The sequence below is a fragment of the Colwellia sp. 6_MG-2023 genome, assembly GCF_030547765.1.
In the GTDB taxonomy this organism is placed as follows: domain Bacteria; phylum Pseudomonadota; class Gammaproteobacteria; order Enterobacterales; family Alteromonadaceae; genus Colwellia.
On the sequence record NZ_JAUOPP010000027.1, the window covers coordinates 1 to 57,671 of the forward strand.

The following is a 57,671-nucleotide window of genomic DNA, read 5'->3' on the forward strand; positions in this document are numbered from 1 at the left end:
TAGAGTAGGACACCCATACTTTATACTTTCTTGAATAAATAAGAATTCCTGACTATGTTTATAGTAGGATAGAGTAGGACACCCATATTTTAGAGAAGGGATAGAGTAGGACACCCATACTTTATACTTTCTTGAATAAATAAGAATTCCTGACTATGTTTATAAAGTAAACACGTAAGGAGTTTGATTATGACACAATCTCGCCGTCAGCAAGTTTCATTACAAGACACCCGTTACTATCACCTAATCTCTCGTTGTGTGCGCCGCGCTTACCTGTGTGGTGAGGATGCTTATAGCAAAAAAAGCTTTGAACATCGTCGCCAATGGATGGTCGATAGAATTCGTTTCTTAACCAATATATTTGCCATTGATGTGGCCGCTTATGCTGTGATGTCGAACCATTACCATCTTGTGGTCTATGTGGATGAAGAAGCCGCTTTAGGTTGGAGTAACAAAGACGTCTGTCAACGTTGGTTAGCCCTTTATAATAATCATCCGCTAGTTGAGCGTTGGCAACAAGGTACTAACAGTGGCGAAGCTGAAACTGAAGCAGCATTAGCGATTATCGCTAAGTGGCGGCAGCGTCTAAGTGATTTATCTTGGTTAATGCGTAACTTAAATGAATACATCGCCCGTAAAGCAAATCAAGAAGATAACTGTAAAGGTCGATTTTGGGAAGGTCGCTTTAAATCTCAAGCTCTACTAGATGAGAAAGCGGTGCTAGCTTGTATGGCTTATGTTGATTTAAACCCCGTTAGAGCTAAGATGGTCAATAGTGTGCAACAGTCACAATTCACGTCAGTCTATGAACGTATCCATGATAAAGCGAGTGAAGTAGATAAGAAGCAACAATTACCCTTCTCTCATAAACCACTGCTTGGCTTTATTGGTAATGAACATAAGCACGCAGTGAAAGGCATTACTTTTTCGCTGTTAGATTACCTAACGTTGGTGCAAGAAACAGGTAAAGTAATTAGAGCAGATAAAGCCGGTCATCTTGATGCTCAAGTATTGCCAATACTGAATCAATTAGGGTTATCTAATTCACAATGGCTTGAGTTAGCACAACGGTTTGGTAAGCAATACCATCAAGCGGTTGGCACGATTGATGAACTCAGCGCTTTTGCCATGCATACGAATAAAAAATGGATAAGTGGACACCGACAGCAAGCAACTATATTTCGGTAATATCATCTTGCTTAACCCACTCGTAGAATCTTGATTACTATCTCTCTAACATAATTCTTTTGTGCTGCCTGAAATTCAGTAAAATGACTCAGCAAAGTATGATTTAAAAAAATAAATCTATAATGATTGTTTAGTTATGTTTTGTATGATTAAAATAACAGAAAGAATACAAAAATTAACTTAGGTAATCAAAGCTTGGATGTCCCATAATTCCCATCCCATAATTCCCACTTCAGCTAGAATCAAAGCTTGGGTGTCCCATAATTCCTCCCATAATTCCTCCTTTTTAAGACACTTCAGCTAGGCTTTTAGCCCGTTAATTCTTGCTTGTGCAGTTGTTCATTTAATACCACAACTTCTGCGCGTTTAAAAAAGTTAAAGTCGGTAGCGGTCGCTAGAGTATAAGCCCCCATCATACGGCTAACAATTAAATCGCCATTATTTAGTTTAGGTAGCATAATCGATTCGCTTACTACATCAATACTGTCACATGTTGGCCCTGCAAGTACAGATTCAAAACGCGTGAAATCTTGTTTTACACTGTCGATTGGGTATGCCGCTTCATCAAACATTAAACCGCTAAATGATCCGTAAATACCATCATCTAAGTAGTACCATGTTTTGCCTTCACGTACCGCTTGCCCCATTATAGATGCCACACTGGTTACACAACTTGCAACAATAAAGCGGCCTGGCTCAGCAAGTATTTGCATGGTTTCTGGCAATTGAGCAAGAGCGGCGTTAATTGGCGCGCAAAATACATCAATTGGTAATACATCAGCGCTGTAAGGTACAGGAAAACCACCGCCTATATCTAATGTGCTCAATGCAGGTAACCCCAATTCATTTACCTGTAGAACTATTTTCGCACAGGCGTTTATTGCATCGACGTATTTAGTTGGGTTTGGCGATTGCGATCCAACATGAAACGATAATCCTTTAATTCTAATACCTAACTGTTGTGCATAGGTAATGATTTCGATCGCCATTTCAGGGCTACAGCCAAACTTTTTAGATAAATCAGCAAATGCATCTTTATTTCGAAAACTTAAACGTACTAAAATTTCGGCTTGATCTTTGTAAGCAACAAATTTTTCTAGTTCGTTAATATTATCGACCACAAACACAGTACAACCATAAGCTAATGCATGGCGAATGTCGCTATCGCGTTTAATAGGGTGCGTGTGAATAGTGCGCTCACTTGGTACGCCCTCACCTGCAACTAAATCAATTTCGCCACTGGTGGCAAGATCAAAGCTTGCGCCTTCGGTTAATAACGTGCGCACCACCGCTGCTAATGGTAAAGGTTTTAATGCAAAGTGTAAGGTTACGCTCGGTAGTGCATTTTTAAGTGCATGGTATTGGCGACGAATAGCTTCGCAATCAAGCACCATTAAAGGCGCACCATATTGTGCTGCTAGTTGCTCAATTTCTTGATTGGTCGGTTGCGTATAAGTAAAGCATTCGCTTTCGTTAGCCGCAGCCGTAACTGCAGGTACTTTGATTTGAAAGCCTTCTAATTTTGTTGATAAAGCCAAGGTATTCTCCGAGTAAAAGAACGCATTAATTACGTTCTAAAAAACCGCTCGAATAAGGTTTATCTACGAGTCGGTTTAGTGATATCAATAGTGCTTGTGCACAGTCAAGTTCACTCTTGGATAGTTGCTCATTGCCTTGCTACAAACTAAGTTTGTAATGTACTCGGATTGGCTATCATCAAGAAGCGGCGAGATAATAATGTGAGTTTTAAATTTGTGCAACATTTATTTTAAAAAAATAAATTAGCGTAAGAATCAATCAATAATATTCATCAATGGCTTACTCTTTATTTGTTTAACTCCTTGTATATCATAACTAAAAGCTTAGGCTTTTAGTTATGATATAGGATTAGCTATAAAGCATTTAAATCATTGACGTTTTATTTTTATACTAATCTGATAATCCAAATAAATTTGAGCAACGTTCACAAACACTATGTTTTTTTGCACATCTACTTTGACATAATTAACCTGGTTAGTTCCAACACTCGTAACTAACAGATACAGATAAAACTTATCATCTATAGTAAATTAATCGATGAATAAATAGGTTGGCCGAACCATAAGTTGTTAAAATAAAAAACTATTGGCTTTTTCGCCTTAGTCGTTTATGTTAACGAGCCGTTATACGATCCATAAAGATTAATTTAATGAGAATCTTTCTTCTTTTTATAGCTTGGTCATCATTTCTTAGTAGCTTTGTTGATGGAGCCCTTGGCCTTTATGCTTTATGGGTTATTAGTAACTCAGATATCACTATCTTTTACCTTTCATTAGATGCTTTTTTAAAGCAATACGTAGAATTTATATATTGGGTAAAACAAGTAGCATTTCTCGTTATGCCAAAAGGGATTGCAATATGGTTGTTTGGTATTCCGGCTTTGATTTATTTCCCTGTCAGAATATTAATGAGTATAGCTATTGGTAGGTGGGCATTGAAAAAAGTCGAGTTAATAAACGTTAAACATCAAGGCATATATCACGTAGTTGAAAAAAACAAATAACTATTGGTTTTTGCTCCTTAATCACTTATTTTAAACAACTATAATTTACCTCTTAATGTGGTATTAGATCAATGGAGTAATATCAAACTATGTACCTTGGAAAGTGTTTATGCGGTGAAGTTGAAATAAGAATTAAAGGTGAAATTAGTGATATCATCCACTGCCATTGCTCTTTGTGTAGAAAAAATAGCGGTACTGCTTTTGCTACTAACGGCTTTATAAACGCTGCTGAATTTGAGATTGCTTCAGGTAAAAATAATTTAAGTACATTCTCTTTTAAACCTGGCCGAAATAGGCATTTTTGCACTAACTGTGGTTCTCCTGTTTACAGTTCTAATGAACAAGATCCTACCCGTTATCGAATAAGGCTAGGAATTCTTGATTCAGATATTACTGAAAGGCCTATATCTCATAATTTTGTCTCGTCAAAAGCAAACTGGGAAGAATTAGATGCTAAGCTACCAAGATATGATTCATTTGAGCCTAGTCGCAAATAAATTTTTAACTAGCCAATTTTAGAAGGAGTACCAATGGAAGTATCACTTCATCCTGTAACAAAAGAAAACTATGAACGGGTTTGCGATCTTGAAGTCAGTAAAGAGCAAGAAGAGTTTGTTTCAGAAAACACATGGTCTCTAGTCGAATCTTTTTATGAGGAGTATGTGACCCGTGCGATATGCTCTGATGGCGAAGTTGTTGGTTTTTTTATGTGGGTACAAGAAACATCAAACACAATATCAATTTGGCGCTTTATGATTGATAAACAATTTCAGAATCAAGGGCTAGGCCGTAGAGCATTACACTTAGCACTTAATGAAATAAAAAAGGTTAAAGATCTTAAAGAAATTGAAATTAGCTACAGCCCACAAAACCCTGTAGCCAAAAATTTTTATTCTAGCTTTGGCTTTAAAGAAGTAGGCATGGATGAAGATAATGACGATATGCTTGCAATTATTAGCATTTAGAACCTAGTAAGAGTTTCAAGCCTGACTCGTCACAATTTGCCAAATGCTATTTCGTTTCACATTTTAGCAAACTATTACACTCCCCCTAAAACGCTTTTATAATATCGCATCATTCTTTTAACAAGACGTTATATGTATAGGAGACTCAAGTACATGAATAATTTTATTCCATTAGGCATCATTTTTTTACTTGTTATTATTCAAATCAAGTTATTCAAAGATATGTGTAAATATTTATCTTCAACTTATCCAGAAGAGTGGGAAAAACTATCCGAAAACGCTATGGGAGAAGCGAAAGGATCAGTGACAAACGCTAATTTATCAGCGTCACTTAAGAGCGGTTTTTTCGCTACTATTTCTGATGATAAAGTTGTCAGGTTTTTGAAAGTTAGAAAATTGGTTATGTATCTCATGGGCAGCATAGCTATTTTGCAATTAATAATGGCATATATACTGTAGTCTATAGTTCAAAAAATTAAGCAAGGACAAAAAAACAGTTGGCTTTTGTTGCTGCGTCGCTTATTTTAATCACTATATAAGTTGCCACTTAACGAAGGGCTATTTGTTTAGGTTATCAATCAACTATTGTAATTTAATATAAGGAAGTAAAATGAGAACAATTGGCAATTTAATTTGGTTTATATTCGGTGGCGTAATTATGGGTTTGGCTTGGTGCTTTTTTGGGCTTATAGCCTTTCTTAGTATTGTAGGTATTCCTTGGGGACGCGCTTGTTTTGTTATGGCTGGCTTTTCTTTTTTTCCTTTTGGTAAAGAAGCCATCGCTCGTAATGAATTAACACAATCCGAAGACATTGGTACTGGTGGCTTTGGAATGTTAGGTAATATTATTTGGTTTATTTTTGCTGGCTTTTGGTTAGCTTTAGGCCATGTCTTTTCCGCTATAGCTTGTTTTATTACCATTATAGGTATCCCATTTTCTTTACAACATTTGAAACTTGCGGGTATCTCACTTTCACCAATAGGTAAAACTGTTGTAACGAAAGAGGTTGCAGCTGCGGCTCGTAATGCTAATGCAGAAGTTGAAGTTGCAAATTTAAGATCAAACAAATAGTCAAATTTACTACAGAAAATATTGTTGGTTATTGCACTTTATTTACCATGCTAACCAACAATTTTTGCCGTTAAACCTGCCGTTAATTGGCCCCTTATTTCCCCAGTATTAGATTAGTTAAAGAGTAATAAGTTATGGATAGTATTAAGTGGTATAAAAGCCCCGACATGATAGTTGCCTTATCGGCACTGCTAATTGGTTTAGTCACCGCTTTCACTTCGATATATTCAGCATATATCGATCGTGAATATGCGAAATCATCCGTATGGCCTAGATTAGAAATATTCAGAAGCGTTAACCCTAATTCATCCTTTAGTTACGGCGTAAGTAATAATGGTACTGGCCCTGCTTTAATTAAATATGCAAAAATTAAATATGGTACTAAATATATAAAGACTTGGAGCGAAATAGAGGCTTTTCAGAATATTATACAGTCGCATATTAGCAATCGGACCTTATCACCTCAAAAAGGTGTTACTCCAGTTTCATATAAAGGTGAGAAGGTAAAAGACCTTCTAAAAGCAGATACTCAAATAAAAATAGAACTTTGTTATTGTTCTATTTACGAAGAATGCTGGCTCATTGATAAAAGTAATAATCCCTCACCTGTAAAAGCTTGTTATATCGATGATGACGAAATATTTCTACAATAAACAATCTGCTCATTAAGTATTAGCACCCGAGGCAATGATGAGTAAATTTTTGAATTTAGTGGCCTTGTTACCAATTCTCAGCTTTATCGTAACAATGATTTTCATTCTTATCACTAAGGAAGAGATTTATACAAACTATCATTGGTTTGTGGTTGCCTTGTTATCACTTCAATCTTCTGCTGAACGCGTAAAAAATGCAAGTTCGGTAAGTATAACTATTTTTGTTTCTGGTATTTTGGCTAATATCTTGTTGATTATCGCAACGGCGTTTGATTTAAAAATACCCCCAATTACTTTGGTATTATTTATGGGATATTTAAGTACTGGCTTTCTAATTTTATTTGGAGATATAGCAGTTAAGTGGTATAAAAAATTGGACAGCCCACAAGGGAAAAGTGTTGTGAAATAGTTATTTGACACTGGTATTATTCAGTATAAGAGTGTTAATAGTATCGACTCTACGTATATAAGTTATCAAGTTAAGGAAAGAATGAATGAAAAGTAAACCATCCTCTAAATATTACTTAAGTGCTTCATTTATTATGTTGTTAGGTTTAATTTACAATGTTATTGAACAAGACTTTTGGGGTTCAGGGGTATTTCTAATTTCATCTATAATATTTTTAACTTTAGGTATAATTGAAAAACGTACATTAAAAAAATAAAACTCAATAGACTGAAATACAATTAACTCTATTTTTACACTGATTACAGTCTGGTTCATACAAGGGTATGTAACATGCACTTGACTAAAAGCACTTTATCTTCTGTGGTTGCAGGGTTGATCTTAGGCTACCTAGGCGCTTATCTTACGGGTTACACTTCAGCATTTTCGATGCCAGCTAACTTTATCAAGTTTATGTGGGTCTGGGATATCTTAGTTGTACAATTTTTAGGTTTTGGCGTATTGGCTATTCTTTTATCCTATTCTGTCGCGTATTTTTCAAAACTTAATTTCTTTTTTTCAGTTATTGCGAGCTTTGTGATTGCCCAACTCAATTTATTTCTTATGATGGATGGTAATATAAATCTGTATTTTCCACATATATTAACAATGCTCACTTGCTTAATTATTGGTTGGTTAATTGCTATCAAAAGACATGCAGAACAAGTAGTACAAACAGAAGATAATCATCTATTGAAGAAAATTAAGCACTAAAGCTTGTAGGTATTGTTATCTCCATTCGATTAAGAAAATGGAGCTAGGCTGACAAAACTCATCCAATAGTAAATTTAAATCGGTACAAAATAGTTGGCTTTTACTCCTTAGTCGCTTACTCTAACTCATTGTATTATTAACTTTTAACAATACATTAGCTGATTCTACAAGCTTTATTTAAACTCAAAAGGAAATTAAAAACGAAATGGGGTATATTCACTTAACTTACTTACATTTATTAACGGTTGTCCCTGCATTCATAATAGGAACTTATTTACTTCTTAAACGCAAAGGAACACCTAAACATAAAGCTCTAGGTAAAATATATATGGTACTTATGTTAATTACGGCCATTATATCACTCTTTATGCCAGCTCAACTCGGTTCAACTTTTTTAAACCATTTCGGTTATATTCACTTACTTAGTCTATTGACATTGTATGCAGTTCCAGCTGCATATTTTTATATAAAAAAAGGAAATATTCGTGGTCATAAGCGAAGCATGATCATACTGTATTGTGGTGGCATATTAGTGGCAGGTACTTTTGCTTTAATGCCTGGTAGGCTATTAAATACTTGGCTTTTTACCTAATGAGTGTATTAACCATTAGATAAGCCATTTAAAAGAAAGGTTATTGGCTCTTAATGAGCTATTAGGCTTTAAAGGAAACATTGTGTGCACCGATAAGAATAAATTTTTAATCATTGGTTCGATATGCAGCGCTCTTGCCGCTCTAGTTCATTTAGGCTGCATTATATTTGGTGGTCATTGGTATCGCTTTTTTGGTGCTGGGGAGCAAATGGCAAGAATGGCTGAAAATGGTCATTGGTATCCAACTGTAGTCACGTTAGTCATTGTTCTTATACTGTCAGTTTGGTCTCTGTATGCCCTATCAGGTGCGCGAGTAATTTTCAAAATGCCATTTCTTCGTTTAGGCTTAGTTTTAATCTCTGCAATATACTTAATCCGTAGTCTGGCATTCGTCAGTATAATGCCCATGTTTCCAGAAAACAGTTTAACATTTTGGCTAGTTAGCTCAGGTATTACTTTCACTATTGGCCTATTGTATGCCATTGGTACTTTTCAAGTATGGTCACACTTTAATAGCGAAAGTGCCCAGCTATAACTTTAAACGGAGCATTCATGAAACCAATCGTTTTAGTTACAGGCGGTAGCAGAGGTATCGGTGCTGCAACATCTAAACATTTAGCCATACAAGGTTATGCTGTTTGCGTAAATTATATTTCAAATGAAATTGAAGCAAATAAAGTTGTCGCTGAAATAAATGACAATGGCGGTGTTGCTATTGCCGTACAAGCAGATGTATCTCAAGAAAGGGATGTTATTCGACTTTTTAATACAATTGATCAATCATTGGGTAAAATTACACACTTGGTTAATAACGCTGGGATTTTATTTCCACAAATGCCGATATCAGCAATGACAGCAGAAAGAATTAATAAAGTATTAACGACTAATGTCACAAGTTACTTTTTATGCTGCAGAGAAGCGATAAATAGAATGATAGAAGGTGGTGCAATAGTTAATGTATCCTCTGCGGCTGCGAGGTTAGGCTCTCCTGCGGAATATGTTGATTATGCAGCGTCAAAAGGCGCGATTGATACTTTAACCACGGGATTATCTCTTGAAGTTGCAAATAAAAATATTCGTGTAAACTGTGTGAGGCCAGGGTTTATTTATACAGAAATGCACGCCGATGGTGGTGAAGTGAATAGAGTAGACCGCGTTAAATCATCAATACCATTACAGCGGGGTGGTAAGCCTGAAGAAGTAGCGGCTGCTATCGCTTTTTTATTATCAAATGAAGCTTCATTTATTACCGGCTCATTTATTGATATAGCTGGTGGCAAGTAGCTTTATAGCTGAGCATTACCCAGTTCAAAGAATAGTCTATTACTTAATTATTCAACATTGAGCAAGTAAAGGCTCATTCAGCCAAAGCAAAAAGTATTTTTATACTCCTACAGACATGATTTAGATACAGGTAATATATTAAGTACACCTATTTCACGGATAATTCATAATAAATGAGTTATTCTTCATCATCATTATGTTTTAAGGAAATTATATGATTTATTCAACCACTGAGTTTATCCCAGGAAAAGAAATAGAAGAAATTGTTGGAGTCGTTACCGGTAATGTAGTCCAAGCAAAGCATATTGGCCGTGACATTATGGCTGGCTTAAAAAATATTATTGGTGGTGAAATACGCGGTTACACAGAGATGTTAACTGACGCACGAGATACAGCAATTCAACGTCTTATTGTAAGTGCTCAGGAAAAAGAAGCTGATGCCATTGTTGGCATTCGCTTTACCACAAGTGCAATAATGGATGGTTCATCTGAAATTATGGTTTTTGGAACAGCCGTTAAATTAAAAAAATAATATTATGACTTTTTCATGCCTTAGTATTGCTCTTTAATGTAGGTGAAAATCTCGCTTGGTATAAATATATTTATATTGATGATCTTGTTACAAGTGATGCTCATCGTTCAACTGGCGCTGGAACCTTCTTAATTAACTGGTTTAAAGAATATGCGCAAGAAATAGGTTGTCAGCATCTGCACTTAGATTCAGGTGTTCAACGATTTCCCGCACATAGGTTTTATCGACGTGAAAGATTTACTATTGCTAGCCATCATTTTTCAATCATGGATATTGGCCTCGAGTAAAGACAAAGAAACGCGACAAATTTTGTACTATCAGATTATGTAAACTTGACTGAAACCAGTAACCCAATTAACGGTGATTACGATAATATTTATGGAGATAATAAATGATGAACATTACTGAAATAACTACTTTTTTCGGGTGGTGCACTTTAATTAATATGAGTGTTTACACATTTTCAGCATTATTCATTATGGTGTTTAAAAGCTTTACTACGAATCTTCATAGTAAACTGATGGGCATGAATCCAGCAGAGCTACCTTCGCTATATTTTAAATATTTAGGTAATTATAAAATAGCAATTCTACTACTGAATTTTTCGCCATATATCGCATTAAAAATAATGGCTTAATACCAACTCCCACATAAAAATTATTAGTTGATTATGGCATTTGATCGCGGTTTAGAAGAAAGACTTTTGGAACACTTACAAGATCGTCAAGATCTAGTGGTAAAAAGAATGTTTGGCGGTTTATGTTTCTTACTTTCTAAACACATGTGCTGTGGAATAATTGGTGATAAGCTTATGGCTCGTATAGGGCCAGAAAATTACAAAAAGTGCTTATCTCAACCTTATGCAAAGGAAATGGATTTTACTGGCAAACCGATAAAAAGCATGGTTTTTGTTCTTCCAGATGGCTTTGAAGCTGATGATGATTTAGCATCTTGGGTGAATATCTGCATTACATACGTTGACTCTTTACCACCTAAGCAACCTAAAGCACCTAAAGAAAATACATGTATCAATAAAGTACACGAATACAAATCTAACGAGAAAGTCGACATAATGAGATATTTAATTTTAGTGTGTATGCTAATACTTAGCGGATGTAGTTCAACATCAACAGTCAACTCAAATACCGATGTAGCCAGTGTGATGAACTTAATAGCATTAACTGAAGAAAACGCCCCTAGAGGTGTGAAAGGTACTTTTCAATTCCTAATCAAAGCTGCGGGCAGTCAAAATAATGTTATCTTTTTAAATACAGAAACCAATTACCGGGATAGAAGGAATATTTCTGTCGCTATACACCCAAAATTAATTGATGCATTAACGATAAAGTATGGCGTTTATCCTGAGATATTCTTTATTAATAAAACGATTGAAGTCACTGGCGAGGCTAAGCGTGTAAAAATTCATTTAGCTGTGGATGGTAGAAAAACAACAAAGTATTATTTTCAAACTCATGTAAGAGTTACTTCTTTAAATCAGATTAAAGTATTAGCTTGATACTACTAGAAAAAGCTTAGTTTGAAATGAAACTAGGATCATTTACGAGTCCTAGTTTCACTAAATCATCTTCATATCACAAGCTAGAAATTAACAGTGTTAATTTGATATGAATATTGTACTACTGATCTTTGAGGTCAGTTTAGTTTCCTACTGTAAACTTAGTATCAGCGTCTCTTAATAAATAAAGAGCAGCACAAGCAGCAAGCATAGGCCATGCAGCAAAGAATAATAAGTGCTTGAATGCATCAAGGTATTGTTCGTAAGCAGAAAATGTTGAACCTGCATGCATAAGAAAAATAAGACCGTAAGTAATACGTTTTTTAATACCAAATAGAAAAGCGATAACTAAGATAAGCTGCAAACCACCTAAAATATAGGCTATTGTTTCACTTAAACCAGCAATATTATAAAAACCTTCGAAAATACGAATGCTATGACCTGGGTTAACAAATTTATCAATCGTCCAGATAAACATTACAATAAATACGCCTAAACGTAATAAAAATAAAGACCACTGTAACTTCTCTTCTAGATCAGTATTTGCTAACTGCGAAGATCCTCTTTTTTCAGTTGATTGCGTGGTATTCGACATATAAATTCCTTAAATAAATAAAAGTTTTGTTCGCTGACTAATAGACCGAATAACACTTAATAACTTTCAAAAAAGTTATATTTAATTTGTCTTTTTTTATTTTTTAAAGGGCAAAAAAAGTAATGTCAGTAAACTGGTGTTTTTTTCATCTACTGGAAATTCTTTAAGCCCAATATCTAACTGCTGATCTGTTTTAATTGCACTGTCTTTATAGCTACCAAATAACCTATCCCACCAAATCACACTGAAACCATAATTACTGTTTGTTTCTGATACCACTTGGCTATGATGAATGCGATGTAAGATTTGTGTCATCAATAATAAACGTAAAGGTTTCTCGATAACTTGAGGCAAACGGATATTGGCATGGTTAAACAAAGCTAAACCATTTAAAGCGATCTCAAAAATTAATACCGCTATGGCTGGAATCCCTAACGCTGTTACCACAATTAATTTAATAAGGATGCTTAATACAATTTCAATAGGATGAAAGCGTAACCCTGTACTTGTATCTACATGCGCATCAGCATGGTGAACTCGATGTAAACGCCATAGCATAGGCACTACATGGAACATTCTATGTTGCCAATAAATCACTACGTCTAATATCAATAAACTTAATACGATTGTTAACCAATCTGATAAATTTAAATTGGTATAGAAAACTTGATTAAACAAGCCAATACCGTTATCCATGTTATAAAGCGCAATAACGGTTAAACCAACAGGTATTGTTAAACGCGCAAGTACAGAAGAAGCAAACACTAATCCAAAGTTAGCCGCCCAGCGCTTAGTATTACTAAGAGGAGATTGTCGTGCCGGTTTTTGCCATTCAAGCAACATCATAATAATGAGTACACTAAAAAAACAACCAAGACGCCACCAAACTTCGTTAGTCATTTTTAGCCTCAGTACCTTCAACAGTATTTATGTGTGAACTACTTTCTAATGATAGTTCGCTTTCTTGTAATGACGCTTCTTGCTCTTTAAGTGTGTTATAGCCGCCATGTATGCGGGTAAAAATAGTGATCATACAAGCAAAAGAAAATAACAGCGCTAACCATGAGAATGATTGCGGCCATAGACAAAAAGCAACAAATAATGCAATAGTTTCAGTACCTTCCGTTAAACCATTGAGGTAATAAAAGCTTTTATATTTAAATTGTGGTTTATCAATTTTAAATTTTTCAGCAGCAATAGCAAAAGCGAGAAAGCTTGATCCTGTCCCAATAAATGTCGCGAGTAAGACAGCCCCTGCGGTACCATTTAATTCAGGATCGGCAAAAATAAAACCTAATGGAATGGCTGCATAAAATAAAAAGTCTAAGGTGATATCTAAAAAACCACCAGCACTCGAACTTTGATTAGCATAACGAGCAAGCGCGCCGTCTAAGCCATCTAAAATACGATTAACGACAATAGCTGCAAGTGCCCAATACCATAACTGAAAGGCTAACAAGGGTACGGCTAACATGCCGACTAAAAAACCATAAAAAGTCAGTTGATCGGCGGTGATATTACGTTTGTGCAATAAGCTAACAACAGGCGTTAACAAAGGCTTTATAACGGGCGTGATATATTTATCTAACATCAAACTTACTCTGTTTTATTTAAGCTAACTCTTTAGCTTAGCTTACTTAGGGTAATAATTTTTCCATCGGCTGCTTCTGCATCACTATGGTCATGGGTCACCATAATTGCAGGCAGTTGATGATATCGAATTTGCTCAAACACCAATTCACGAGTATCTTCGCGCAGTTGTGAATCTAGTTTGCTAAAAGGCTCATCAAGCAAAATTGCTTTAGGTTCACTTAGTAATACGCGAAGCAATGCAACTCGCGCTTGTTGGCCACCTGAGAGGTTATCAGGGTGTCGATCAGCTAAACCTTTCAAACCAACTTGCGCTAATGAAGCTTCTATTTTATCAAGACGTTGTTTTTTATTACCCGGCGGCATAGCAAAAGCGATATTACCTGCCACTGATAAATGAGAAAACAACAAAGCATCTTGATATAGCACACCAACATGTCGTTGATGTGCAGGTGTAAAAGTAATATTAGTATCGTTTAACCACACTTCTCCATTGGCATGAAAGCCAGATGGAAGAGCGCCCGTTAGCCAGTTAAGTAAACTTGATTTACCACTGCCCGACGGCCCCATAAGTGTGAGAATTTCACCACCATTAACTTGTTCGTTTAAACTCAGTAATAACTCGTTTTGACGAAACAATTGTAAATTCTTTATATGTAAAGATGATTGCATTTAATAACCTTAACGATGTGCAACTTTGTAAATAAACTTAGGTAAAACCCACGCCAATATAAAACCAATAAGCGGTAATAACATTTGCATAAGTGCGTACACAGCGCTGGTACGTCGACTTGCGCCATTAGCTAAGGTGATAGCTTCAGTGGTAATGGTAGTTATACGTCCCCCGCCAGCTAATAATGTTGGTAAGTACTGACCAAAACTTATTGCTAAACCTAATGCTGCCGCAATTAAGATCGGTGCAATTAATTGTGGCAGTTTTACTTTTAAGAACACTTTACAAGGTTTAGTGCCTAAACTGGCAGCAACAATAGCAAAACGTGAATCTAATTGTCTGTAACTACTCGCCAAAGACAAAAACACATAGGGTAAAACAAACAACAAATGCGCTATCACCACATTAATATAGCTAATAAAACTGACTTGCACTGCTATTAATTGTTGTATCCAAACAAGTCCGAATAAAAACGCAATACTAGGCACAAGCAAAGGAATATAAATAATTAAACTGGTAAAGCGTGACAGTAACTTTCCTTTTATTTGCTCTGATTCTAAGCAAAGTAGCGTTAATGAAATCGCAATTAATGTCGTTATTATACCGATAACCAGAGTATTAACTAAAGGCTCGCCCATTTGCATTACAGCACTTTGCCAGTGTAATAAAGTGAATGAATCAGGTAGTGGCGACGGGAAACGCCAAAAACCTGCAATTGACCAAAGCACTAAACCAAGTAAAGCTAGGCCAATAAAACTAATAACTAATATTGTTATCGCACCTGTCACTTTTTGCCAGTAAGAGCCAGCGTATTCACGTTTACCGTTGGTGAGTGATTCACAAAATAAGCATTTAACCAATTTCTCGCCTAAAAGCCATAATGCTAACAAACCACCTGTTAATGCTAGTTGTATTAAAGCGCCTGCTGAGGCCTTAATACGTAAATTTAAATCAACATCGTTAAACCAATGCATAATAGCAACAGCAAGTGTTGGTGGCGTATTAGGTCCTAATATAAGCGGCATTTCGACACTTGAACTAGCGTAAGCTAATACAGCTAAAAGTGGTAAACGTAATAAAGGATATAAACTAGGCAGTACAACTTTATAAAAAGCTGTCATTGGGCAATATCCCAAATTAAGCGCTACTTTATGTTGTTGGCGCAACTTCTTACCTAATTCAGGTTGAGCTAAAGCGCCTAAAGCCATTAATAATAAAAATGGTAGCTCTTTAAGGGTTAAGCCTAAAATGATACTAATACCGTATGGATCGTGCGGAAACATTCCATTAGGCGCTAATTCCCAACCACTTAGCCAAGGAGAAAATAAACGAGAAATCATACCTGATGGTGCAATTAAAAAACCAACCGCAATGGCAGCCGCGGCATGAGGAATAACAAGAATAGGACTTAAAACTTGTTGAATACGATCTAACCACACACTATTAAAAAACGCCCCTAATATCATCAAGGTAACAACAAAAGCGAGTAACGTACTCAATAAACCTGTTGCAATACTCAAACCGATCATCCGGCCAAAACCTGATGTTTGCCAAAGAGCATTGAAGCCCTGTAAGCCCAAATCATATTGACTCAATGCTGGTGCCCAACCAAAAGCGGGAAGTAAAACACCAATTAAGCCGCCAAATACAGGCACAATTAATAAAAGCAGTAAAAACTTAGGACTAAATTTAACCATACGCGTAAACCAATCGGTTGAATGATTTAACTGACTGCCGCTTTGGCTATTTTTTTGCTTACTTTTTTGAATAGTACTTTTACTGCTGTTTATTTCAGTCACGGAGTAACTCCATAACGTTTTTTCCAGCCTTGCGTTATAGCTTCAACCCAACTTGGGTGAGGCTCACTTAAGGTACGTGTAATACTATTAAAAGCTAAAGCACTTGGATGTGGTGTTTGTGTTTTAAATAAGTTTTGTTGTGATGCTGTTAACGTAGAAGCAATAAGCACTGTTTTATCGCCCCACACTTCTGCTTGTTGCTTATAAGCTTGTGCTTCTGGGCTTAGTAAAAAGTTGGCGACAAGTTGTGCTGCTGCGGTATGGCTAGCATTATAAGGAATGCCAACAAAATGTGTATTACTCAAACTGCCATCGGCCATAGCATAACTGCGAATACTTTGCGGTAAATCGTAACGTTTAACCGCTGCCGGAATTTCAGGGCCTGAAAAAGTAAATGCTAAACTTAATTCGGTATCATCCACTAAACGCCGCATTTCAACACCTGTTTGCATAAAGTGTTTACCTTTGCGCCACAAATTAGGATGTAATTCATCTAAAAAAGCCCATAAAGGCTGTAAAACTTCGTCGATATTTTCTGATGTTGCAGCGGCATAAAGCGGATCTTGATAACTATCTCCACTTTGTTTATCTACGTTTTTATCTTTTAAAACAGTAAGACTATCTTGATGCAAAACCACCAAAGCATATTTTAAAAAGCTCAAGCCTAAAAAAGCAGGCGGCTTTGGATAGCCAAATCGGCCAGGATGCTGTTTTGTCCACGTTAATAATTCACCTAAGTTTTGCGGCGGTGTGGAAGTAGCCAGTTGATCATAATAAAAGGTCAACGATGCTTGTCCCCATGGAGATTCCATCCCCAGAGTTGGCACACCAAAATCTAGGGTAACGGCAGGATTATTTTCAGGATCGGTTAGCTTAAAGTTAGGTAATTGATCTGCCCAGCCTTTTAATAATAAAGAATGTTCAGCCATAGTCGAAAAGTTAGCACCGTTGATCCAAACTAAATCAACATTGCCTTGCGTGTTATTATTTGCTGACTTTTCAGCAAGTACACGACTTACCGCTTCACTGGTATCGCTAAGTTTTACGTGTTGTAAATCAATTTGGTACTGTGTTTTAACTTGCTTAGCAACCCATTGAATATAAGCATTTATTTGAGCGTCTCCGCCCCATGCATGGAAATATACAGGCTGATTTTCACCTTTTTTCTCAATATTTTGCCAATGTAAAGTTGAAGCTATGCTAGCGACAGTTTCACTAGGTGTAACTTCATTAAGAATAGCTTCATCAGGTACAGTTGCATTGACACTCGTTACACTCACTAAAACGCATAAAATACTTCCCCACAAAGCAACAATAAATAATTGCTTTGGAGTAGTAATAAAATAGCTAAATGGAGATGACAAGCTTTTAACGCGCGGCATTCAAGTCCCAGTTATAGTCTAAAAAGTCAATATCAACTTGATTAGTCTTTAGTAAGTTTTGCTGTGTTTCTGTCAAATTCAACACATCACTATATAAAAGTATAAAGCTTGTTAATGAATTAGTGCCTCTAAAATCTTTTTCAAAATCACCACCATACCACTTGAAAATTGATGAAATTTGTAATTCTTTGGTCGTTAATTTGTTACGACTTTCATCACTTAAAAAGCGTATTGTTTGTTGTTGTAATTGCTGCTCTAGCTTACCTTCAGTATACGCTTCACCGCGTAAAGCTGGACAACCAATACTGGCACAGTTAACGGCAAAATGAATACGTGGATCAGGATAGTTACCGCTACCACGAATTAATTCATGCTCAACTTCATCTAAACTACGTTTTTTACCTAATAACGAAACAAATTCTTTACTCCACGGAGAGCTAAATATGCTTCCTAGATCTTTAATTGATTTTAAATCTGGGTATTCAGTTAAGATAAATGACACTGTCCATGCATTGTATGCATTAATCAAAAAAGCTAATTGTTTTGCATTTGACCATTGCTCGAAAGTAGCTTGATCAATCTTGCTTAGCGAAGTTAAATAACTATTTAACTTCGCTTCTTCTTTTTTAAATCCAGCATAGTCAACTGCTGTACTATGATCATTATTAATACTTTTAACATGTTGGCTTAATAATGCTTGCCAAGGTTGATGTAAACCTTGCGCAAAACTAACAGTGCTAAATAAGACACTGACTACGATTAAAACACCACTTAATGGTTGTTTCAGCTGCTTAAGCATAGTTTGTCCAACTGTTTGTAATACAGATAACATTAGCCTCTTCTCCATGTGTGATATTTTTCAAGCCAGTTTAAAACAGTTTCAGGCGCATGCGCTCTTTTCCACTCACCAGCTGCATACTTATTACCTTCAGCCCAAGTTGGGTAACTATGGATAGTGCCTAAAATTTTGTTAAGACCTAAACCATGTTTCATTGCTAAAACAAACTCAGCAATTAAATCACCGGCATGTTCAGAAACCACCGTTACACCTAAAATTTTGTCTTTACCCTTAGGCGTAATTACTTTGATAAAACCTTTCGTTGCACTGTCTGTTATTGCACGATCTAGTTCTTCAAATTCAAAGCGAGTAATTTCGTAATCTATACCTTTATCAATTGCATCTTGTTCGTTTAAACCAACACGTGCTACTTCAGGGTCAATAAATGTTGTCCATGGGATAACACGGTAATCTACTTTAAATTTCTTAAGATGACCAAATAAACCGTTAACTGCGGCGTACCAACCTTGATGCGCTGCAACATGGGTAAACTGGTAAGGGCCAACAATGTCACCTGCGGCAAAAATATTAGGGTATAAGGTTTCTAAGTATTCGTTGGTAACAACGGTACGGTTAGTTTCAATGCCTAATTCTTCAAGTCCGTAACCTTTAAGGCGTGCGCTTCGGCCAACAGCACATAATAATTCATCGTACTCAATTTCTAATTCTTTATCCTTTCCTTCGATTAGGCGCTTAACAATAATAAACTTCTTACCGTCACGCGCTTCACAACGTAATGCTTGATGCGAAGTTAAAATGTTAACGCCACTTTCAGTTAACGCTTCGTGAGCAAAGGTAGACACTTCAAGATCTTCTTTGATCATGATGCGCTCTGCCATTTCAATTTGTGTAACGTTTGAACCTAAACGAGCAAAACTTTGTGCTAACTCACTACCAATGGGACCGCCACCAAGCACAACAAGCTTTTTAGGTGCTTCGTCCATTTCAGCAAACTTGCTCCATAATGTATCACTGGTTACATAACCTGTTTCTTCGATACCTGGTAAAGGCGGAACAAATGGACGTGCGCCTGTCGCAATAACAATAGTACGAGCTGTTAGTGTTTGTGTGCCACCATCATTCAATTTAATTTCAACAGTCCACGGGTCAATTAACTTACCGTAACCTTTAACGACTTCTACACCTAGGTTAGTGTAACGTTCAACACTATCATGTGGTGCTACATCAGCAATAACCTTATGTACGCGTGCCATTACTTTTTTAAATGAAAACTGTGGCGTCGCATTTTCTAAACCGTAATGCTCACCGTGACGAATTTGTTCTGCTATTTTTGCACTTTTAATAATAGCTTTACTCGGCACACAACCGTAATTTAAACAGTCTCCTCCCATTTCACCCGCTTCAATAAGTGTTACTTTAGCTTTTACCGCTGCAGCAATATAGCTAGTCACTAAACCACCCGCACCAGCACCAATAACAATCATGTTACGGTCGAATTTTTTTGGTTTTGAATAATTTTTGTATACACGACGTTTTTTAAACACGTTGATGATTCCTTTTGCAATAAATGGGAATATTCCTAATAAAGCGAATGATAAAATTAAGTTAAAAGATAAAATGCCAGATAAGCTATCTATTTTGGCAAGCTCAGTACCAGCGTTAACAAATACAAATGTTCCTGCGATCATACCTACTTGGCTTACCCAGTAAAAAGTCCAAGATTTAATTGCAGTTACGCCCATTAATAAGTTAATTAGAAAGAACGGAAATACGGGTACTAAACGTAATGTGAATAAATAAAAACCACCTTCTTTTTCTACACCGGCATCAATAGCAGCTAAGCGCTCTGGAAACTTCTGCTTGATAGAATCGCGCAGTAAATAACGTGAGACTAAAAACGCCAAAGTAGCACCAATAGTCGAAGCAAAAGAAGCAACTAACAAGCCTTCTACTAAACCAAATAAGGCACCTGCAGCCAGTGTTAAAATAGCAGCACCAGGTAATGAAAGTGCGGTTACAATAACGTATAAAACAAAAAATCCGCCAATCACTAACCAAGGTGATTGCTCTCGCCACTCGTTAAATTGTGACATTGACCCTTTTAGCCCATCTAACGTTAATAGTTGGTTTAGATCAAAATGAAAGAATAGTGCTACCAAAGTAACCGCTATAATTAATAAGAGTAATTTCTTTAACATAAAGTATGGCCTTAAAATGTGTATTGTAGAGTGACTTTGGCGTGAATAGGTAATTCAGGAAACACCAAGGTTGAACCAAAATAACCGCCCTCAAATACAGGCCTCCAATTTTTTTGGTTGGTAATATTGTTTACATCAATACGTAATTTCGCTTGTTTGTTAATAGTATAGCTAGAATTAACATTTAACGTATATTGATCACGAATTTGTACTGTCGCTAAGTAATCAAGTGGATAACTTGATGTATAAAGGGCTGCAAAGCCGGCTTGCCATTTATCAGTAATATAACGACCACCATTTAGCGTTAATGATTGTTCTGGAATACCTTGTAATCGACGGTTTGAACGTTCAAATGACGCGAAATTTGGTGCTCCTATGCCTGTACCTTCAATGATATCTGGGCGGGAATTATCAAAAGCGTCAGCTACTTGCGTTGAGCTTTGGCTACTGGTGGAGTTGTCATAACGAGCGTCAATATAGCTATAACCAAGGTTAAACCAGTAAGGTGCTGCATCATAAAATACCTGTAACTCAACACCTTTGGTTTCGATGCCCGTATTACTACCATCTCGATTACGTAGACTTCGACGTTGATTAAATATTGCCGTATCAACATACCAAGAGCTATCACTAGGAATATATTTTAAGCCGACTTCATGAAGCGTGTTATCAGTTGCAAAATTTTGTGCGCTAATTAAATTATCTGCGCCTAAGGCAATACCACCCGCCATACTATTTGATGTAGCTTGATTATAACTAGTTGCAGCATACACAGTAATATCAGGGTATAGCTTATAGTTAAGGCTCGCTTGAGCAGAGTGTAGCGTTTCATTAATTGTATCTTTTGCCGCTTCCTGTCCTGTAGGCGCGATAGGATCCCGAGCGTTAACATCGTAAAAATCAATACGATACCCAAGGTTAGTACGTAAACGCTCGCTCCACTGGCTATCTTGCTGAATGGCAAAACCTGTTTGCCAAGTTGTTGAGTCTGTTGTATCTGATAACGAGAAGTCACCAACATTGTCGCCATTAATGTCGTATTGACCACCCGGTGAAACAAATAAGCCTGGACGAAGTTCAACTAATTTAGCTTGCTGTTCTAGTGTTAGTGGAATACGACGGTTTTCAATAGAGCCCGTTAAATCAATAGGTAAATCGGCCTCTGTAGTAAATTGACTATAACCCAACACGTTGTTATAACGCACATCAACGGCAAAGATTGTTTGTTGTTCATTATTCCAGTCATGGCTCAATTCTAGTCTATTTTGTGCAGTATGAGCGCCGTCAATTATTTCAACAAAACTATTTTGAGCAATTTCATCGCGAGTTAAGTACTGGTAATACGAACTGTTTTTTAATCGTGTTTGACCGCTTAATTCTCGAGTATAAGTACTATGTAACAAAAACGTAGTCGCATCATTCTCATTATCAGGATCGGTTAATACGTTACTTCTACTTATTTGAACTTGCCCAGTAGGTGAAACAATAGCACCGGCACCTGGTATAGTGCTGCCATTACTTTGTACACCTTGACCAGTAATATATAAACCGTCATCAATTAACGCCTGTGTAGGACGGTTAATTCCAGCATTATCGGTGAACTCAACTTGATAATATTCTACATTAATATCCCAAGTACTTTGGCTGTCTGGTAAAAAACGAAAGGCGGTATAAATACTGTCACTTTTAAAGCTACTGTAGTCATAAAAACTACCGTTATCAATATGCTCAGCGCTTACACGTATCCCACTTTCGCCTGCAACAATCGGTGCGCCAACATCAATTTGGGCACTGTATTGATCCCAGCGACCAGCCGTTAAATTAATTTTAGCCGCACGATCATCAATAGAAGCTTTTTTTGATTGTAAATTAACAAAGCCGCCATTACGCTGACTACTGCCGAACAACACTGTTGGCGCGCCTTTAACAACATCTATTTGATCAACTGAATTAAATGATAAAGGAATACCAAAGCCGTTATTACCAGCTTGTCGACGCATACCGTCTTGAAATAATTCACCTAATTGACCACGTAATGTAGGTAAACTTGGTGCGCCAAAACCACTTGCTGAATAACTATTCGGGCTAACAGCCAAGATATCTTGCAGACTGGTAATATTAAGCTGCTCCATCATTTCTTGAGTGATAGGCGTAATTGAGCGAGCAATATCACCTAAACCTAAGTCATCCCCAAAAGGGCCATTGACCATGGCATTTTTAGGCGAAATATTGTGGTTTTGAATCGCTCGCCCCGATATTTCAATCACTTCTGTGACTTCAGTGCTAAGTTCACTTTTTTCTTCAGCATATACGATTGGGATCTGAAGAATAAAAAGAATGCTAAGAGTTATTACGCTGTACTTCATGTTGCTATTTTTAATTATCGTTATATGATGACAAAATAGACCTAGCTTATTAACAATAAATTTCAATTTTTATTATTGTTGGCTAACTTTATGCACAATCTGTAATTTACTAATGGTATTAGTAAAGCATAAACCTCTTATATGTAATAGCTCTAGCAAAGCGCTTAGGCCCAATAACAATATAACGCTAGTTCACTCTTTTATTATTGGTTTTGTTATTTCTTAGGTAATTAAACATTACACAGAGCTCAGTTTTATGTGGGTAATGAGCGTAGACCTTTTTTATACCAGTTTCATTAATTAAGTGAACAAATTTATACGTAGAAAAAATTGCCAAATACAAGGCATTTATTTCAATAACTAGTTGTTCTAATTATTAAATAAATAACGATGTAGTTGGTGATTTTAGCAAATAGAAATGAGCACATAGTTAGTGAGGTGGTATTATTATATTTTTTCAGCCGATAATTGATTTGCTATTCTCGCTTGAAGAAGGCGATACTCTCTGATAATTTCCTAATACCAACGTATACTAATTTCAGCGAATACTTGTTACAGACAAAAAATACAAAGACTCGTTACCGTTTATTCGAGTTAACTTTATTTTATATTTACCAAACAATGACACATCACTAAACTCATGTGTTAATGACAAAGGATATCCAATGATAGATTTCGATAATAAAGGTTTTTTCAAACTTAAGCAGAATGCTGAATACGCAGAAAAAGTAAATGATTTACTGTTAGATGATGAACGAATTGTTGATTCATTTAAATCGATGCGTGATGGCGTTATTTTTACCAGCAAAAGAATTATCGCCGTTAACGTACAAGGTATTACTGGCAGTAAAAAAGACTTTACCTCATTACCTTACAAAAACATTGTTGCCTATTCAATTGAGACATCAGGCACCTTCGATCTTGATTCTGAATTAGAAATTTACTTTTCAGCAATTGGTAAAGTTAAATTTGAATTTACAGGCAAATCTTCAATGGTTGAAATATCACGAATAATTTCAAGCTACTTACTGTAAGTTTGAATAATAATGCTGCGCTAGCATTATAAAAAAGACCATTCAAAGGGAATACTTACGGCTAGGTAATATAAATTGATTTAGCCCTCTAAGTAATCCTTTCTTGTCTTTGAGATAAATTAGCATTGCATGCACATCCTGTGCAACTAACAATAATTATGATTAATAACAAACCTATTAAGGTTTAAATACCCCAATCACTTGCTCATGCTGACGTACTACCTCTTCAACTTGTGGCTCGCTTTGTGTCATTTGATCGCCACAACTAACACAAGTCACTTTTTCAACACCGTCTTCTTTTGTCAACGCTAACGTATCTTGCGCCTTACATTTAGGACAAACAGCCCCTGCAATAAATCTTTTTCTCTGCTGCTTTTTCATGTGTAATCGCCCTACTTAATAAGTTATTTAAATGACTAAAGTAATAAATAATCTGGATAATTGTTATTTTACCTTGAATAGTGGCAACAGGAAAAGCGACAATGCACAGGTATTTTATATTCAGCGCTTTTAGCTATTTTTCACTCATGATTTATATAAGGACAAAACATTGATCACCGCCAGCGATTTAAGCTTAGACAGAGGTGCAAAAAACCTAATAACAGCCTCTAGTTTCACTATACATCCTAACCATAAAGTGGGCTTAGTTGGTAGTAACGGCTGTGGTAAATCGTCTCTTTTCGCCGCTTTACTCGGAGAGTTATCGCCTGATGCAGGAGATTTATCTTTACCGAGCAGTTGGTCGATAGCAACAGTGAAGCAAGAAACACCGTCTCTTGAGCAATCTGCCCTTGACTATGTAATGGATGGCGACAAAGAATATCGCCAACTAGAACAGCAATTAGAGCAAGCGCGCCTCAATGACGATGGTAACCTAGAAGCAATATTAATCAATAAAATAGATACTATTCATGGTTATAGCTTACCTGCTCGTGCTGGAGAGTTATTACATGGTTTAGGCTTTTTACAAAATCAACTGACCAATCCTGTCAAAGATTTCTCGGGTGGTTGGCGAATGCGTTTAAACTTAGCTCAAGCTTTAATAAGCCGTGCTGATTTATTACTGCTCGATGAACCAACCAACCATTTGGATTTAGACGCCGTTATTTGGCTACAACGCTGGTTGAAACGTTTTACTGGCACCCTAGTACTTATTTCGCATGATCGTGATTTTCTTGATACGGTGATTAATCAAATTTTACATATTGAACACCAACGCGCCAAGCTTTATAGCGGTAATTACACCTCTTTTGAAAGACAACGTGCTGAACATTTAGCCCAACAAGATGTACAGTTTCAGAAACAGCAAAAAGAAGCAGCCAACTTAACGGCCTTTGTTGATAGATTTAGAGCCAAAGCCAGTAAAGCTAAACAGGCGCAAAGTCGTTTAAAACGTTTAGAAAAGCTACCAAATTTAGCGCCTGCACATGTTGACAGCCAATTTACTTTTAATTTTGAACAACCAGACAACTTACCTTATCCATTACTGTCTCTCACTGAGAGTCAGTGTGGCTATAGCACTGAAGCCATCATCCTTAACGATGTAGGTTTAACGTTAGTACCTGGTAGTCGCATCGGTTTATTAGGTAGAAATGGCGCGGGTAAATCCACATTAATTAAATCACTCGCCGGTGAGATAGCCTTACTTAATGGCGAACGTTATTGTGCTCAAGAGTTAAAAATAGGTTATTTCTCTCAACATCAATTAGAACAATTACACGCTAGTTCAAGCCCTGTTGATCATATTCTTCGTGCAAAGCCTGCACTAGGTGAACCACAAGCGAGAAGCTTTTTGGGTAAGTTTGGCTTTAGTGGCGATCAAGCCCTTGAAGCTGTTATTAATATGTCTGGTGGTGAAAAAGCACGTTTAGTATTAGCACTTATTGTTTTAGAGAAGCCACAACTACTATTACTCGATGAGCCTACTAACCATTTAGATTTAGAAATGCGACAAGCTTTAGTGATGGCATTGCAAGATTTTGGCGGCGCTATAATCTTAATAGCGCATGATCGCTTTTTACTCGAATCTTGTGTTGATGAATTCTATTTGGTGGCTAATGGTAGTGTCATTGACTTCAATGGAGATATTGATGATTATCAACAATGGCTCAACGACGACAAAAAACAGACCTTTACTAATAATAAAATAGAAAACACGTCTAATGACAGTGATAATGAAGATAAAGGCTTAGACAAAAAACAGTTGCGTCAACAACAAGCGGAATTACGTAAGAAGTCTGCTCCATTACGCAAAGAGTCGGATAAGTTAGAAAAACAAATAGCTCAATGGCAAAAAGAGTTAGCACAAGTAGAGGCTTTACTTAGTGACAGTGATATATATCAAGCTGAACGCAAGAAAGAGTTAACAACACAACTCAAGCTACAGGCTAATTTAAAAGATAATATAGAAGAAAGTGAAATGCTTTGGCTAGAAATAGCCGAGCAAATTGAAGAAATCATGTCTTCAAATTAAAAATTTGAGCTACACTTATTTAAGCCGAGTTCAGTTTTTATGTTATGTAATAACACTTATTATTAATGAAAAAATATTAAAGAGAAAAGTTATGCGAAATTATATAAGCACATTTATTTTTTTACTGGCAAGTGGTTTTTCTACGCTAAGCCAAGGTAATGATCTTGAACAGGGTATTTACGAATTAAACCGTGGCGAATTTCATGCTGCTATTGAGCAATTTCGACCTTTAGTCGCTGAAGGTTATGCACCTGCACAATATCAAATGGCACTTGTTTATCAAAACGGTTATGGCGTTCCTAAAGATGGTATGAAGGCTTTGGCATTATTTGAGTTAGCTGCAGAGCAAAATGATTCTGATGCTCAATTCGAACTAGCCTTAATTTATACCGAAGGTAAACTAGTTAAACAAGACTTAAAAAAAGCATACCAATTAACCTATAAAGCAGCCAAAAAAGGTTTAGCAAGTGCGCAGTTTAATCTAGCCGTTATGTATGCAAATGGTACAGGTGTCGATCAAGATGACTTCAAAGCCTCTCGTTGGTATAAAAATGCCGCAGATCAAAATCACGCGTTGGCACAATTTAACCTTGCCTTACTTTATAGTGAAGGCAAAGGCGTAGAAAAAAGTACCGAAATGTCGCTTGTATGGAATACCATCGCGTCTTGGAATGGTTACCCTAATGCGAATACTAGCCGTATACTTGATGAACGAGAACTATCTAGAGTAAAAATAGACGCAGCAGTAGAAAAAGCGAATAAAATTTATCGTAAGATTATCGAGCAACAAACCATTAAAGCAGAAATGGCTAAAAAGAACGATTTATATTGATCTACATCACCTTATAAATATTAGAGGTTTACTATACTAAGCCTAATGATAAATATAAGGAGTTAATTATGAATTTTATTACTATGCTTAAGAATGATCCTGTTGTGATGTTTTCTATTGGCGGCTTAGCTATTGTATTGGGGATTTGTGCATTTTACGTTTATTACTTTATTAAACATATTAGTGACGATTCTTAATCGTTAACTTCAGGATGCTAATCTGTTTCTTTAATCGATAGAGTAATCGAGGCTTATGTCGTACAATAGCTTTTCTTAATGTACGACCTTCCTCAAAAGTAACCAATGATTATTCCATTAGATCAAATTCAAGAAGATACTCTAGATGCTATTATTGAAGAATTTATTTTACGTGAAGGCACAGACTACGGTGCTGTCGATACCAGTAAAGCAAATAAAATAGCTCAGGTAAAATTACAGTTAAAACAAGGTAGTGCCGTATTAGTTTACTCTGAACTACATGAAAGTGTTAATATTTTACCAAGTGATCAATTTAAACAAGAAGAAAGTTAATCTGCGACGATCATTATAGCGATTGAGATCCTAAACCAAGTTCAGACCAAGTTCAGGATAGCGACAATAAATCACTAGCGTAAATAATTACTACTGTTAATTATGCAGAGCCTGAGCGCCAGTACTAATCGCTATAAATTTTTCGATGGGCTTTAATGACTTCTTCCCAAGGAATGTTTTGATTTCCTAAGCTAAGAAAGTCAGGGTTGAGTAAGCTATCCCTTTTATTATAAGTAAGAGGATTAAACTCACTGTCGATAATAGTGCCCCCCGCCTGCTCTAAAATACATTGGCTAGCTCCTGTATCCCACTCACCAGTAACACCTATACGTAAGTAGCAGTCAGCTCCACCTTCAGCAATTAAACAGTTTTTCAATGAACAACTACCCAATGCAACATGCTCAAAGTCAAAGTTTTTATTCAAGTACTGACCCATTAACTCTATCCGCTGACGTTTACTAATGGCTACTTTAATACGACGAGGTTCTTGATACTCTGCAACATGAATTTGATGACTACTATTATTAGTTTTAAGGTTACATTCCTTAAAAGCGCCTAAATTATTTTGTCCGTAATAAGTTAGGCAATGATCAGGCGCATGAATAACACCAATACTTGGCCAACCATTCTCAATTAATGCGATATTTACAGCAAAATCACCGCTACCAATAATAAACTCCCCCGTCCCATCAATAGGGTCAAGTAACCAATATCGTTGCCAGTTTTTCCGCTGCGATAACGGAACGGCCCCAACTTCTTCAGAAATAATTGGAATATCAGGCGTTAACGTTTTAAGTTGATCCATTAAGATATCATTAGAAGCTATATCAGCACTCGTAACAGGGCTATTATCTGACTTCATATTCGCAGTAAAGCTCTGATCTCGATAATACTTCATTACCTCAACGCCAGCTTTTTTAGCGCTTTCTAAGGCAATATTTAATAGCTTTTCGTCACTCATGCTCATATCTCTAATCCTGATTGGATAACTTGCTTGGGGAAAGGTAATCAATTAATAACATTAAGGCCGCGATACTGCGAGCTTCTTGAAAATCAGGTTGGCGTAATAACGCCTTATAGTCTTTAATTGGCCAAGGAACAACATCTAAGGGTTCAGGTTCATCACCTTCAAGCATTGAAGGATATAAATCACTAGCAACGAAGATATCCATTTTTGCGTTAAAGAAAGCGGGAGCCATCATCACTTGAGAGAGGAAGTTTAATTGCTTGCTACCATAAAAAATTTCTTCTTGTAATTCACGGTTAGCAGCCTCTTCAGGTGATTCTCCTGGATCAATTAACCCTTTAGGAAAACCTAACTCATAACTATGAGTACCTGCGCAATATTCTCTTACTAATAATATAGTATCAGCGTCGAGCATAGGTACTATCATTACCGCACCATTTCCAGAGCCAACCATTCGTTCATACTGGCGCTCTTCGCCATTACTAAAAGTTAGTTCAAGCTGTTCAATAGCAAATAAACGACTTTTTGCCACTTGATTTCGACTATTGATCTTTGGTAATTTATTTTTCCCTATCATAAGCTTGCGTATTTCGTTCTACATAACGCTATAATGACACGATAAACATCAATTATGGAACCTCTAAATGCTCAATTGGGAAAAAATTAACTTAGTTCTGCTCGATATGGACGGTACTTTATTAGACTTACATTTCGATAATTTTTTTTGGCATAACCATATCCCATCTAAATACGCCCAAGCACACAATGTCTCCTTAGCTGAAGCTCAACGATATTTACATATTGAAACCAGTAAAGTGGCCGGAGAAATTGAGTGGTATTGTTTGGATTATTGGACTGATAAACTTGATTTACCTATTGTTGAGTTAAAAAAAGAAATTCAGCATAAAATTGCGCTACGCCCAGATACATTACCTTTTTTATCTGCGCTTAAAGCAGCAAATAAACAAGTGGTATTGTTAACAAATGCTCACCCCGATAGTTTGTCGCTCAAGGTTGAAAGAACAGCCTTAGATCAACATATTGATGTATTAATCTCAACTCACCGCTATGGTGCAACTAAAGAGTCACAAGTTTTATGGCAAAAGTTACAAGCCGACTTAAAATTTGAGAATGATTCAACATTATTTGTTGATGATAATTTAACAATTTTAAATAGCGCTAAGGAATTTGGTATACAACATTTACTTGCCGTAGCAAATCCAGATTCAACATTACCGAACATTAATGCCGCTCATCTACAAGGCTACTCTTACATAACAGACTATAAAAACATTATCGATGATATTATTTAATTGCCAGTGAAAGCTGTTATAAAACTTGGCTAAATGATTGCGCATTGCGTTTAAATAAATTTGCATGGCATTCAGCCAATATCGACAATGCAATGCTTTCAGGCAATGTGCCACCAATATTAAGACCCGCCGGACCTGCAAATACAAAAGGTAACATAGTTTCTTTGATATTCGCTTGCATGATCACTTGCTGCTTTCTATGTTGTGGGCCAAGTAAAGCCATATATTGTAAACTTGAATGTGCCAAAGCATGTAATGCATGTGCATCGATACTTATATTATGGCTCATTAAAATCGCAGCATTAACGTTTTTATCAGCGACAAAAGTTGCTAACACGCCAGCCTCACCTTTAATAAGATAATCAACATTTGCAAAATATTCTTTTCGAGCATTTGCGGGGCGAGGATCCCATAAAGAAACTTGCCAACCTAACTGCTTTGCCATATTAACTAAAGGTCTAGCATCAATTCCACCGCCAACAATAAGTAAATGCGGCTCAGGAGTAATAGGCGTCGCTAACCAAGTCGCCCTGTCTTTAATAAGTATATTATTGGTCTTTCTTTCATTTTTTGGTGCAACAAAGTTTGTTTCGGTCAAGCTTGATGCTGAAATAAGCGTAGCTGTTTCAGCTATATCAGTAACACACTTAGCTTCAAAATACGCTTTTCCATCAGTATTATCGTCAACAATACGCTGATAAAAGTAACCCGAAGTACGGTTATTAAGTGCTTCATAAACATCAATTAACGACAAATAGTCATTATCAGCATGAATCTGCTGCAACATGATATAAATAGTACCACCACAACCAATGCCTAAATGGAATGACATATCATCTTCATCAGAGCCATCATAACACAATAGCTTTGTTACACCCGTTTGCATGACTTTACGTGCAGTAACGGCAATATCAGACTCTAAACAGCCACCACTTAACATACCTAATTGATGACCTTGACTACTAAATAACATCATAGCCCCTGCTTTTCGATAACAAGGGCCTTCCGTTTTATAAATAGTCGCTAAAACCCAATCGCAATTATCCTTATTGGGATACCATTGCGTTAACAAGTGTGACAAATGGTTACTAATGTTCATTCCAACCTATAAATTTAAACTAACATTGACGCAAACGATAAATCTCAATGACACTTACCTGAAGCTGTAAATACAACATAACTTAATACTGGCAAAAGAAGATAAAACAGGCTCGCAAGCCCTGTTAGTTTATCGTCAAACTCTCAAATTATAAGAGTAAGTACTTATACCGAATTACACAGAAGTAAACGACCAAGCGGCGTATAATTACGATTAAATGCTATAAGATTTAAGTTACTCAAATAGCATTAAGCTATTAAAGTAGCAATATGGCCACTTTCAAATGACTCTACGCCTATTAACTAAAGCATATTACTTTTAACTGGCTACTTCTTTCTACAATAGACTTTAAATAATATCAGTAATAACAGTTGAAAACATATATTCACTAACAGTATTTAGTAACAAAAACAACACTTGCATAAATGCGCATATGTGATTATATTGTAGTTCAATTTACACAATTACTTGAGATAATGTTTTGAATACTGAAAAATTAATGATTGCGCTAAATGAGTTTACTCATGTTGGAGGCGCTTTAGTCCTTATTATTGCTGTTGTTTCTATTCTTACCGGATTTATGCGTGAATACATTCCGCAAGATAAGCTACAGAAAAAATTAACTAAACATGAAAAATGGGGATCATTACTTGGCGCAAGCTTTGGTATGTTAACCCCTTTCTGCAGTGCAGCTGTGGTACCCGTTACAATGGGCATGGCATCCATGGGCGCTTCACTAGGTACAGTATTAAGCTTTTTAATTTCAGCCCCTTTATGTAACTTCATCGTATTAGCAATGATCTATGCAACCTTTGGCTTAAAAATCACAGTTATTTATTTAGTCATCACATTTACTGCAGCTGTTTTAGGTGGATGGTTGATTTCTAAATCGCCTTGGCGAAATGAGATCAAACGCGGTGAAGAATTAGAAGGCCCTACATCACAGCCTAGTTGTGGTGGAGCAGTTCAAACATCGAGTGCATGTGCTGCAACTAGCCCTACTTCAACTAGTTGTGCTACTCAATCAAAAACACAGCCATCGATTAATTCAATAAATATGAATTGTGATTCATCTGCAACTCTGGTTATGGAGTCAGTTGAACCATCAAAAATCCACAAAGCATTGCGATTCGCATTAGCCTTATTCAAAAAGATCGTGCCTTATGTATTATTAGGTGCACTAATTAGTGGTTTGTCTGCTGCGTATTTACCAGCAGAATTAGTGGAAAAATATGTTGGCGGAGGTGATTTACAATCAATTATAATCGCTGCTGTTATTGGTGTGCCACTTTACTTACGTATTGAGATGGCAATCCCCTTATTAAGTGTTCTTATTCTTAAGGGAATGGCCTTAGGTCCAGCTTTAGCATTGATTATTGGTGGTACAGGTGCCAGTCTGCCTGAAATCGCGCTTGTGTCTGCTGTGCTAAAAAGAAAAGCCGTAATAGCATTTGTTTTTATTGTACTTACTGCTGCTATTCTTGGTGGCGTGATCTTTCAATACCTAGTGTAAACAAGTCAGTAAATAAATTTCGATGTAGCCTTTCTGTTGGAGTTGGTATAATGGCTTTATATTATTTTAACGCAATCAGAAAGGTTATTAACTGATGGATGAGAAGTATATTGATGCACTAAAAGCTTTATCAGACCCCACTCGACTACGTTTGTTTTGGCTTTTAGTACATATAGATCAGAGGATTAATGTTGCTGAAGCTATGGATGTTATTGGTGACACGCAATATAACGTTTCTCGCAATCTAAAAATGCTGCACAAAGCTGGTTTAATCACCCCAACCAAACAAGGTAAGTGGGTTTATTATACTTTAAACGAGCAAACCGCTTTACATTGTAGAGCCTTAGTAGATTCAGTGAGATTTTTACCAGAGGAAAACTTCTCTGATGTCACTAAACGTTGTATGTTGCGTTTAGCCATGCGAGATAATGGTGAGTGTGTTGTTGGTGCCAATAGTGCACAATGGATATCAGCAAATAAGTAGATTGATTAAACCGAGTTCAGGTTGTGCCCTATAAACCTGAAATCAGTTATATCAATACTGAAACGCTTAATTATCTAGCATTATATGGGTTTTCACTCGGGGTAACTTCCATATAACGTACATAGGTATAATGGTCAGCATCAACCAAGCTAATTGTTCGGCTTCATTTAAAGGCAATAATTGTAATAAATAAACAATAACGGCTGAGCCACTCATTTGTACAAAGCCTAATAATGCTGATGCTGAACCTGCTTTTTCACCAAAAGGTGCCAGTGCTTGCCCTGCACAAGCTCCCATTAATACTGAAAAGCCAAGTGAGCTAACCATTATTGGCAGCATAAAGGCAATAGGTGTTTGAAAATCCAATAAAGCTAGCATTAACAAACCTGCAATACTTAATAACACCATACCCAAACCTATGGTTATTCTTGCGCCAAATTTAATTAAAACTCGAGGCGCGAGAAAACAAGCAACAATATTAATCACGGCATTTAAACTAAACCAAAAGACAAAGCTTTGCTGATCTAAACCTAACCTTACAATCAACCACGCCGGCGAACTACTGACATAAGCAATAATAATCGCCATTGATAACATCACCACCAAAGCATTAAACAAAAATACAGGGTGTTTCAACACGGGTATAAAATGCGTCAGATTAAAAAGATGTTTATGTTTTGCGGTCTGCTCTGGTCTGGTTTCTTTAAGCGTAAAATACAAAATAACACCAGCAAAGATAGCGTAGCCTGTCATAAATTCAAAATTACTACGCCAGCCAAAAGACTCTGTCAGGAAATTTCCTAATAATGGTGCCAGTGCCGGAATACAACAAATTGCACTATTTAAATAAGAATACATAACACCACTTTCTATTGCATTGTATTTGTCACGTACACTAGCAAAAGCTGAGACAACTATCGCACATGCACCAACACCTTGTAATAAACGTCCAATAAGAAAAAAGGTTAAGCTATCGGCATAAGCAGAAATAAGTGACGCCAAACCATAAATAAGTATGCCGCCCATAGCAACGGGACGACGACCATAGCGATCTGCTAGGGGACCACTTATTAACTGGCCAAAACCCAGACTTAAAATGAATATTGTTACGCTCCACTGAATTTGTGTCATTGGCACAACAAACTCTTTAGCCATAATAGGTAAAGCAGGTAAAAAGATATCGATAGCTAACGGGCTAAAAATAACCATTAAGATCAATAAAGGTAGTAGTTGTTTATTTGTCATATAAGTCTCAGTAATGATGACTGCGTAGTATAAGATATTGACGTTCGGAGCAGAAGGTAATTATGATAAATTTCATTAAGCAAGTGATAACATTAAAATAACTCGGCTAAGAGCCGAAACAATATCCCGTTTCTTTAACATAACTCACAGAGATTAATGTTTTAGCATCTAATCAACGACAACCTGATAAATAGTTGTATTTATTTGCAGTTACTGTAGCTTATTTTGCTATCTTGATTATACTATTGAGATGTTCTTAAGGTATTAAAAATTCAGTTTAATATACTTAAAAAATCTATTTCAGGAAAATATATGGCTGATTTTTATACTCGTACTACTGTACAATTTCGTCTTATGATGGGCTTTGGCATCGTCCTTTTCATGATGATTATTATTACTATCGTCGGTATTAGCAGTGTTAATACTATTGATGAATCGATGACCTTAATAACCGATAAGAATTCAATGAAACAACGTTACGCCATTAATTTTCGGGGTAGTGTTCATGATAGATCTATTGCAATTCGTGATGTCGTTTTAATTAACAATGACAATGACCTGCAAAATACCTTAGGTAATATAAAACGTTTAGAAACTTTTTATAATGACTCAAAAATTCCCCTTGATAACATGATGATAAATAACTCAATGCCTGAAGAAGCAATCATCCTAGACAAAATTAAGCGTATAGAAAAAAACACCATGCCGTTAGTGCGTGATGTTATTGCAGCGATAGAGGCCGGTAATCAAAAAGAAGCTGAATTCATCTTACTTGAGTCAGTAAGACCTGCTTTTACTCAATGGTTAGATGCTATTAATCAATTTATTGATTATCAAGAAGTAGAGAATCAAGAGGCAACAACACTTGTTAAAGAAACAGCTGAAAATTTTGCTGGGCTTATGTTGGCATTAACAGGAATAGCTTTTATTATTAGCGGAATAATTGTCTACCGTATAACAAAAGCTTTAAAAGTTTCACTCGATGGTGAGCCTAGAGATGTTGCAAAATTACTGTATAAAGTTGCTGAAGGTGACTTAACCCAAGAGATTAGAGCAAAGCATGAGAATAGTGTTTTATATTCGTTGCAAAAAACACAAAATCAATTAAGAACAATAATGTGCAATATTGCTAATGCTGCTACGGATATGAATGTACAAACTGATATAGTTTCGTTAGGCTCTTCTGAAATATTGTCTTTAGTGCAACAGCAACGAGAATATACAACAGCAGCCACTGATAATCTGAACGATATGAGAGAGAAAACATATGCTGTCTCTGAGTTACTTGTACAAACAGAAAAAAATTCTACAGAAACCTTAGATTCATGTACTGCAGGGAGTGAATCAGTTAATGCCACGGCAACAGAAATTAAAATGGTATTAGAAACGGTTAGTGTTGCCCTTGATAAGTTACAAAAATTAGAACAACGAACCAAAGATATCAGCGGTATTATTGCTGTTATTAGCGGTATTTCTGATCAAACAAACTTATTAGCATTAAATGCTGCCATTGAAGCAGCAAGAGCTGGAGAATCAGGCCGAGGATTTGCCGTAGTTGCCGATGAAGTAAGAACATTAGCACAAAGTACTGGCTCAGCCACCGCAGAAATTGAATCAATGTTAACTGAAATAACACAAGAAACTGCAGATTCGGTTGTTGCGATGCAATCAACGCTACCTAAAATTGAAAGAGGCCTTGCCCTAGGCGTTAGTTCCGTTGAGCTTCTAAAAGAAATAGAAAATAAAGCAAATGATTCGTTATTGAATGTGAAAAAAGTGGTCAGTGGCTCCAACGAGCAAATTATTGTTATCGACGATTTATATGAAGGTATGAAAAGTGTTACCGATATGGCTGATACATCAAGTAGTTCATTAGAGAAAAACAACAATGTTGCTCATTCTTTAAACGACTTAGCATGCCAATTAAAAACTCAGATTGCTTACTTTAAAATTTAACAGAAAATAAAGTATCCACTTCATCGATAAGGCATCGTATTTCTACTTTGTCTCCACTTGAATTGCTAATAGATTGATCTATATGAAGGCTAAAAATATACTACTGTATTTTTAGCCTGATAAAACTGAAATTATTATATTTTTTATAATATAATGTAAATCCAACAACTATGTTGTGATGTTTAATAAAATAAAAAATAGGTACATAACGCGTCTATTTATATTAGACCTTTACCAACTGACCCTAACATTCAACTAGCTTATTTTTTATGAAATTATTTATTTTTCTATTCCTTTTCCCCCTCCTTAGTTTTGCTGAAACCTTATCAGTTGCTTTATATGTAAATCATGACGATCATTTAAAATTATCACGATCATACAAGCTTAATTGGCTACTGCTAAAATTAGCGGCTGAAAGTGAAGGCATTACGTTAGATGCAAAAGAAGATTTATGGTTAAGAGGGTTGAATTTTATTAAAGAAAAAAAACTGGATGCATTAATAGGTGTGTATTATTCCGCAGAACGTGAAAATTTTAGTTATTATAGTCAGCCTTTAACAATCGATAACCTTTATTTATATTCTCAAAAGCCACATAGCCTAACGCTTAAAGATATTAATAAACACCAAGACATCGTTGGGGTCACCACGAAATCATTCGCCGAGCAAATAGCTCAAGAAATTGGTTTTACGAATATTTATCATAAGAGTAGTTCTGAGAAAGTATTTGATTTATTAATTAAAGGTAAATTGCAATACGCAATATTTACAGAATCACTTGCTAATAAACACTGCAACCTGAGACAAACCCCAAAGCTTAACAACAGCTGTATTTACCCAATGCAACCCGCTTTAGTGACAAAAACAATTCATACTATTTACAATAAAACCCCGCGAGTAATCAATATTGCTAAACGCCTTGATTCAGCCATAGATAAATTCGTTGATAAAGGTAAAGTTAAAATGTTATTTTTATCATGTGGTTATAGTGAAAAAGAATATAAGTCATGGCTTAAAATTAGGGATAATTGGATCAATAAAGATAATGGATAATTGAACGTTCCTTATGCATAAGTATTGATTGTAATATTGAGGTAGTGCAATTAATTTACTGCCTCAATTAAAACATAATAAGCTTACCAGGCAGACAAAATAACAAAACGTAAACCAATGAGTTTAGTCATTCAACGCAGCTAGATATGTTTGGTTTAGTCAAATATTTCGTTAAATTGCGTAACCATACCTATGTCGCTAGACGCATTCAGACTATACAACGTTCCTTTTAAGCATTGGTTAACATCAATAATTGAAAGCAGGATAACATAGTGTGTTAGTGCTGTGATTAAGTACTAGTTAAACACAGAAGCAGTTTCCTTTAATACCTGAGATTGTACTGTTATATCTTCTGCAGAAGCTAATACTTCGCCTGAAATCTCAGTCGCTAACTCTACAGAGCTATTTAAAATACATTGCATTTCAGCTATTTCATTTGTAACAGCACTTTGCTGAGTTGCAGAAGCGGCAATGGATGATAACTGAATATTAACACTACCTATATCGTTATTTACCAGTTCAAATTGAGAAACAGTTTTTGTAGTTGCTGATTCAACATCGAGAATAGCAGTTGAAACATTATTAATATTTTCAACCATGGTTAAGGTATTATTTGCTAACCCATCAAGCACATCTTTTATATCAACAACATTCGATTGAGTTCGTTGTGCTAGTTGCCTAACCTCATCAGCAACAACACTAAATCCTCGTCCCGAATCTCCAGCCCTTGCTGCTTCAATAGCGGCATTTAAGGCTAATAGATTTGTTTGCTCTGCAATACTGTTAATTTGATCGACTACGGTTTTAATCCTAGCTGCACTTTCTGATAACTCATCCATAGAAACAACAGAGGCTTCCACACTCACCTTTGTTTTATTAATATTACTAGATAAGTTATTCATTGTTTCAACAACTGACGTTGATAAGTTTGTTGCTGCTGAACTAGCGGTAGCAGCCTCTTCTGTGCGTGCCGATACATCAGCAATTGATGCTGTAAGCTCTTCTACTGCCGCAGCGATAGAAATAACCCGTTCCATTACATCTTTATTTGCATCTTGATGATTGGTCGAGCGTTTAAGTATATGACTCGCTGTGTCATAAGTTAGAGATGCATTTTCTTTAACTTTACAAATCAGCTGATCTATTTTGTTAGCCATATCATCAACTGAACACAATAGTATGTCTGTTTCTTTTTTCGAGTCTTTATTATATTCCAAATTCAAGTTGCTGACTTGACCAGCACCAAGCCGATCTAAAGCATGAAAAGTTTGTTTGAAGTCTTTAAATATTATTTTGGTCACTATTTTAAGTGAAAAAGCGATAAGCACCATGGCAACTAACGCCACTAAACCTGTTTCTTTACCTAATGAAGTTGCCATTATTGTCATTTGTTTTTCAGGAACAATAATCAACAAAGCCCAGTTATAACCATTTATATGCTGGTAATAAATGTTGTTCCCATTAATGTTAAAATCACTTGATTTTCCCATATTAATTTCTGTTTGTATTTGGGCAAAATCATTAGGCTCTGGCTGAGAGCTGATCAAGATTTTTTTCGAATCAATAAGGTGCATATCTCCAATACTATTCACCGAGTATGCAGTAATAGCTTTATTAATAGATTCTAATGTTTTAGTTACTTTAAGCCCTGCAAACACAATAACATTCACATCACTCGAATCTATCTTTAAGGGGATATAGGCGGTGACATAATTTGAACCGAATAAACTAGCCATACCATAATAATCATTCCCTGAAATCAATTGGCTATAACCAGGGTGTTTATTTTTCCCCAACTTTGTACCAAAGGCTCTTTCGCCATTAGCTTTCAATAAAGACGTTGAAATACGAATAAAGTCATCATCTTTAGTTTTCTGAAAAATGGTGATCGGCATTTCATATTTTTTTGTTAATTGATCAATCAGCTCAAACTTACCGGCCAATAGCTCTCCATTTAAATATAAACTTGGTAGCTCTTCACCCTTAACTGAAATGACTTCTGAAGATACCGTAAGATCCGGCTTTATTTCTACGGTTAATTGTTCCGCTAGCTGTTGAGTTGCCTTTAGATTTAACTCAAAAGCAGGTACAAGAAGATTTGCGCTACTGAGTAGTTGCGCTTTAATACTTGATTCTGTGCTGTGTTTTACTTCTCTTTCTGCTACATAATAATTAACAACTGCCACAACAACAAAAGCAATAAGAGTAAGTGATAGTACTACGCCATTTAATTGATTTTCAATTTTCCATTTACTAATCATATAACACTTCCAACCTTCGAGATAAGTTAAACACACTGTCTTATAAATATACTAATAAAAGACATAACACAATGTTTAATAAACAAAGATCTAATTATTTTTTATTGTAATCAGCTCAATATAGATTGATTAAAATAAAAAATAGCAGTGAAATATTCATCATTATTACTAAGCACTATTTTCTTGCAACTAAATGAACAGTACTGGTAGAGCGCTCTAAAAAAGCCCCTTCACAGTAAGCAAAATAATATAACCATAAACGTTTAAAGGTTTCATCATAACCATATGGTTTTAAGTCAGACCATGATGCAATAAAGTTTTTACGCCAATCATTTAATGTTTTAGCATAATCAAGCCCAATATCATTTAAGCTTTCCATGACTAATTCACTATGTTGAGATATGTGCTGACTTAATATATTGATAGAGGGTAAGAAACCGCCAGGGAAAATATATTTTTGTATAAAGTCGACATTACTTTTGTATGACTCAAAGCGTTGGTCGGCAATAGTTATCGCTTGAATAAGCAGTTTTCCACCTGGTTTTAGTCGATCATTACACTGCTTGAAAAAGCTAGGTAAAAATTCATATCCAACCGCTTCAATCATCTCAATTGAAACAACTTTATCAAATGAACCAGTTAAATCACGATAGTCTTTTTTTAATAAGGTAATTTGCTCTGCTAATCCTAGCTCTTTAATACGCGCTTCAGCATATGCATATTGTGCATCAGATATCGTTGTCGTAGTTACTTTACAACCATAATGCTGTGCTGCATAAATAGCTAAACCGCCCCAACCTGTGCCTATTTCTAATAAGTGGTCGGTTTTTTCTAGCGAAAGACGATCACAAATAGTTTGTAATTTATAAGACTGTGCTTCTTCTAAAGAACTGTTTTCTGTTGGATAGATAGCTGAAGAATACATCATTTTAGGATCTAAAAATCGTGTATATAACTCATTACCTAAATCGTAATGCGCTAAAATATTACGCTTCGATCCTGATTGTGTATTACGGTTTTGCCAATGAAAAAAAGCATTTTTTAGTTTATTCGACCAAGACTTTTTTGCTTCTAATGAATCGGTTAACTGCTGTGCTTTAGCAAAAATACGGATAACATTGGTTAGGTTAGGACTGCTCCATTTACCATCGATAAAGGATTCTGCAACCCCAATACTACCGCCTTTAACAAAATCTTGATAAACACTCATATCATGAATATGAATTTTACCATGTATATCTGGGTTACTTGCCGTTTCAGGGAAAAGATGATGCTTTGATCCTTCAACTATTTCTAATTGTCCGTAGGTAAGCTTATCAAGAATAGAATAAACAATTGAGCGACAGCGCTGATCTAACCAAGTAGCTTCTTTCAATACGCTAACACCTTCAACTTGTTCCATTTCATACTCCTAATATTTTACAGTTTTATAACTATTTTTTTTGATAACCAATAAACGGTATACGTTTAACAAATAACTTTAGTGCTTGCCAATAAATGCCTGAGACAACCTTGATAGTCATCATTGGTAGCTGACACCACACACGTAATAAGTTACGTTGACTAAGCGATTGTTTTTCCAAGTTTAAATTTACATCAAACAACTTATCTACTTTGCCATTAAGTTTATTTGTACGTTTATTCTCAATGTTTATTACGAGTTTATTACTCTCTTTATTAGGCGCTCTAACCTGCCAATAATAAGACATATCTAAATCCATAAACGGTGATACTTGAAAAACCTTCTCATTCACCTGTTTAGCTTTATCAAGCAAATCTACTAAATAATAATGCCTTTCATTCCAAGGTGTATTACTCACTTCAGCAAGCATTTGTGTACATCTATCATCTTTGTCATAACAAAAATAAAAATTGGCCGGACTAAAATAGAGTCCAAAGCAACGTACTTGCACCAACATAACGATTCGGTTGATATCTGAATGGCCATTTAACTGCATGACTTTATTGGTTATACGTTGCTTTAATCCATATGGTTCACTTCTGAGATAATCTTTTTCAACAAATCGTAGTGGATGGAACCATGAAAAACCAAATAAACCCACCCCTTCTTTAGCATTTTCAACTTCTGAAACGTCCAGTGCTAACATATACAAAGTATAGTTAAAACTATGCTTTTTGGGGCTTAATCGTCGATGAACAATATTGCCTAAATAAATTTTGCTTTCGCTGAATTTTATGGTCATTTTTTCTCTTTAAAAACTGAAACTTTAACCTTAACCACTATTGTTCTAATGAACAGCCAAATCGTTTGGCGACTTCAATAGCACTTCTTACACCATCTTCATGAAAGCCGCTATGCCAATATGCGCCAGCAAAATGGGTCTGATTAATACCGCATATTTTATCTCTTTGCTGTTGAGCTTGAATAGATTCGCTTGAGAAAATAGGATGATGATAAGTAAATTCTCTCAAAATTAAGTTAGGGTCGATATCTTCTTTTTGATTAAGCGTGACACAGAAAGTATTCTCACTTTCAATACCTTGTAAGATGTTCATATTATAAGTAACACTTGCGGCTTTACTGCGATCTTGACTTAATTGGTAATTCCAACTGGCCCAAGCTTTTTCACGTTTGGGTAATAACGTTTTATCTGTATGAAGAATAACGGAGTTTTCACTGTAAGGCATTGCCGATAAAATCGCTGTTTCGTCTTCTGTGGCATCATTTAATAATGCTAAGGCTTCGTCTGAATGACAAGCGACGACCACATCATCAAAACTTTCGCTCGGGTTTTGGTTAAAATGCAAATGTACTTTGTTATCACTGCGAGAAATACCACTTATATCAGCATTTAACTTAATGTTATTTTCAAATGGCTGACATAGCGGTTTTAAATAACTACGAGAGCCTTTTGGGATAACATACCATTGCGGTCTATCCGCAATATTTAATAAACCATGATTATGGAAAAATTGTACAAAGAACCTGAATTCAAAATCTTCCATTTGTGATAAAGAGCTAGACCAAATAGCAGCGCCCATCGGCAAAATATAATGTTCAGCAAAAAAATCACTAAAATTGTTCTCTGTTAAAAATTGACCTAACGTCATACCGTCTTGGTAGCTTTGCGAGTCAAATATTGCTTTACATTGTTTATTAAAACGCAGTATTTCTGTTACTAAGCCCCAGAATTTAGGTCTAAATAAATTGCGTCGTTGCGCAAATAAGGTATTTAAATTGTGCCCATTATATTCCATGCCTGTTTGGCAGTTATGCACTGAGAAGCTCATTTGTGTTGCTTGTTTTCCGATACCTATTTCTGATAATAAAGCTAAAAAATTAGGATAGGTTTTATCATTGAAGACAATAAAACCTGTATCTATGGCAAACGATTGACCATTTTTTTCTATATCAACTGTCGCCGTGTGTCCGCCGATCCTGTCATTTTTTTCAAATACGGTAACATGATTTTTTTTCGACAAAAGATAAGCAGCCGTTAAGCCTGAAATACCTGAACCTATGATTGCAATATGCTTCATGCGTTATGCTTCCTTGAAATAATTCTTTGCCATACAGATGACGGGAGAAAAGATAATAGTTTTAATAACAATGTTAATCGTTTTGGAAAATGCAGATAATTTTTGCGCTTATCAACACCAACAATAATCCTTGCAGCTGCTTCGTCACTCGTAATAAGAAACGGCATTTCAAAATCATTTTTATCCGTTAACGCGGTTTTTACAAAACCAGGGTGTACTAGGGTGACACTAATATTCTGCTCAGCTAGGTCTAACCGCAAACTATCAGCTAAATAATCCATACCTGCTTTTGATGCGCCATAAGCTTCACTTCTTGGAAAAGGTAATATCGTTGCACTCGAGCTAATAAAAACAACCTGCCCGCCATCATTAATTTTGGGTAAGGTAAATTGCAGTAGCCAACCAAGTGATGATAGGTTTGTTGAAATAATGTCCGCAAAAAGTTGACCATCAAAATGCTTGGCATCATCAATATAACGGCAATCACCCGCATTTAAAATCACCCGATCTACTTGGGGAACATCATCAAGTTGCTGTGCAATGCGTTGAGCATCATTAAGATCAAACAAATAAGTTTTATAGGCTTTAGCCGATAAAAGAGATAATTTTTTTTCATCTCGACCACAGGCAATTACTTGATGCCCAAGCGCTACATATTTCTCAAATAAAGCTAAGCCAATGCCCGACGTTGCACCCGTGATTAAAATAGTTTTAATAGACATTAGTTAGCTGCCTTAGTTTTAATCCACTTGGTTAATTTACCGAAAAAAGGTAGCTGTTCGTACAACATAGCACCTAAATCAAGGTAATCTCTATGATAAAAAACTTTATCGTCTTTGCCCTTAATATGCGATGTACCAAAGACAGTAACAACCTGACCTTTGTTCAATTTATGATGTTGATATGACATTTTCCAATAAATAGCCGCTTCATCACCTTCAGCAATAACATTGTCGATAACAAAAACACACGATGATAAATTTTGATAAAGGCTGTCAAAATATTTATAAAGTTCATCAAATCCTTCAACTTGATGCATTGGATCAATGAAGGTGACATGTTGATGGTAGATAGTCGACAACAACTCGAGGTTATCGGTCGAAAGACGTTGGTAAGTGCTAACAAAGTTACTCAACCATAAAGGCTTATTAGCTGTTATATTATTCGACACATTATTTTGCATTTTTATACCATCATGTTTTATTTCAGTAATAAAAAATAAGAAAAAGTACGCCAATCACTACAGCCGTATAACATAGTAAAGGTCTACGCTACACTTTATAAAAAGCTAACGCCTTCAGTCTTGCTTCTTTATGCTCCACCACAGGCTTTACATAGATAGCCAATTTATGATTTTTAATATACTGCTCTGGAAAATGAATATGTTTATCAGGGATACTTTTTAGCTCTGGTAAATACTTACGTATGAAATCGCCGTTAGGATCAAAACGTTCACTTTGTCTTATCGGATTAAAAATTCTAAAATAAGGTTGTGAATCGCACCCTGTGCTTGCAGCCCATTGCCAACCACCATTGTTCGACGCTAAATCACCATCAATTAAGTGCTGCATAAAATATTTTTCACCTAAACGCCAATCAATCAATAAATGTTTAGTTAAAAAACTCGCAACAACCATTCTTAAACGGTTATGCATCCAACCGGTTTGATTAAGCTGACGCATTGCTGCATCAACCAATGGGTAACCAGTTTTTCCTTCACACCACGCCTTAAATAACACATCATTATTGTGCCATCGAACGTTTTGATATTTTTCTTTGAAACAAAGGTGTTTACATAACTTTTGCTCATGAAACATTAGGTGGCGATAAAACTCACGCCAAATAATTTCATTTAACCAAGAAAATTCTTCGCTATCAGATGCTAGTAATAAATCTGGAAACTTATTTAATAATGAAATTAAAACGTACCTAGGGCTAATGACGCCTGCAGCCAAATAAGGTGAAATACCTGAAGTACCTTTAATCGAAGGAATATCTCTGTGTTGCGCGTAACTTGTAACTTTATGTTGAAAAAATGTCGGTAATGCAGTGCGTTCATATTCTTTAGCTAACGGCCAGGCACTCGACAAACTGCCTTCCTGGGTAACTGTTGCAGTACTTTCATCCGACAGTGATGTGCTAGTGACTTTGCCTAGGTATTCAAAACCCGCTTGCTGAACGTATTTCAACCAAGCTTTTTTAAACGGTGTAAACACCTTAAACATGTCACCTGATTGATTTAAGACTTTGCCCTTAGGCACAATCACATCAGCTTCATAAAGCGTCAATGGAATACCTTGCGCTATACACGTAAGATCCCGTTGTCGTTCATTAAATTCAAGCTCACTATTGGCAAAAATGTTAGCTATATTATTACGGGTACAGTAGTTTTTTAAATAAGTAATTTGCGCTGAAAAATCAGGTACTGACACTAATTCAAGTTCAATAGCTAAATCTGCAAGCTCTTCAACAAGTGCCTGAGCATGCCGCTTTATAAAATCGATTTTGATAGGCGACCAGTCGTGAGCTAACCATTGTTTTTCAGATATAAAAAAAATCGCCTTACGTGGCATTTTTGACTGAGATTGAGTCAAAAAGTAATGTAAGGCGGGATTATCATGTGTTCTTAAATCATTACGAAACCAAAGTATCAAAGGAGTTCCTTTATATGCTGGTTACCATTCAAAATAGAGGCTTGGGAGTGGTAACCGGTATAAGATAATTTTAGTAGGCATATCTCAGTCTTAATTCATCTGGATACGGTGATAAATAGGCTTGTTTAGCTAAGTAATCTTTTGGGTGTTGCAACAAGTAGTGATTAATCAGCGTTAACGGTGCAACCAGTGGCACTAAACCATTACGATAAGCATCAATTTGTGCACATAATTCTTGTCTTTCGTTACTTTGTAAGTGCTTCGAAAAATACCCCTGAATATGAGCTAAGGTATTTGCATGTTTTTTGCGTGTTGCTTTAATGCTTAACGCAGCCATAAGCTCTGATATATATTGTTTAGCCATTTCTTCTAATGGTAAATCGGCTCTTGCCAATAACTGACCTAAACCTTTATAAGCAACTAAATCATGACTCATGACTGTATACTTATACTGACTGTGAAAAGTTGTTAGTTTATGCTTAGTTAAGCCTGACGCTTCAAGATTTTGCCAATGCTTATAAGCGTAAACTCGTGCGACAAAATTCTCTCGAATAAGCGGATCATTTAAACGACCATTTTCTTCACAAGGTAATAAAGGGTTAGCTGTCATAATTTCTCTAGCGAAAGCTCCGACCCCATCAGATACGAGCGCATTACCTTCAGGACTATAAACTTTTACACGCTCCATACCACAGCTTGGACTTTTTGCACAAAAAATATAACCACTTAGATCACTAGTCATAGTCGCTATTTTTTTCCCGTAAGCCACAAGAGCCTCGGTTACGTCGCCAGTTCCATCGGGTCTAGAAACACTAATCACATCATCTTTTTTGATTTGGCGTATTGTTGGTCTAGGTATCGGTAAACCAATAGCTACTTCTGGGCAATATGCTTTGTAGGTAACGTGTTGAGAAAATTCTTTTATACAAAAATTCGATGGTTTATTACTCGCATCAAAACGAACTTTTTCACCTATTAAGCAAGCACTTACGCCAATGTGTAGATCTTCTTTTGCAACTGTGTGAATCATGATGCGTTCCTTTTAATAAATAAATGCGCCAATTGGGTTAAGCAACTTATTGATGCCTTGTGTAAAGTGTAGCGCATCATTCGCTACTGTGTAGCATAAACACCCTTCTCTTGAAATCGGATGATGCTGATGAGAACCGTCAAGCATAATAAAGTCGCCTTTAACATACTTACCATTTGCATCTTCAAAGGAGCCTTCTAACAATAATGTTAACTCAAACCCTTTATGTGTATGTTCAGGTACTCCGCCGCCTGGCTGCATTTGTAATAAACTGGTATGAATTTCATTTTCATTCAACTGTATGCGCGAACGAGATAACTTACCAATATTAGCAGCTTTGCCTATAACCATATTATTTAAGGCTTTAGGTAACACATAAGTTTTATTATTAAAAACGACTGATTTTTCATCATTTTCTGGTGGTAAAAAGATAGCATCTGACTCAGTAATCGCTGCAATCATCTGATCCATATTTAAATCGTCATCAGCCAAGTGTTCCTGATAAGCGTCTTCAAAATTAACTTCTGCTACTTGGTCTGTTAATTGTGCTATTTGATGTCGACATTTCGGACACATCTCAGCATGAATAGCTATGCCAGCAGATAATGAAGCGGGTAATTCACCATTAACAAAAGATTGAATTAACTCAAATTTAGGGTGATGTTTAATCATGATGGTCTCCTAATTGTACTTTGAGTTTTGCTAATGCTAAACGCAAACGAGATTTTATCGTACCAAGTGGTAAGTTTAAATGAACAGCTAGTTGCTCTTGTGACATCTCCATAAAGTAAAAGCCTTTCACCACTTGTTGCTGTGCTTCTGGTAATTCATCAATAACCGTTAATAACTGTTTATTTTCAAGATGATCATCAAAAGACTCTTCTTCTGTTGCAATACTTTCGGCTATTGGCCAAATATCATCGCTTAATGTGTCTTCTTTATTCCCTTTAATTTTACGTAAAATATCAAAAGTGACATTACGCATAACGGTGTAAACCCATGTAGTGGCGGCTCCTTTATTTTTATCAAATAAGTGCGCTTTTCGCCAAACATTGCTCATGGTTTCTTGAACTACCTCACTTGCTTGGGTTTCATTAGGGAATTTACTACGCGCAATGCGCTGTATTTTTGGTGCAAAAAATTTAAACAAATGCGTAAATGCAATTTTGTCTCGCGAAGTAGCAACAGCATCAAGCCATTGACAAAGTTGAGGATGATCTATTTTTTCTGGCATCTGAGTAGATTTATCAGATGTCACATTACTTAGCAAGTGTGTTTGCATTGCTTTTATCACCAAGAGCTGCTTTAAAACTTATATACCTATACGGCTCCTAATTAATAAAGATCACTTAATCACAAATTTTTTTACTTACTTTTTTCTGCTTACTCAAAAGTGATTTACATTATTGCTATTCGTTAAAAATAATAGACTGCACAAACCCCTTTGCTTCCTCATAGCTATGACTGTGTACAAAAGAGGTTTTAATAGCTAAGTCGACCGGAATAAGCTCTAACCATCTTGCTACCACCCAATTAGCATTATGCGTGGCTTTTTCTACGTAAAGCTTATTGAGCATAGTATTACTATCAAAGACGTTATCTAGTGATTGTGACAAAGTATCTGTAGTGCTTTGTTCTATTTCTTGTGACCAATGTGATCTCTCAGATACCACCCCAAAGTGCAAATCATCCTCATCTTGGTCGCTCGATAAAATATTCACTAGCGACTTACATTGAACATCTATTTCTAAAATACCATCGTCACCTTGGTCAAAATTAATAATTTCAACCCAACTCCCCCAAAGAGTATCAGGCTCTTTTGGCTCCATAGTTTTTAAGTCAGGGTTTTCTGCCTTAGTATTAATTGCATCAGAGTCCTCTGATTCAATACTATTTAACCAGATAACAAAGCCTTGTTCTTGCGTTGCTATTTTTACCATTTTCAAATAACGTGGTTCAAAAATACGCAAACGAGTAATTCCACCTGGTAATATAAATACAGGTAATGGAAAAATAGGTAACCTTGTCTTTACCTTTTGCATAAGTAGTTCGCTCCTGTTGTTAAGCTATTAGATACGAAGCTATTAGATACGAATCAACACGACTAAATGATCACTTATCAATGCATTTACACTAAATAACCTGAGCTCGGTTTAATAAATTAAAACATCTTAAACCGAGTTCAAGTTAAATAAGTATTACCTTACTGACATGTTTTTTGCGAGAATTCTTTATCAAAAAACAAAGTAATTTCTGCGACATCAATACCAAATTTTGACATAGAGGTTTTATTCATTACTCGATATTTATCAATTTGATACATCCAATCATCCATACTGACTTGATACGTTTCATCATCAAGCTTTAGCAGCAAATCATACTTAAATTGAAAAGCAAAACCCTGATGTTTTCCAATAGCAATACCAGCAACATCTTCAGCTGTGCCGCGATAGCTGCCATCTTTTTGTTTAGTTAGCTGCCAATTACGAAAAGAAACCTCACCATCATTGAAATAAAACTTTTCAGCTAAGGTGCCTTTATTACCTTCCCACGTACCGATAATTTCAACACAAAAACGTCTTGTCACTTGTTGAGAATAATCTTGTACAGTGCCCCAAGCTATTACGTTACCGTTGAAGTATTGTTTAATATCAAAAGGTACCTCTGTTTCTTTATAATCCTGTAATGCCGTTGAACAGCTAGCAAGAAAAAAGGCGATAATCGAAATTAATACCATCTGAATAAGTTTATTCATCGATGTTTTCTCCTAATAATTCAGCCTTCAATTCAGGTTCACTGGTCTTTTCTGACAGCCATATGGCTAAAAATAGTTGACTAAACTCTGCTCGTTCAATAACGCCTACTTTGAGATTGTTAAAATAAAAGATAGATTTATTATCTTGAACCGACAACGCTAACTTATCGCCTGCATAAATATCAGGCCATATTGCTTTTAGTTTAGGTATAAACTGATTGTATTGAGCTTTTGAAAAACCTAAGTGTTGCCATTGTTCTATTGTGCGCTCAAGTAGGTCTGCTGCAGTAATATCTTTTAAATACTCTATTTCAAAAATCAGTTCTGCGGGTGGGTTTTCAGGTATATAGGAGCCTGACTTTGTATAAAGGGTACTATGGTAAATATCCCAAAATAAAAATGTAAACTTAGCATTACCCACTTCTGTAAAGCCAAGTTCTTTAAAGCCCGGTCCTGTAAAGTTCAGTTTGTTAAAGCTTTCAGCTGGTTTTTCTTCCTTAACATTTTGATTATTGTCAGCCTGAACTTCGAACAGTATAGAGATAAAGACCAACAATATTATTAGACCCGGTTTATACATTATTTGTCTCCTGAAAATAGAACATTTTCTTTAAATGAAAAAACAACACCATTAATATTGACCAGATAACAGCTAAGATAAAGTAAGTAGTCAAAACCTCGAATCCAAAAGTCATTGATGTTAACGATTCACCGGCGATATAACTTAGCGGTGGGAAGATAAAACCAACCATTAACTGGAATACTTTAGCTCGCGATAAAAACTGTAAGCTATGAGCAATAGTTGCGGCAAAGGCGATCCATAACATCATTAACCATAATGGAATAACTAACTGATCTTTAAATTGAAAAACATCAAAAAATAATAAGGCTGAATCAATAACAATACCTATTGTTGCAACAGAAATAATTAATTTAGCTTCTGCAGCTCGCTGTTTACAAAAATAAAAATGTAATCCTATCCATAAAATAACTATAGGAATAAAGCGATTTTCTAAAAGAATTAGCCCAAACCATGCAATGTTGAAACCGATAATATTAAGTAGCATATTAATAATAATTGTTAACTTTGTAGGTAATACGGTTGAAACTTGAATGTGGATTACTTATAGCCGACTTATTTACACCAGCAGACAAAGTAAGGCTAAAATTGGCGACTCAAAAAGTGATTAAAATTTTCGACTGTATAAGAGCCTGATACTTAAATTAGAATGCTTTTCAACTAATGGACTGTCCGTTATTTCAGAAGAAAACCAGGTATGCTGAAGGCTAAATTGAGTAAAACCACCTAAAAGAATAGGTGTGGAAATAGATAAACCAAGACCGGCGTTCATACCGCTCTTACCAGTATATTCAACTCTATTAGCATTAATTTCATCTTTACCTACACCATAATAATAATCGATATGATTACGGTCTAAATAACTCAATACCATGTTAGGCTCGACAAATAAAGGGCCAAATCTAAACGTATGTGCAATAGTAGAAGAAAGCTCAACACCATTTGAACGATTCAATACATCAAACATTGATGATAAGCCAACCTTCCAATTATTTTTTTGATACTTTAAGCCTATACCCGCATCCATAGATATTTTTCTATCGGCCATACCGGCAAAAATATAACTGTCATCTTCATCAAATCCCTGAAACCTTGGTGCAACTTGCACTAAGACGTTCAGATCAGCAACCTTCGCCACTTTGTAACTAACAAAAGGGCCGTAAACGTTTAGCTTTTCACCTCGGTAACCAATAATGGGTATTATTATATTTCGTCTGTTATAGCCTTTATATACCTCTTTACTTGTGCTTAAACCAAGGCCATATATAAAGCCGCTTCTATCAACAGGCTTTTGCGCGGCAGATGATAAAGAGACAACAAGTGCTAGGCATACAATAATTTTTTTGATCATGATTTCGTTATTCCTGCTAATAAATTAACCCTATTGTTTCAATATACGTTGTTTAGCGTATTTTAGATTTATTATCTGCCTATTTTTTAAGTGTTTAGTTTGTTTATCCGCTTAACTTCGCTTTATTTTTTAATATTTGTGAACTAATTTAAGTGGATGAGCGTATATCATGACTATAGCGGTTTTTATAATAAATAGCGCTTTATGACAAACAACACGGATAACAATCCTTAAGGACTTTACATGCGTATCTTTTTTATCTGCCTATTCACATTATTAACAGCAAGTTGTAGTAGTCATTATGCTAATCAATCCCAGGTAGGGGAAAAATTCCCTTCAATTACAGGAGAAAATCTTGAAGAACAGCAAGTGAATATTCCAAGTGACTTTAAAGGAGAAAAAACACTCTTACTTATTGGCTATAAACAAAATTCACAATTTGATATTGATAGATGGTTAATTGGCTTAGATATGACCTCAACAAAGGTTAATACTTATGAAATACCAACGATAACAGGCATGTTCCCGAGAATGTTTAGCACCATGATTGATAACGGTATGCGTGCCGGTATTCCAAAAGATTTATGGCAAGGTGTTATTACTGTTTATAGCGATGGAGAAAAGGTACAAGCTTTTACTGGCAACGAAAATCCCAATAGTGCCAGAGTCATTTTACTCGATGAAAATGGTATTATTTTGTACATGTACGATGACGGGTTTTCAGTTAGCGCGCTCAACCAAGTAAGAAGTTTTTTAACCAGTTCATAATTAAACTTACGTAATAACATTTGTCGAATAACACTTGCCAAATAACGCTTATTGAATAAAAAACATTCAATGAAGCTTGTAATATAAATGTAGCTGCAACACTTAACCAGTAGCATCGTTATAGCCTGTAGCCTGTAGCCACCCCAGTACAGGTTAAAAATAATCTAATAAGGTGATCTTATGAATGTTCTTATTACCGGTGGAACAGGGCTGATTGGTAAAGCCTTAATCAAAGTTTTACGCCAAAGCCATACCAATATCACCGTTCTCACTAGAAACTGCAGTAAAGCCGTAAAAACATTAGGCACTGATATTAATGTTATTGATGAGCTAAATCTTTCAACTATTGAGAATATAGATACAGTTATTAATTTAGCTGGCGAGCCTATTGCAAATAAACGATGGTCTGTTGAGCAAAAAAAACAGATATGTCAAAGCCGTTGGGATATTACAGAAAAATTATCTACCCTGATAAAAACAGCAAAAAATCCTCCGAGCCTTTTTATTTCAGGTAGTGCTATTGGCATATATGGCAGGCAAGGCAGTCTTTCTATTGATGAGGAGTTTACAGATTACCATCGAGAATTCACCTATGAAGTTTGCTCAAAGTGGGAAAATTTAGCGCTAGCCGCAAAATCAGAAAACACCCGTATTGCAATTTTACGAACAGGTATTGTGTTAGATAAACACGAAGGGGCAATTGCTAAAATGCTATTACCTTTTAAATTATGCTTAGGTGGGAAAATAAGTCACGGGCAACAAATGATGTCATGGATACATATTGACGATATGGTAGCGGCAATATTACATATTCAAAAGACACCTTCCCTTAAAGGTTTTATCAATATAACAGCTGAGCAGCCAGTGTCTAATAATGTATTCTCTCGTACTTTAGCAAAAACATTAAATAGGCCTTGTATGCTCACAACACCTGCCTTTATTTTAAAATTAATTTTTGGGGAAATGGCAGACTTATTACTCTTTGGACAAAATGTAAAACCGACTAAATTAAAAAACAGCGGCTTCCGCTTTACCTACCCAAGCATTGATAGCGCATTAAAAAATTTACTAACTAAAAAGTTATAACAATTGAGTAATATTAACGCTAATTGCTGTAACTTTTCTTTAACTAACTAATTGATTAATCTTTTGTTCATCGCTAATAAGCAGCCATTCTATTCAATCAATAACAACACGGTCATTTAGATAGCCATTTTGACATAAAAATGAAATATCACTGTAAAGTAACCGTCACATAAACATCATCTTATATTCATCATAACTACTTATGCTGTGTTATTTTTAAATAACACAGCATAAGGTCACAATGAAAATGATCAAACAAAGCTTATCGGTAATGATTGCTGGTATATTGTCTTCGACAACATACGCAGCGACAACTGATACACAGCTGAATAATACTTGGTATAAAGAAGCACAAACTAAACTTACCGAAAAATTACAGCAAGCAAGATCAACAAAAGCAAAAAATGTAATTCTATTTGTTGGTGATGGTATGGGCATTTCAACGCTAACCGCAGCGCGTATTTTAAAAGGGCAATTAGCAGGAAATTCAGGTGAAGAAGGTTATTTAAGTTTTGAAACCTTTCCTTATGCGGCATTAGTTAAAACTTATAATGTAGATGCACAAACACCAGACTCCGCCGGCACTATGACGGCAATGATAAGCGGCTTAAAAACCGATGCCGGTGTTTTGGGAGTCAATGAAGACATTATTCGTGGCAATTGTGCATCAGTAAAAGGCAACGAAGTTGTTACTGCATTAGAGTTAGCTGAAATAAAAGGTTTATCTACAGGCGTTATTTCAACAGCTCGTATAACCCATGCAACGCCAGCAGCAACCTACGCAAAGTCAGCAGATCGTAACTGGGAAGACATCTCAGATATGGACATTGAAAATAATGCTGAACGTGCAAATTGTGAAGACATTGCCTCACAACTGGTTAACTTTGAAAGCAACTTAGAAGCTCGATATACAGGTATTGATGTTGACGGTATTGATGTTGTTTTGGGTGGTGGTCGTCGTCATTTCTTACCAAAAGAGGCAATTTATAATAGTGCTGATGCTGCTAGCGATATAGAAGGCGATCGCACGGATGGTCGAGATTTAACAGCAGAATGGCGTGCCATGTACCCAAATGGTAAATATGTTATTGATCAAACAGGTTTCGATAGTATTGACCCTGAAACTACTGCCCGTGTTTTTGGTTTATTTAATGAATCTCATATGCAATACGAAGCAGATCGCAGTAATGATATTGCTGGCGAGCCAAGTCTTTCTCAAATGACTGAAAAAGCGATCAATATTCTTGATAATAACGATAAAGGTTATTTCTTAATGGTTGAGTCAGGACGAATTGATCATGGTCATCATGCCGGTAGTGCAAGCACGGCATTAACTGATGCTATTGAATTTTCAAATGCTGTTCAAGCCGCAATTGAAGCAACCAATGATGAAGAAACATTAATCATTGTTACCGCAGATCATAGCCATGTATTTACGATTGCTGGCTATCCAAAGCGTGGCAACCCTATTTTAGGTAAAGTGGTTGGCGTTGGTGAAACCAGTCCTTCAGAGGCTTTTGACGGTTTACCATACACCACATTAGGTTATAGCAATGGCCTAGGTTTTAGAGATTTAGGGGCGGAAACAGATGGAGACGCATCTTATACATCAGGGCCTGTTGCCGGTAGACAAGATATCACAGCAATTGATACGACAACGCCAGGCTATCACCAAGAAGTTATCGTGCCATTAGGCAGTGAAACACATGCTGGAGAAGATGTTGCTATTCATACATCAGGCCCGGGGGCACACCTTGTTCAAGGTTCAGTTGAACAAAGCGTTGTTTTTCATTTGATCAATCGTGCACTTGATTTAGTTGGTCAATAGGCCCTTAAGGATTTTATGATGAACAAATATACATTATCAACAATTGCAGCATCTTTAGTACTTATCTTATCCGCTTGTGCTGATGGCGATAACGGCGCTGATGGAATAAATGGCTATAGTGCCTTAATTGCACAAACAAAGTTACCAATCGGGAATGAGAATTGTAAAAGCAGTGGTGTACAAATTGACTCTGGTTTAGATGTTAACAATAATAACATTTTAGATAACACAGAAATAACAGCAACCGAATTTATCTGTGCGACCAATACAACTGAAGTAAACAGCAACGAGCTACTGACTAGTTTAAATAATCCTTGGTTTAAACAAGGTGCTGCCGAAATTGATGAAGCGACAAGTATTTGGAACAAAATAGATGCGCAATTAGCCGGTAACACTAACGTATCTATAACAAGCGCCTCGACAGCTGCTGAAATAACTGCGCTTAAAGGCTCGGCGAAAAATGTGATCTTATTTGTTGGTGACGGCATGGGGATTTCAACTATCACTGCTGCCCGTATCTTAGATGGTCAGAACAAAGGCATGACAGGCGAAGAAAATCAGCTAAGCTTTGATAAATTCCCCTTTTCAGGGCTAGCAAAAACTTACAATGTTGATGCACAAACCCCTGATTCAGCTGGCACGATGACAGCGATGATGTCTGGCATAAAAACTGATGCCGGTGTGCTAGGTGTGAATGAAGATGTTGTGCGTGGTAATTGCACTAGCACTAAAAATATAGAAATGATCACTGCCTTAGAGTTAGCTGAGATTGCTGGAAAATCTACCGGTATTATCTCTACTGCTCGTATTACTCATGCAACACCAGCGGCTACCTATGCAAAATCAGCAGAGCGTAATTGGGAAGATATATCCGATATGGATATAGATAACAATGCGGAGCGCGCCGGCTGCGAAGATATTGCATTACAATTAGTTAACTTTGAAGCCAACTTAGAAGCTCGATATGCTGGTGTAGATGTTGATGGTATTGAAGTAGTTATGGGTGGCGGTCGTCGTCATTTTTTACCTAAAGATGCTAGCTTCAATAGCATTGATGCTGTCAGCGCTATTGAGGGTGACCGTACTGATGGCCGTGATTTAACGGCTGAATGGCGAGCTCACTACACTAATGGTGCTTATATCGTTGACCAAGCCTCATTCGATGCCATCAATCCTGACACAACAACACGCGTATTTGGTTTATTTAACGAATCACATATGCAATATGAAGCTGGTCGTAGCAACGATATTGCAGGTGAACCAAGCTTGTCAGAGATGACAGCAAAAGCAATAGGTATTCTTGATAATAACGAAGAAGGCTTCTTCCTTACCGTTGAATCAGGCCGTATTGACCACGCTCATCACGCAGGTAATGCTTACAACGCATTAAACGACACCATTGAGTTTGCGAAAGCAGTACAAGCAGCAGTAGATGCAACCAGCCAAGAAGATACACTGATTATTGTTACTGCGGACCACAGTCATGTTTTTACCATTGCAGGTTACCCAAAGCGTGGCAATCCTATTTTAGGTAAAGTTGTTGGTATTGGTGAAACAGAAGCAAGCCTAGCATCTGACAATATGCCTTACACAACCGTCGGTTACACTAATGGTCTTGGTTATAGAAACTTAGGTACGGAAACAGATGCTGATGCGAGCTATCTTGCAGCGCCAGTAACGGGTCGAGTTGACTTAACAAGTGTTGATACAACCACTGCTGGCTTCCACCAAGAGTCACTCGTACCACTAGGTAGTGAAACACATGCTGGTGAAGATGTTGGCATTTTTGCCATAGGACCTGGTGCTAATTTAATTACCGGTACTAATGAGCAGAACTTCATATTTCATGTGATGGATTATGCCGCTAACCTTTCCGGCACATCAAAGTAGCCTAGCTGAGTTGAGCAAATTAAGTTAGATATCGATAAAGAGTGGGGCTAATGCCCTATTCTTTATTAGTTATACCAGTTTCATTAATTAGGTGAACAATTTTATACATAGAAAAAATTGACAAATACAAGGCATTTATTTCAATAACTCGTTGTGCTGATTATTAAATAAATAACGATGTAGTTGATGATTTTAGCAAGTAGAAATGATCACATAGCTAGTGAGATTGGTATGAATAAGCTAGCACTACGCTATCCAAGATTATGCTCACTGTCACTTCAACCTATCCTTACATTAACAAACTATTAAGATGAATCAGATGAGAACACTAATACTTATTGCAGTAATGGCCCTTCCGGCTTTCGTGTCAGCTAATGACGACTGCCAATCTACAACAATAATGGCGACATATAGCATTGAAGAAATAACCAAAGATCAGACATCACATAATAGAAATGAGCTAATACTATTACGAACTCAAAATTCTGCTTTCCACATTAGTAACAAGACAGTCGCAACACAATGGACAAAGCTACCCAAGAATAATATGAAAAAAACATCCTA

At 36.2% G+C, this 57,671-nt stretch carries 62 protein-coding genes (1 of these 62 running past the window's edge); 32 read left to right on the plus strand and 30 right to left on the minus strand.

The window, feature by feature from the left end; all coding sequences use genetic code 11:
* Positions 1-189 precede the first annotated feature (189 nt).
* Entirely contained in the window at positions 190-1,188 is a 999-nt protein-coding gene (locus tag Q4503_RS15560; RefSeq protein WP_303602819.1) for a transposase, read from the plus strand.
* Positions 1,189-1,496: 308 nt separating this feature from the next.
* Here the strand turns inward: Q4503_RS15560 and Q4503_RS15565 are convergent, their stop codons facing one another.
* Positions 1,497-2,726 (minus strand): type III PLP-dependent enzyme, encoded by a 1,230-nt coding sequence (locus tag Q4503_RS15565; protein ID WP_303602820.1) that lies wholly within the window; start codon positions 2,724-2,726, stop codon positions 1,497-1,499.
* A gap of 650 nt (positions 2,727-3,376) precedes the next feature.
* On the opposite strand from Q4503_RS15565, the gene Q4503_RS15570 reads away from it, so the two are divergent.
* From Q4503_RS15570 to Q4503_RS15640, 16 genes are all read left to right on the plus strand, one after another.
* Positions 3,377-3,730, plus strand: coding sequence for a hypothetical protein (locus Q4503_RS15570; RefSeq protein ID WP_303602821.1), 354 nt, complete (start codon positions 3,377-3,379; stop codon positions 3,728-3,730).
* A gap of 89 nt (positions 3,731-3,819) precedes the next feature.
* On the plus strand, positions 3,820-4,227 hold the full coding sequence (locus Q4503_RS15575) for a GFA family protein (RefSeq protein WP_215973886.1): 408 nt from the start codon (positions 3,820-3,822) through the stop codon (positions 4,225-4,227).
* A 33-nt stretch (positions 4,228-4,260) separates the two neighbouring features.
* A complete protein-coding gene (locus Q4503_RS15580; RefSeq protein WP_303602822.1) occupies positions 4,261-4,695 on the plus strand; it encodes a GNAT family N-acetyltransferase in 435 nt (144 codons plus the stop codon).
* 153 nt (positions 4,696-4,848) lie between these two features.
* The gene (locus Q4503_RS15585; protein WP_215973888.1) at positions 4,849-5,154 is read left to right on the plus strand and encodes a hypothetical protein; all 306 of its coding nucleotides are present in this window, start codon (positions 4,849-4,851) and stop codon (positions 5,152-5,154) included.
* Between the two features lie 151 nt (positions 5,155-5,305).
* Positions 5,306-5,767, plus strand: a complete 462-nt coding sequence (locus tag Q4503_RS15590) for a YccF domain-containing protein (protein WP_303602823.1) — start codon at positions 5,306-5,308, stop codon at positions 5,765-5,767.
* A 134-nt stretch (positions 5,768-5,901) separates the two neighbouring features.
* A complete protein-coding gene (locus Q4503_RS15595; protein WP_159821798.1) occupies positions 5,902-6,420 on the plus strand; it encodes a hypothetical protein in 519 nt (172 codons plus the stop codon).
* Positions 6,421-6,454: 34 nt separating this feature from the next.
* Positions 6,455-6,829 carry a hypothetical protein gene (locus tag Q4503_RS15600; protein WP_303602824.1) on the plus strand — a complete coding sequence of 125 codons (375 nt, stop codon included), beginning with the start codon at positions 6,455-6,457 and terminating at the stop codon, positions 6,827-6,829.
* A gap of 85 nt (positions 6,830-6,914) precedes the next feature.
* Positions 6,915-7,085: a hypothetical protein gene (locus tag Q4503_RS15605; RefSeq protein WP_215973892.1), complete on the plus strand. Its 171-nt coding sequence runs from the start codon at positions 6,915-6,917 to the stop codon at positions 7,083-7,085.
* A gap of 74 nt (positions 7,086-7,159) precedes the next feature.
* On the plus strand, positions 7,160-7,579 hold the full coding sequence (locus Q4503_RS15610) for a hypothetical protein (protein WP_215973893.1): 420 nt from the start codon (positions 7,160-7,162) through the stop codon (positions 7,577-7,579).
* 205 nt (positions 7,580-7,784) lie between these two features.
* The gene (locus tag Q4503_RS15615; RefSeq protein ID WP_215973894.1) at positions 7,785-8,171 is read left to right on the plus strand and encodes a DUF2306 domain-containing protein; all 387 of its coding nucleotides are present in this window, start codon (positions 7,785-7,787) and stop codon (positions 8,169-8,171) included.
* 82 nt (positions 8,172-8,253) lie between these two features.
* Positions 8,254-8,706 carry a hypothetical protein gene (locus Q4503_RS15620; protein ID WP_303602825.1) on the plus strand — a complete coding sequence of 151 codons (453 nt, stop codon included), beginning with the start codon at positions 8,254-8,256 and terminating at the stop codon, positions 8,704-8,706.
* A gap of 17 nt (positions 8,707-8,723) precedes the next feature.
* Complete coding sequence (locus Q4503_RS15625; RefSeq protein WP_303602826.1) at positions 8,724-9,455, plus strand: SDR family oxidoreductase; 732 nt, start codon at positions 8,724-8,726, stop codon at positions 9,453-9,455.
* 214 nt (positions 9,456-9,669) lie between these two features.
* Positions 9,670-9,987, plus strand: a complete 318-nt coding sequence (locus Q4503_RS15630) for a heavy metal-binding domain-containing protein (RefSeq protein WP_303602827.1) — start codon at positions 9,670-9,672, stop codon at positions 9,985-9,987.
* A 26-nt stretch (positions 9,988-10,013) separates the two neighbouring features.
* Positions 10,014-10,274 (plus strand): GNAT family N-acetyltransferase, encoded by a 261-nt coding sequence (locus tag Q4503_RS15635; RefSeq protein ID WP_215973898.1) that lies wholly within the window; start codon positions 10,014-10,016, stop codon positions 10,272-10,274.
* A gap of 107 nt (positions 10,275-10,381) precedes the next feature.
* Entirely contained in the window at positions 10,382-10,624 is a 243-nt protein-coding gene (locus Q4503_RS18850) for a DUF6868 family protein (RefSeq protein WP_215974019.1), read from the plus strand.
* Positions 10,625-10,657: 33 nt separating this feature from the next.
* Entirely contained in the window at positions 10,658-11,503 is an 846-nt protein-coding gene (locus Q4503_RS15640) for a TfoX/Sxy family protein (protein WP_303602828.1), read from the plus strand.
* Between the two features lie 142 nt (positions 11,504-11,645).
* On the opposite strand, the gene Q4503_RS15645 is transcribed toward Q4503_RS15640, so the two are convergent.
* From Q4503_RS15645 to Q4503_RS15685, 9 genes are all read right to left on the minus strand, one after another.
* Entirely contained in the window at positions 11,646-12,098 is a 453-nt protein-coding gene (locus Q4503_RS15645; protein WP_215973901.1) for a hypothetical protein, read from the minus strand.
* Between the two features lie 96 nt (positions 12,099-12,194).
* Positions 12,195-12,998, minus strand: a complete 804-nt coding sequence (locus Q4503_RS15650) for a sterol desaturase family protein (protein WP_215973902.1) — start codon at positions 12,996-12,998, stop codon at positions 12,195-12,197.
* Complete coding sequence (locus Q4503_RS15655) at positions 12,991-13,689, minus strand: CDP-alcohol phosphatidyltransferase family protein (protein WP_303602829.1); 699 nt, start codon at positions 13,687-13,689, stop codon at positions 12,991-12,993. Before Q4503_RS15655 ends, Q4503_RS15650 begins: the two co-directional genes overlap by 8 nt.
* Before the next feature lie 32 nt (positions 13,690-13,721).
* Positions 13,722-14,360 carry an ATP-binding cassette domain-containing protein gene (locus Q4503_RS15660; protein ID WP_215973904.1) on the minus strand — a complete coding sequence of 213 codons (639 nt, stop codon included), beginning with the start codon at positions 14,358-14,360 and terminating at the stop codon, positions 13,722-13,724.
* Positions 14,361-14,369: 9 nt separating this feature from the next.
* Positions 14,370-16,058, minus strand: a complete 1,689-nt coding sequence (locus Q4503_RS15665) for an ABC transporter permease (protein WP_303602840.1) — start codon at positions 16,056-16,058, stop codon at positions 14,370-14,372.
* A 98-nt stretch (positions 16,059-16,156) separates the two neighbouring features.
* Positions 16,157-17,542, minus strand: coding sequence for an ABC transporter substrate-binding protein (locus tag Q4503_RS15670; protein WP_303602830.1), 1,386 nt, complete (start codon positions 17,540-17,542; stop codon positions 16,157-16,159).
* On the minus strand, positions 17,529-18,341 hold the full coding sequence (locus tag Q4503_RS15675) for a DUF547 domain-containing protein (protein WP_303602841.1): 813 nt from the start codon (positions 18,339-18,341) through the stop codon (positions 17,529-17,531). The genes Q4503_RS15670 and Q4503_RS15675 overlap by 14 nt, the downstream gene beginning before the upstream one ends.
* A 32-nt stretch (positions 18,342-18,373) precedes the next feature.
* Complete coding sequence (locus Q4503_RS15680; protein ID WP_303602831.1) at positions 18,374-20,539, minus strand: FAD-dependent oxidoreductase; 2,166 nt, start codon at positions 20,537-20,539, stop codon at positions 18,374-18,376.
* 11 nt (positions 20,540-20,550) lie between these two features.
* Positions 20,551-22,905, minus strand: a complete 2,355-nt coding sequence (locus Q4503_RS15685) for a TonB-dependent siderophore receptor (protein WP_303602832.1) — start codon at positions 22,903-22,905, stop codon at positions 20,551-20,553.
* Positions 22,906-23,570: 665 nt separating this feature from the next.
* Between Q4503_RS15685 and Q4503_RS15690 the strand changes: the two genes are divergently transcribed.
* Positions 23,571-23,939 (plus strand): PH domain-containing protein, encoded by a 369-nt coding sequence (locus tag Q4503_RS15690; RefSeq protein WP_215973908.1) that lies wholly within the window; start codon positions 23,571-23,573, stop codon positions 23,937-23,939.
* 177 nt (positions 23,940-24,116) lie between these two features.
* Here the strand turns inward: Q4503_RS15690 and Q4503_RS15695 are convergent, their stop codons facing one another.
* Positions 24,117-24,320: a YheV family putative zinc ribbon protein gene (locus Q4503_RS15695; RefSeq protein ID WP_215973909.1), complete on the minus strand. Its 204-nt coding sequence runs from the start codon at positions 24,318-24,320 to the stop codon at positions 24,117-24,119.
* A gap of 169 nt (positions 24,321-24,489) precedes the next feature.
* Here Q4503_RS15695 and Q4503_RS15700 point away from each other — a divergent pair, with 169 nt between their 5' ends.
* From Q4503_RS15700 to Q4503_RS15715, 4 genes are all read left to right on the plus strand, one after another.
* The gene (locus tag Q4503_RS15700) at positions 24,490-26,412 is read left to right on the plus strand and encodes an ATP-binding cassette domain-containing protein (protein WP_215973910.1); all 1,923 of its coding nucleotides are present in this window, start codon (positions 24,490-24,492) and stop codon (positions 26,410-26,412) included.
* Between the two features lie 91 nt (positions 26,413-26,503).
* The gene (locus Q4503_RS15705) at positions 26,504-27,244 is read left to right on the plus strand and encodes a tetratricopeptide repeat protein (RefSeq protein ID WP_215973911.1); all 741 of its coding nucleotides are present in this window, start codon (positions 26,504-26,506) and stop codon (positions 27,242-27,244) included.
* Between the two features lie 68 nt (positions 27,245-27,312).
* Positions 27,313-27,441: a DUF3149 domain-containing protein gene (locus Q4503_RS15710; protein ID WP_215973912.1), complete on the plus strand. Its 129-nt coding sequence runs from the start codon at positions 27,313-27,315 to the stop codon at positions 27,439-27,441.
* 105 nt (positions 27,442-27,546) lie between these two features.
* Complete coding sequence (locus Q4503_RS15715; RefSeq protein ID WP_215973913.1) at positions 27,547-27,774, plus strand: YheU family protein; 228 nt, start codon at positions 27,547-27,549, stop codon at positions 27,772-27,774.
* A gap of 124 nt (positions 27,775-27,898) precedes the next feature.
* Here Q4503_RS15715 and cysQ read toward each other — a convergent pair whose 3' ends face one another.
* Both cysQ and nudE read right to left on the minus strand, forming a co-directional pair.
* Positions 27,899-28,735, minus strand: a complete 837-nt coding sequence (gene cysQ, locus Q4503_RS15720) for a 3'(2'),5'-bisphosphate nucleotidase CysQ (RefSeq protein WP_215974022.1) — start codon at positions 28,733-28,735, stop codon at positions 27,899-27,901.
* 10 nt (positions 28,736-28,745) lie between these two features.
* Entirely contained in the window at positions 28,746-29,318 is a 573-nt protein-coding gene (nudE, locus tag Q4503_RS15725) for an ADP compounds hydrolase NudE (RefSeq protein ID WP_215973914.1), read from the minus strand.
* Positions 29,319-29,385: 67 nt separating this feature from the next.
* Here nudE and yrfG point away from each other — a divergent pair, with 67 nt between their 5' ends.
* The gene (gene yrfG / locus Q4503_RS15730) at positions 29,386-30,054 is read left to right on the plus strand and encodes a GMP/IMP nucleotidase (RefSeq protein WP_215973915.1); all 669 of its coding nucleotides are present in this window, start codon (positions 29,386-29,388) and stop codon (positions 30,052-30,054) included.
* A gap of 16 nt (positions 30,055-30,070) precedes the next feature.
* Here the strand turns inward: yrfG and Q4503_RS15735 are convergent, their stop codons facing one another.
* Positions 30,071-31,153 (minus strand): XdhC family protein, encoded by a 1,083-nt coding sequence (locus tag Q4503_RS15735; protein WP_303602833.1) that lies wholly within the window; start codon positions 31,151-31,153, stop codon positions 30,071-30,073.
* Positions 31,154-31,634: 481 nt separating this feature from the next.
* On the opposite strand from Q4503_RS15735, the gene Q4503_RS15740 reads away from it, so the two are divergent.
* Entirely contained in the window at positions 31,635-32,666 is a 1,032-nt protein-coding gene (locus tag Q4503_RS15740; RefSeq protein ID WP_303602834.1) for a permease, read from the plus strand.
* Positions 32,667-32,760: 94 nt separating this feature from the next.
* Positions 32,761-33,150, plus strand: coding sequence for a helix-turn-helix transcriptional regulator (locus Q4503_RS15745; RefSeq protein WP_303602835.1), 390 nt, complete (start codon positions 32,761-32,763; stop codon positions 33,148-33,150).
* Between the two features lie 66 nt (positions 33,151-33,216).
* On the opposite strand, the gene Q4503_RS15750 is transcribed toward Q4503_RS15745, so the two are convergent.
* Positions 33,217-34,395, minus strand: coding sequence for a multidrug effflux MFS transporter (locus tag Q4503_RS15750; protein ID WP_303602836.1), 1,179 nt, complete (start codon positions 34,393-34,395; stop codon positions 33,217-33,219).
* Positions 34,396-34,707: 312 nt separating this feature from the next.
* Here Q4503_RS15750 and Q4503_RS15755 point away from each other — a divergent pair, with 312 nt between their 5' ends.
* Both Q4503_RS15755 and Q4503_RS15760 read left to right on the plus strand, forming a co-directional pair.
* The gene (locus tag Q4503_RS15755) at positions 34,708-36,351 is read left to right on the plus strand and encodes a methyl-accepting chemotaxis protein (protein WP_303602837.1); all 1,644 of its coding nucleotides are present in this window, start codon (positions 34,708-34,710) and stop codon (positions 36,349-36,351) included.
* A 269-nt stretch (positions 36,352-36,620) separates the two neighbouring features.
* Positions 36,621-37,403: a transporter substrate-binding domain-containing protein gene (locus tag Q4503_RS15760; RefSeq protein WP_215973919.1), complete on the plus strand. Its 783-nt coding sequence runs from the start codon at positions 36,621-36,623 to the stop codon at positions 37,401-37,403.
* 296 nt (positions 37,404-37,699) lie between these two features.
* On the opposite strand, the gene Q4503_RS15765 is transcribed toward Q4503_RS15760, so the two are convergent.
* From Q4503_RS15765 to Q4503_RS15835, 15 genes are all read right to left on the minus strand, one after another.
* Positions 37,700-39,664: a methyl-accepting chemotaxis protein gene (locus Q4503_RS15765; protein WP_303602838.1), complete on the minus strand. Its 1,965-nt coding sequence runs from the start codon at positions 39,662-39,664 to the stop codon at positions 37,700-37,702.
* 175 nt (positions 39,665-39,839) lie between these two features.
* Entirely contained in the window at positions 39,840-41,066 is a 1,227-nt protein-coding gene (locus Q4503_RS15770) for a cyclopropane-fatty-acyl-phospholipid synthase family protein (RefSeq protein ID WP_215973921.1), read from the minus strand.
* Positions 41,067-41,097: 31 nt separating this feature from the next.
* Entirely contained in the window at positions 41,098-41,868 is a 771-nt protein-coding gene (locus tag Q4503_RS15775; RefSeq protein WP_215973922.1) for a DUF1365 domain-containing protein, read from the minus strand.
* A 37-nt stretch (positions 41,869-41,905) separates the two neighbouring features.
* Positions 41,906-43,165 (minus strand): NAD(P)/FAD-dependent oxidoreductase, encoded by a 1,260-nt coding sequence (locus tag Q4503_RS15780; protein WP_215973923.1) that lies wholly within the window; start codon positions 43,163-43,165, stop codon positions 41,906-41,908.
* Positions 43,162-43,887, minus strand: coding sequence for an SDR family NAD(P)-dependent oxidoreductase (locus Q4503_RS15785; protein ID WP_215973924.1), 726 nt, complete (start codon positions 43,885-43,887; stop codon positions 43,162-43,164). Before Q4503_RS15785 ends, Q4503_RS15780 begins: the two co-directional genes overlap by 4 nt.
* Positions 43,887-44,348 carry a nuclear transport factor 2 family protein gene (locus tag Q4503_RS15790; RefSeq protein WP_215973925.1) on the minus strand — a complete coding sequence of 154 codons (462 nt, stop codon included), beginning with the start codon at positions 44,346-44,348 and terminating at the stop codon, positions 43,887-43,889. Before Q4503_RS15790 ends, Q4503_RS15785 begins: the two co-directional genes overlap by 1 nt.
* An 88-nt stretch (positions 44,349-44,436) precedes the next feature.
* Positions 44,437-45,819, minus strand: coding sequence for a deoxyribodipyrimidine photo-lyase (gene phrB / locus Q4503_RS15795; protein ID WP_215973926.1), 1,383 nt, complete (start codon positions 45,817-45,819; stop codon positions 44,437-44,439).
* A 70-nt stretch (positions 45,820-45,889) separates the two neighbouring features.
* Positions 45,890-46,849 (minus strand): DUF523 and DUF1722 domain-containing protein, encoded by a 960-nt coding sequence (locus tag Q4503_RS15800; protein WP_215973927.1) that lies wholly within the window; start codon positions 46,847-46,849, stop codon positions 45,890-45,892.
* Between the two features lie 12 nt (positions 46,850-46,861).
* Positions 46,862-47,521, minus strand: a complete 660-nt coding sequence (locus Q4503_RS15805; RefSeq protein WP_215973928.1) for a ChrR family anti-sigma-E factor — start codon at positions 47,519-47,521, stop codon at positions 46,862-46,864.
* Positions 47,514-48,131, minus strand: coding sequence for a sigma-70 family RNA polymerase sigma factor (locus Q4503_RS15810; protein ID WP_215973929.1), 618 nt, complete (start codon positions 48,129-48,131; stop codon positions 47,514-47,516). The genes Q4503_RS15805 and Q4503_RS15810 overlap by 8 nt, the downstream gene beginning before the upstream one ends.
* A 127-nt stretch (positions 48,132-48,258) precedes the next feature.
* Positions 48,259-48,891, minus strand: coding sequence for an LON peptidase substrate-binding domain-containing protein (locus tag Q4503_RS15815; RefSeq protein ID WP_215973930.1), 633 nt, complete (start codon positions 48,889-48,891; stop codon positions 48,259-48,261).
* A gap of 161 nt (positions 48,892-49,052) precedes the next feature.
* The gene (locus Q4503_RS15820) at positions 49,053-49,604 is read right to left on the minus strand and encodes a DUF3833 domain-containing protein (RefSeq protein WP_215973931.1); all 552 of its coding nucleotides are present in this window, start codon (positions 49,602-49,604) and stop codon (positions 49,053-49,055) included.
* Entirely contained in the window at positions 49,597-50,184 is a 588-nt protein-coding gene (locus Q4503_RS15825) for a chalcone isomerase family protein (RefSeq protein WP_215973932.1), read from the minus strand. Before Q4503_RS15825 ends, Q4503_RS15820 begins: the two co-directional genes overlap by 8 nt.
* Positions 50,177-50,671 (minus strand): DUF2878 domain-containing protein, encoded by a 495-nt coding sequence (locus Q4503_RS15830; RefSeq protein ID WP_215973933.1) that lies wholly within the window; start codon positions 50,669-50,671, stop codon positions 50,177-50,179. Before Q4503_RS15830 ends, Q4503_RS15825 begins: the two co-directional genes overlap by 8 nt.
* Positions 50,672-50,791: 120 nt before the next feature.
* A complete protein-coding gene (locus Q4503_RS15835; protein WP_252727610.1) occupies positions 50,792-51,535 on the minus strand; it encodes a MipA/OmpV family protein in 744 nt (247 codons plus the stop codon).
* 243 nt (positions 51,536-51,778) lie between these two features.
* Here Q4503_RS15835 and Q4503_RS15840 point away from each other — a divergent pair, with 243 nt between their 5' ends.
* From Q4503_RS15840 to Q4503_RS15860, 5 genes are all read left to right on the plus strand, one after another.
* Complete coding sequence (locus Q4503_RS15840; RefSeq protein WP_215973934.1) at positions 51,779-52,303, plus strand: hypothetical protein; 525 nt, start codon at positions 51,779-51,781, stop codon at positions 52,301-52,303.
* Positions 52,304-52,483: 180 nt separating this feature from the next.
* Positions 52,484-53,389 carry a TIGR01777 family oxidoreductase gene (locus Q4503_RS15845; RefSeq protein ID WP_215973935.1) on the plus strand — a complete coding sequence of 302 codons (906 nt, stop codon included), beginning with the start codon at positions 52,484-52,486 and terminating at the stop codon, positions 53,387-53,389.
* Between the two features lie 241 nt (positions 53,390-53,630).
* The gene (locus Q4503_RS15850) at positions 53,631-55,217 is read left to right on the plus strand and encodes an alkaline phosphatase (RefSeq protein ID WP_215973936.1); all 1,587 of its coding nucleotides are present in this window, start codon (positions 53,631-53,633) and stop codon (positions 55,215-55,217) included.
* A gap of 18 nt (positions 55,218-55,235) precedes the next feature.
* On the plus strand, positions 55,236-57,107 hold the full coding sequence (locus tag Q4503_RS15855) for an alkaline phosphatase (protein WP_303602839.1): 1,872 nt from the start codon (positions 55,236-55,238) through the stop codon (positions 57,105-57,107).
* Between the two features lie 319 nt (positions 57,108-57,426).
* Positions 57,427-57,671, plus strand: the start of a protein-coding gene (locus tag Q4503_RS15860; protein WP_215973938.1) for a hypothetical protein. Its footprint extends 469 nt past the window's final position; only the first 245 of its 714 coding nucleotides appear in the window; its start codon is at positions 57,427-57,429; the stop codon falls past the right edge of the window.

Coding starts and splice junctions, on each gene's coding strand:
- Q4503_RS15560 (WP_303602819.1), top strand. CDS start 190: ATGACACAATCTCGCCGTCAGCAAGTTTCATTACAAGACACCCGTTAC.
- Q4503_RS15570 (WP_303602821.1), top strand. CDS start 3,377: ATGAGAATCTTTCTTCTTTTTATAGCTTGGTCATCATTTCTTAGTAGC.
- Q4503_RS15575 (WP_215973886.1), top strand. CDS start 3,820: ATGTACCTTGGAAAGTGTTTATGCGGTGAAGTTGAAATAAGAATTAAA.
- Q4503_RS15580 (WP_303602822.1), top strand. CDS start 4,261: ATGGAAGTATCACTTCATCCTGTAACAAAAGAAAACTATGAACGGGTT.
- Q4503_RS15585 (WP_215973888.1), top strand. CDS start 4,849: ATGAATAATTTTATTCCATTAGGCATCATTTTTTTACTTGTTATTATT.
- Q4503_RS15590 (WP_303602823.1), top strand. CDS start 5,306: ATGAGAACAATTGGCAATTTAATTTGGTTTATATTCGGTGGCGTAATT.
- Q4503_RS15595 (WP_159821798.1), top strand. CDS start 5,902: ATGGATAGTATTAAGTGGTATAAAAGCCCCGACATGATAGTTGCCTTA.
- Q4503_RS15600 (WP_303602824.1), top strand. CDS start 6,455: ATGATGAGTAAATTTTTGAATTTAGTGGCCTTGTTACCAATTCTCAGC.
- Q4503_RS15605 (WP_215973892.1), top strand. CDS start 6,915: ATGAAAAGTAAACCATCCTCTAAATATTACTTAAGTGCTTCATTTATT.
- Q4503_RS15610 (WP_215973893.1), top strand. CDS start 7,160: ATGCACTTGACTAAAAGCACTTTATCTTCTGTGGTTGCAGGGTTGATC.
- Q4503_RS15615 (WP_215973894.1), top strand. CDS start 7,785: ATGGGGTATATTCACTTAACTTACTTACATTTATTAACGGTTGTCCCT.
- Q4503_RS15625 (WP_303602826.1), top strand. CDS start 8,724: ATGAAACCAATCGTTTTAGTTACAGGCGGTAGCAGAGGTATCGGTGCT.
- Q4503_RS15630 (WP_303602827.1), top strand. CDS start 9,670: ATGATTTATTCAACCACTGAGTTTATCCCAGGAAAAGAAATAGAAGAA.
- Q4503_RS18850 (WP_215974019.1), top strand. CDS start 10,382: ATGAACATTACTGAAATAACTACTTTTTTCGGGTGGTGCACTTTAATT.
- Q4503_RS15640 (WP_303602828.1), top strand. CDS start 10,658: ATGGCATTTGATCGCGGTTTAGAAGAAAGACTTTTGGAACACTTACAA.
- Q4503_RS15645 (WP_215973901.1), bottom strand. CDS start 12,098: ATGTCGAATACCACGCAATCAACTGAAAAAAGAGGATCTTCGCAGTTA.
- Q4503_RS15650 (WP_215973902.1), bottom strand. CDS start 12,998: ATGACTAACGAAGTTTGGTGGCGTCTTGGTTGTTTTTTTAGTGTACTC.
- Q4503_RS15655 (WP_303602829.1), bottom strand. CDS start 13,689: ATGTTAGATAAATATATCACGCCCGTTATAAAGCCTTTGTTAACGCCT.
- Q4503_RS15660 (WP_215973904.1), bottom strand. CDS start 14,360: ATGCAATCATCTTTACATATAAAGAATTTACAATTGTTTCGTCAAAAC.
- Q4503_RS15665 (WP_303602840.1), bottom strand. CDS start 16,058: ATGGTTAAATTTAGTCCTAAGTTTTTACTGCTTTTATTAATTGTGCCT.
- Q4503_RS15670 (WP_303602830.1), bottom strand. CDS start 17,542: ATGCCGCGCGTTAAAAGCTTGTCATCTCCATTTAGCTATTTTATTACT.
- Q4503_RS15675 (WP_303602841.1), bottom strand. CDS start 18,341: ATGCTTAAGCAGCTGAAACAACCATTAAGTGGTGTTTTAATCGTAGTC.
- Q4503_RS15680 (WP_303602831.1), bottom strand. CDS start 20,539: ATGTTAAAGAAATTACTCTTATTAATTATAGCGGTTACTTTGGTAGCA.
- Q4503_RS15685 (WP_303602832.1), bottom strand. CDS start 22,905: ATGAAGTACAGCGTAATAACTCTTAGCATTCTTTTTATTCTTCAGATC.
- Q4503_RS15690 (WP_215973908.1), top strand. CDS start 23,571: ATGATAGATTTCGATAATAAAGGTTTTTTCAAACTTAAGCAGAATGCT.
- Q4503_RS15695 (WP_215973909.1), bottom strand. CDS start 24,320: ATGAAAAAGCAGCAGAGAAAAAGATTTATTGCAGGGGCTGTTTGTCCT.
- Q4503_RS15705 (WP_215973911.1), top strand. CDS start 26,504: ATGCGAAATTATATAAGCACATTTATTTTTTTACTGGCAAGTGGTTTT.
- Q4503_RS15710 (WP_215973912.1), top strand. CDS start 27,313: ATGAATTTTATTACTATGCTTAAGAATGATCCTGTTGTGATGTTTTCT.
- Q4503_RS15715 (WP_215973913.1), top strand. CDS start 27,547: ATGATTATTCCATTAGATCAAATTCAAGAAGATACTCTAGATGCTATT.
- cysQ (WP_215974022.1), bottom strand. CDS start 28,735: ATGAGTGACGAAAAGCTATTAAATATTGCCTTAGAAAGCGCTAAAAAA.
- nudE (WP_215973914.1), bottom strand. CDS start 29,318: ATGATAGGGAAAAATAAATTACCAAAGATCAATAGTCGAAATCAAGTG.
- yrfG (WP_215973915.1), top strand. CDS start 29,386: ATGCTCAATTGGGAAAAAATTAACTTAGTTCTGCTCGATATGGACGGT.
- Q4503_RS15735 (WP_303602833.1), bottom strand. CDS start 31,153: ATGAACATTAGTAACCATTTGTCACACTTGTTAACGCAATGGTATCCC.
- Q4503_RS15745 (WP_303602835.1), top strand. CDS start 32,761: ATGGATGAGAAGTATATTGATGCACTAAAAGCTTTATCAGACCCCACT.
- Q4503_RS15750 (WP_303602836.1), bottom strand. CDS start 34,395: ATGACAAATAAACAACTACTACCTTTATTGATCTTAATGGTTATTTTT.
- Q4503_RS15755 (WP_303602837.1), top strand. CDS start 34,708: ATGGCTGATTTTTATACTCGTACTACTGTACAATTTCGTCTTATGATG.
- Q4503_RS15760 (WP_215973919.1), top strand. CDS start 36,621: ATGAAATTATTTATTTTTCTATTCCTTTTCCCCCTCCTTAGTTTTGCT.
- Q4503_RS15765 (WP_303602838.1), bottom strand. CDS start 39,664: ATGATTAGTAAATGGAAAATTGAAAATCAATTAAATGGCGTAGTACTA.
- Q4503_RS15770 (WP_215973921.1), bottom strand. CDS start 41,066: ATGGAACAAGTTGAAGGTGTTAGCGTATTGAAAGAAGCTACTTGGTTA.
- Q4503_RS15775 (WP_215973922.1), bottom strand. CDS start 41,868: ATGACCATAAAATTCAGCGAAAGCAAAATTTATTTAGGCAATATTGTT.
- Q4503_RS15780 (WP_215973923.1), bottom strand. CDS start 43,165: ATGAAGCATATTGCAATCATAGGTTCAGGTATTTCAGGCTTAACGGCT.
- Q4503_RS15785 (WP_215973924.1), bottom strand. CDS start 43,887: ATGTCTATTAAAACTATTTTAATCACGGGTGCAACGTCGGGCATTGGC.
- Q4503_RS15790 (WP_215973925.1), bottom strand. CDS start 44,348: ATGCAAAATAATGTGTCGAATAATATAACAGCTAATAAGCCTTTATGG.
- Q4503_RS15800 (WP_215973927.1), bottom strand. CDS start 46,849: ATGATTCACACAGTTGCAAAAGAAGATCTACACATTGGCGTAAGTGCT.
- Q4503_RS15805 (WP_215973928.1), bottom strand. CDS start 47,521: ATGATTAAACATCACCCTAAATTTGAGTTAATTCAATCTTTTGTTAAT.
- Q4503_RS15810 (WP_215973929.1), bottom strand. CDS start 48,131: ATGCAAACACACTTGCTAAGTAATGTGACATCTGATAAATCTACTCAG.
- Q4503_RS15815 (WP_215973930.1), bottom strand. CDS start 48,891: ATGCAAAAGGTAAAGACAAGGTTACCTATTTTTCCATTACCTGTATTT.
- Q4503_RS15820 (WP_215973931.1), bottom strand. CDS start 49,604: ATGAATAAACTTATTCAGATGGTATTAATTTCGATTATCGCCTTTTTT.
- Q4503_RS15825 (WP_215973932.1), bottom strand. CDS start 50,184: ATGTATAAACCGGGTCTAATAATATTGTTGGTCTTTATCTCTATACTG.
- Q4503_RS15830 (WP_215973933.1), bottom strand. CDS start 50,671: ATGCTACTTAATATTATCGGTTTCAACATTGCATGGTTTGGGCTAATT.
- Q4503_RS15835 (WP_252727610.1), bottom strand. CDS start 51,535: ATGATCAAAAAAATTATTGTATGCCTAGCACTTGTTGTCTCTTTATCA.
- Q4503_RS15840 (WP_215973934.1), top strand. CDS start 51,779: ATGCGTATCTTTTTTATCTGCCTATTCACATTATTAACAGCAAGTTGT.
- Q4503_RS15845 (WP_215973935.1), top strand. CDS start 52,484: ATGAATGTTCTTATTACCGGTGGAACAGGGCTGATTGGTAAAGCCTTA.
- Q4503_RS15850 (WP_215973936.1), top strand. CDS start 53,631: ATGAAAATGATCAAACAAAGCTTATCGGTAATGATTGCTGGTATATTG.
- Q4503_RS15855 (WP_303602839.1), top strand. CDS start 55,236: ATGAACAAATATACATTATCAACAATTGCAGCATCTTTAGTACTTATC.